Origin of the sequence: Chloracidobacterium sp. N (genome assembly GCF_018304765.1) — a bacterium.
Lineage (GTDB): Bacteria > Acidobacteriota > Blastocatellia > Chloracidobacteriales > Chloracidobacteriaceae > Chloracidobacterium > Chloracidobacterium aggregatum.
Genome location: NZ_CP072642.1, coordinates 1,835,240 through 1,892,910 on the forward strand (window position 1 = coordinate 1,835,240; position 57,671 = coordinate 1,892,910).

Consider the following 57,671-nt stretch of genomic DNA (forward strand, 5'->3'; position numbering starts at 1 on the left):
TGGTGCGGGCAGACGTAAATCGCATCGAGCCGCGCCCCAGCGGCGGCGAGTTCTTCCCGCAACCGGGCATGGACGGCCTCAATCATCCAGCCCGGAAAATAGCCCCGCGCTGCCCCGGCCTGGTTTGTCACCACAATGGCCCGCCACCCGGCAGCATTGACGGCCCGGACGGCCGCCGCTGCCGCCGGCAGCAGGCGCAGACGGGACACGTGGTTGATGTAGCCGACTTCCTCGTTGAGCGTGCCGTCCCGGTCAAAAAAGATGGCGCGGTGGGCAACGTCCGTCATCGTTCAGGCTGCCGAGGGCACCGCCGTCGCCGGCTTGACGTGCTTGAGAAAGTCTTCGGGAAACTTCTTCATCGCACTCGTAATCGGCCACACTGCCGCATCACCCAGCGGACAGTGTGACCGGCCCTCGATATTCGGGCACAACCGCCGGATGGTGTCCAGGTCAGCCGTCGTGCCCTCGCCGCGCGCAATCTTTTTGAACAGCTTGAGCAGCCAGTCCGTCCCCTCCCGACATGGCGTGCACCAGCCACAGGACTCGTGGTTGTAGAAGTGGATGAGGTTGTAGGTCGTCATGAAAACGTCCGTCGTTTCATCCATGACGATGACCCCGCCCGAACCGAGCATCGAGCCGGCCTTGACCATGCCTTCGTAGTCGAGCGTCGCCTGCTCGACCTCCTCGGCCGTCATGATCGGAACCGATGAGCCACCCGGAATGACGGCCTTGAGCTTGCGCCCCCCACGGATGCCCCCGCAGTCCTCCTCAATGAGCTGCTTGAGCGGATAGCCCATGCGGACTTCATAGTTCCCCGGACGATTGACGTGACCGCTGACGGAAAAGATTTTTGTCCCACCGGATTTTTCCGTTCCCAAGCTGCGGTACCAGTCGCCGCCATGGACGATGATGTGCGGCACGGCGCAGAAGGTCTCGACGTTGTTGACAACCGTCGGACAGCCATACAGTCCGGCAACCGCCGGAAACGGCGGCTTGATCCGGGGATGCCCCCGGTAGCCCTCCAGTGAGTTGAGCAGCGCCGTTTCCTCGCCGCAGATGTAGGCCCCGGCCCCCGGATGCACGACGATTTCACATTCAAATGATGTGCCGCAGATGTTTTTCCCGACGAAACCATGTTCCCGGGCTTCGGCAATCGCCTGTTCGAGAATGGCGATCAGATACCAGTATTCGCCCCGGATGTAGATGAACACCTGCTTTGACAGCAGCGCATAGGCGGCAATGAGCAGGCCTTCGATGAGCTGGTGCGGGTCTTTTTCCATCAGCTCGCGGTCCTTGCACGTCCCCGGCTCACTTTCGTCGGCATTGCACACGACATACTTCGGTTTGGGCGAGTTGACGGGCACAAAGCCCCATTTCATCCCGGTGGGAAAACCAGCCCCGCCGCGCCCACGCAGGGAGGACTTTTTGACTTCCTCGATGACCTCCGCCGGCTGCATGCCGGTCAGGGCCTTTTTGAGGCCGGCGTAGCCGCCATCGGCCAGGTAGGTGGCGATACTGCGTGAGTTGGGCGTATCAAAACGCCTGGTCAGGAGTTTGGTCTGCATGGTCTTTCTGAACTTCTCCGCCGCGAAATAGCACTTGCATCGGGGGGTGAAGAAACCGTCCCTACTTGAGCCGCGCACCGTTGGGTACGTCTTCGGCAAACGTGGCAATCACCGGCCGCCCCTGCTCTCCGACCGAAGCCGCCAGCAGCATGCCGTTGGATTCAAGCCCCCGCAGTTTGCGCGGGGCAAGGTTGGTGACGACGACGATTTTCCGTCCGATGAGCGTTTCTGGGGCATAGTACTGGGCAATGCCGGCCAGGATTTGACGCGGCGCAGTCTCGCCGACATCCACCTGCAGGCACAGCAGCTTGTCCGCCTTCGGGACGCGCTCGGCTGTCAGCACCTGCCCCACCCGCAGCTCCACTTTGGCAAAATCATCAATCGTGATGTAGCCGCTTTCACCACCTGCCGGTGACGGTTCCGCTGCCTGGGAGGGCGCGGCCGTCAACTCCGGTGTCCCTGGCCGTGACGTGTTCTCGATGTCGTTCATAATGGCTGTTTTATCCAGACGTGGAAAAAGTCCGGGGCCGTCAGCAACCACAGCCCCCTCAAAACGCTGCCATGAGAGGTCTTCGGGCGCAACCGCCGCCGGATGTCCCGCCAGCCCCAGGCGGTTCCAGAGCTGCCCCGTGGCATCGGGCAGGAAGGGATACAGCCAGACGGCCAGATGCCGCAACCCTTCGGCGGCCGTATGCAGAATCGTGGCCAGGCGCGGCTGCGCTCCAGGGTGCGCCGTGAGTTTCCAGGGCGCAGTGTCGCTGAGATACTTGTCAAGCAGCGCCACGAGTTCCCAGGCGGTTTCAAGCGCCCGACTGAGCGCCAAACGCTCAATATGCGCCAGGAACACCGGGCGCTGGGCGGCAAACCGCTCGGCTATGGTGGCAGCCATGGCGCGGGCCTCTTCCGGCGCATCCGGCGGCACATTCGGCACAGCGCCGCCAAAGGCTTTGCGGATGAGCGTCACCGTCCGGCTGGCGAGATTCCCAAGCCCGGAAGCCAGATCACCGTTGGCGCGGTCAATGAGAGCTTCATAGGTGAAGTCACCGTCCTGCCCGTAGGCCATTTCGCGCAGGCAGAAATAACGTACGACATCGTTGGAGAAGTGGCGGCGGAGCACATCCAGATCAATCGCGTTGGAACGCCCGCTGGCATCCGGCGTCTTGGACATCTTGCGTCCGCCGGACAGCCACATGCCATGCGAAAACACGCGCCGGGGCAATGGCAACCCGGCCGCCATCAGAAACGCCGGCCAGTACACGGCATGGAAACGCAGGATGTCCTTCCCGACGAGGTGCAGCACATACGGCCAGAACCGGTCGAAGTCCTGCCGCCGCCCATTGCCGTAGCCAAGCGCGGTGATGTAGTTCGACAGCGCATCGAACCACACATACATCGTGTGCGCCGGGTCATCGGGCACCGGAATTCCCCACTTGACCGAAATGCGGCTGATGGAGAGGTCCCGCAGGTTGGCGGCGACGAAGCTTCTGACTTCGTTGCGGCGCGTGTCAGGCTGGACGGCCTCGGGCTGCGTTTCATAAAACTCCAGCAGGCGGTCACGAAAGGCCGACAGTTTGAAAAAGTAGCTCTCTTCGGCCACCCACTCGGTCGGGCGCAGGTGAATGTCGCACACCGGCGCTTCGCCCGGCGTGACTTCCTCCTTGAACTCATTGCAGCTTGGGCAGTACCAGCCTTCGTAGTGTCCCTTGTAGATGTAGCCGCGCTCGCGTACCTGCCGCCACAGTGTCTGTGCGCCGGCAATGTGGGCGGGATCAGTCGTGCGAATCCAGTCATCGGGCTGGAGACCAAAGGCCGCGAACGTGCGCTGAAACTCGGCGACAGTGGCATCCACATAGGCTTTGACCGGCAGGTTGGCGGCCGCTGCCGCCCGCTCGATGTTCAGGCCGTGCTCATCCGTGCCGGTAAGAAAAAACGTCTCGAAGCAGCGCTGGCGATAGTGCCGCGCCAGGGTATCGGCCAGCAGGGTCGTGTAGAGATGCCCCAGATGGGGACGGGCATTGACGTAGTAAATCGGTGTCGTGACGTAGAATCGGCGGTCGGTCATAGCCGCATGTGATGACATAGCCCAGAGCCAAGTGCAACGTGAAGGACGCTTTCACCGGGCGGGCATTTCCGGCGGCACGCCTTTCTGCACCGGGGAGTGTCTCCGGGTTGCAGGATGCTTTACACTCCGGTTTGCGTGGACTCCCCAGGCCCATACCTTCGTCAGTTTCACACCACCAGGCTTCTTGCATTCACCCATGGCACGCACAGGTTCTGAACTTCCCAAGGTCTGCGTCATCGGCGCGGGCTGCTCCGGCATCACCGCTGCCAAGGCGCTTCACGAGCATCACTTTGACTTTGACTGCTACGAAAAAAGTGACCGCGTGGGCGGCAACTGGGTTTTCGGCAACAAAAACGGGATGTCATCGGCTTACCGCCGGCTCTTTATCAACACGTCCCGCGAGCGCATGCAGTATTCCGATTTCCCCATGCCGAAGCACTATCCGGTCTTTCCCCATCACTCGCAGATTGCCGAGTACTTCGATGCTTACGTGGATCACTTCGGCTTTCGGTCCCGCATCCGGTTCGAGACCGGCGTCAAGTGGGCCGAGCGCCGGGACGATGGGGTGTGGGTCATTACGCTCGACAACGGACAGGTGGCACACTACGACGCGCTCATTGTCGCCAACGGTCACCACTGGGACCCGCGCTATCCAGAACCACCCTTCCCCGGAGAATTCGACGGACTGACGCTGCACTCCCACTACTACGTGGATAACGACATCTTCCGCGACAAGAACGTGGTCGTGCTGGGGATGGGCAACAGCGCCATGGACATTGCCTGCGAAGCCAGCGAAGTGGCGAAACGAACCTACCTGGCGGCGCGGCGCGGGGCGTACATCATTCCCAAATACATTTTCGGCCGGCCCCTCGACCAGATTGTGACGACGGCCAAAATTCCGTGGTCCGTACGGCAACGCCTCTTCGAGTGGACGCTGCGGTTGACCGTAGGACGGATGGAGGACTATGGCCTGCCCAAGCCGGACCACCGTTTCGGTGAAGCGCATCCGACGATTTCAGGACGCATCCTGGACCGCATCACCCACGGGGTCATCACGCCAAAACCCAACATCGCCGAACTGCTGGGCAACCAGGTCCGCTTTGCCGACGGCAGCGTTGAGGATGTGGACGTGATTGTGTACTGCACCGGCTACAAAGTGACCTTTCCCTTCTTCGATGAGCACTTCATCTCCGCGCCGGACAATGATCTGCCACTGTTTCGGCGGGTGTTCAAGCCGGACATTCCCAACATCTTCTTCATCGGCCTGCTTCAGCCGCTGGGCGCGATCATGCCGCTGGCCGAAGCGCAGGGACAGTGGGTGGCGTCCTATCTCAAGGGTGAGTATGCCCTGCCCACCCGTGAGGCGATGGAGCGGGACATCGCGCGGGAGCGGGAGCGCATGTTTGCCCGCTATGTCAGGTCCAAGCGGCACACCATGCAGGTGGATTTCGACGACTACCTGGATGAGCTGAAACGGGAGCGGCGGAAGGGCGAAGTACGGGCCCAGCAGCAGGGTTATCCGCTGCCCGTCCCCCGCCAGATACCATAGCGCCGGAAACCGTACGGCTTACAATTCGCGCCGATAGGCCAGTGCCTTGTACAGCGTGACTTCATCGGCATATTCGAGGTCGCCTCCGACCGGCAGCCCCATGGCCAGCCGTGTCGTCCGAATGCCGATGGGCTTGAGCAGGCGGCCGATGTAGTTGGCCGTGGCCTCGCCTTCCGTGGTCGGGTTCGTGGCCAGAATGACTTCCGTCACCTCCAGGGTGCGCAGGCGTTCCAGCAGCGAGCGCAGGTGGATGTCGTCGGGGCCAATCCCCCGGAGGGGGGACAAGGCCCCGTGCAGGACGTGGTACAGGCCCTTGTACTCGCCGGTTCGCTCGATGGCAAAGACGTTGTATGGCTCTTCGACAACACAGAGCAGATGTTGGTCACGTGCCGGGTTTGTACAGTATGCACATGGGTCCTGCCCGATGTCGGTCAGGTTGTGGCACACCGAGCAAAAGGTCATCCGGGACTTGACTTCGGTGATGGCCAGTGCGAGCCGTTCGGCGTCTTCGGCGCTGCCGCGCAGGACGTGGAAAGCCAGCCGCTGGGCTGACTTGTGGCCAATACCCGGCAATCGCCTGAATTCGTCAATCAGGCGGGCAATCGGTTCCGCAAATTCTGCCATAAGAGGCTCAGGCACACGCCTGATGCTAGGACATACCGGGAATTTTCAGGTTGCCGAGCAGACCCGTCATCTGCTGCTGCATCTGCTGCTGGGCAACTTCATCCGCGCGGCGGCCGGCTTCGTTGACGGCAGCAACAATCAGGGCTTCGAGCATTTCCTTGTCGGCGAGCGCCTCGGCATCGAGTTTGACCGACACAACCTGCTTGAGGCCATTAACCGTGACGCGCACCATGCCGCCGCCCGCAGTCCCCTCACACCGCGCACTTTCCAGCGCCCGCTTGATTTCCTCCTGCTTCTGCTGCATCTGTTCCATGGCGCGCTCAAAACCAGGCAGGCGGTCCAGACCGGGTAGTTTCATCGTTGTCTCCTTGGTGACGAAAAATCCCACCGAACGGCGAAGCTCGGTGGAGGGATAGCATAGCGGCTTACCTGCTCAGGGTGAATCAGCTTGCGCCGGAGCCGACCGATACAGAATGTCATAGCCCTTCAGCCGCGCCACCTTGGGGTACTTTCTGGAAAAGGCCTCTGGAATGCCCTTGATCTCCTTGGCCAAAATCCAGTCCATTTGCAGCACCCGCTTGACAATCACCCAGTTCACCTGCCGGCGCCCGGCTTCTTCCACAATGCTTTCCGGGGAAAAGGGTGTCGCTGTCCGGTCAAAGATGACCATGGGAAGCGGGTTGCGGCGCCCGGTGACCACATAAAACGGTTCCTCCTGTGGGATACATACCACCGGTTCGGCTTCAGGAATGTGGTCAGCCACAAAACCCAGCAATTCGGCAAAGTTACTGAGATGAGGACTGTAGGCCGTAAAGCCGCGGAGGGGGCCCGAAGAGACGGTCTGCAACGATGCTCCCCGCTGGTCAACATAGCGCAGCCGGATGTTGTGATACACGTAGGGGATGGCCGCCAGCGTCAGGGTGAGGGCGATCCCCCAGCACACCAGCGGCTGTCGGCGGTCGCTGCCAAACGGACTCACCGCATAGGCCACCATGAGCGCGAAACATGCCCATATTCCGTAGGATGACCGGGTGTAGCCTTGGGAGAGAAACGAAAAGAATGTCAGGATGACAGCCATCCACGGGAGCATCGCCCGAACCGGTTGTGACGCCGACAAGGCTGACGGCAGTTGCCACAACCCAACGACCAGCGTGAGGATCATGACCGGAACCCACAGCGACAGCAGCGGATAATCGAACTCAACGAAGAAGCGGCCACAGAGCCAGGTTATGGCGCTCACCACGACAAAAGGCCCCAGCAAAAGCGCCAGACTGGCGGTTGTCACCCAGGACGGGCGTGCCCCCTCCCCTTTTCGCTGCCACAGCCACCAGCCAAGTACCAACGCCCCCCCCACAGCCCATGGCGCATAGTTTCCGTAGGTCTCTGGAATGGTAGGGCGTGCCAACCGGCGGCTGGCAGAGACAAATATCCAGAACCAATAGTTCTCCAACCCGCAGGTCAGCCCCAGCCACACCACCGCCCCGACCACGCCCGCCGCCACCCCGGCCCCAAACCACCGCAAACCCACAACATCCAGTTCCTCTGTCCCCTCTTCCTTTCTTTCTTCCTTGCTCTCTTCCTGGCTCCCCTCCCCAACATGCCCACCAGCCCACCGCTTACGCACCCACCCCCACCACACCACCACCCCCACCACCAATACCACATACGGATACCCCACATTCTGCTTCGCCAGCGCCGGCAACACCGTCGTCACCCCACCCAAAAACGCCACCACCGCCCCCACCCGCCGCGTCGCCACCCAGTGCAGCAGGTTCAGATTCAGCAACACCAGCCAACAGGCGTCCGGGTCATAAAACGGATGCGGATAAATACTGTGCGGTGCCAGCCATACCAGCGGCACACACAACGCCACCCCAGACCACCCCGGCACCAAAACCCGCACCAGCCCGTACGTCAGCAGCACGTACCCCACGTTCACCACCGTGCAGTACCACGCCGTCACCCCATAGCTGAACCCAAACACCTTGATCAGCGTCGCCTGCACGTGAAACGTCAGCGGCGAGTGCGGCAACCCGAAGTCCCGGTACATCACCTCCCCCTGCGCTATCCGCCATGCCGTGTCCACGATGTAGGCATAATCCCCCAACACCCCAATCCGCCCCGTCTGCCACTGGTGCACCGCCCCAGCCCCCACCGCCAAAACACAAACGGCAAGCCACAGAAGGGCTTGCCGCCATAACTCACGCCCACCAAAAATCGAAATCACCTCAGTCCATCCGAATGCAGATTTTCCCAAAGTGTCCACCCTGCGCCATCAACCCAAACGCCTGCTGTGTCTCTTCAAGGGTGAAGATTCTGTCCACTACCGGACGAATCCGGTTCTGCTCCAGGGCACGGTTCATCGCCTCGAACATCTCCCGTGACCCGACGATGATGCCCTGCACGCGGATGTTCTGCATCAGCACCGGCGCAATGTCAATTTCGCCAGTCCGCCCGGACAACACTCCGATCAGGCTGATATGCCCGCCAAACCGGACCGAGCGAATCGCCTTGGTCAGGGTTCCGGCTCCGCCAACTTCAACGACATGATCCACCCCCCGGCCGCCAGTCATTTCGCGCACGGCTTTGTCCCAGTCGGGGGCCTGCCGGTAGTTGATGACTTCATCCGCCCCCAGGGCTTTGGCGCGTTCGAGCTTTTCATCACTCCCGGAGGTGATGATGACCCGGGCGCCGGCCGCTTTGGCAAACTGGAGGGCAAAGATGGAAACGCCGCCCGTCCCTTGGACGAGTACGGTATCCCCCGGCTTGAGCTGTCCGTGGGTGATGAGCGCGCTCCAGGCCGTCAGCGCCGCACAGGGCAGGGTGGCCGCTTCTTCGTCATTCAGGTAGTCCGGGACCTTGACCACCCCTTCCTGCGAAAGCGCGCGATATTCCGTCAGCATGCCATCGAGCGGGCCACCCAGGGTCGTTGTGCGCACCTTTTCCACGGCCGGCTCACCGGCGGTCCACCCCTGCGCGAAAATCCCGGCCACCCGGTCTCCAACGGCAACGCGCGTCACGCCATCCCCAACCGCCACGACTTCCCCCACACCGTCAGACAGCGGAATCAACGGGAGCGGCTGCTTGGGGTTATAAACGCCCGTTACAGTCATCAGGTCGCGGAAGTTGAGGGACGTAGCCCGTACCCGAACCAAAACCTCCCCAAACTTCAGTTCCGGGTGGGGACGCTCGGTGAGACGGAGATGCTCAATCCCAAACTGTTCAGCAAGTTCAACACACTTCACAGCAGAAGACCTCCCAACTGGAACGTTCAGACTTCGGCCCGCCGGAAGACCAGTGAAACGTTGACCCCACCAAAGCCAAAAGCATTGCTCATGGCATAGTCGAGGGACATTTCGCGGGCCCTGCAAGGCACACAGTCCAGGTCAAACTCCGGTTCATCGAGATTTATCGTCGGCGGGATGCGTCCATCCCGCAACGCCAGCACCGCAACGACGGCTTCCAGCGCGCCGGCTGCCCCCAGCAGGTGACCGGTCATGGATTTCGTTGAACTCACCGCCAGCGAGGTCGCCGCCCCGCCGAAAACCTGATGGATGGCCGCCACTTCGGCGGCATCCCCGGCCGGCGTGCCTGTCGCATGGGCATTGAGATAACCAACCTCGGCCGGGGCAAGGCCGGCATCGGCCAGCGCCTGCCGCATGGCCCGCGCCGCGCCGTCGCCGACCTCGCTTGGATGCGTCAGGTGAAAAGCGTCGGCGGATTGCCCAAAGCCAACAACCTCCGCCAGCGGACGCTTCCCCCGCGCCAAAGCCTGTTCCCGTTCTTCCAGAACGAGAACGGCCGCCCCCTCGCCCATGACAAAGCCATCCCGCTGCCGGTCAAATGGACGGCTGGCCCGCGCCGGTTCAGCGTTGCGCGTGGAAAGGGCGCGCATGGCCGCAAAACCGCCAATACCGGTCGGCGTTACGGGCGCTTCCGCACCCCCGCACAGCATCACATCGGCATCCCCTGCCTGAATGATACGGAAGGATTCCCCAATGGCGTGTGCGCCGGAAGCACAGGCCGTGGCCGAAGCGAGATTCGGCCCCTTCGCCCCAAAGCGGATTGAAACCTGTCCACTGGCAAGGTTGATGATGGCCGCCGGGATGAAAAAAGGTGAAACCCGGTGCGGGCCTTCACGGTGGAGCTTGGTGTGCTCGCGCTCGATGATGGTCAACCCCCCCAGCGCCGACCCAATGTGGACCCCCACCCGGGCCGCATTGTCGCCGCTGATGCACAACCCACTGTCGCGCATCGCTTCCTCGGCGGCGGCGATGGCGTAGTGGATGAACGGGTCCATCTTTTTGATTTCTTTTTTCTCGATGAACGTCGCCGGGTCAAAACCACGCACCTCGCCGGCGATGCGGACGGCAAACGCCGAGGCGTCGAAGCGCGTGATGGGGCCAATCCCACTCGTCCCGGCCAGCAAGGCTTCCCAGGTGGCCGGGACATCCAGCCCAAGGGGGCTCACCACCCCGACGCCAGTGACGACGACACGCCGTTTCATGACGCAAAACCTCCACGGTTGCGGTGCGCGGGCAAACAGCTTGTGGAACGCACAGTCTATCCGAGCTTGGACTGGATGTAGCTTATTGCATCCTTCACGCTCAGGATCTTCTCGGCGTCCTCATCAGGAATTTCGAGTCCGAAGTCTTCCTCGAAACGCATGACGAGTTCGACCGTATCGAGTGAATCCGCACCCAGGTCCTCGATGAACTTGGCCTCCGGGGTCACTTCACTTTCATCCACGCCGAGTTCCTCGACGATGATAGCTTTGACTTTCTCTTCAACGGATTGCTCTGCCATGAGCGAATGCATCCTCTCTCTTCTTCAGTATTTGGCGTGTGCCGGCCCGTGACGGAAGCACACCGGCACACGAAAAATCGGCGCACGTTAACTTGTCCCGTGGTCTGCCGCAACCGTTTCGGCAAGCACAGGCGGCAGCAGAACACTCCGCCGCTCGCCACCCACCACCACCATGACCGGCGCGCCTTTGAGCCGCCAGCCATCGAAAGGGCAGTTGCGCGCTTTCGACTGCCACTGACGCACATCCACCACCGTTTCGCGGTGGATGTCCAGTATTGTCATATCCGCCGGGCAGCCAATTTGCAACGTCCCACCAGGCAGGTTGAAGGCACGCGCCGGGCCGGTCGAAAACAGCTCAATGAGGCGCGGCAACGGAATGCCCTGCCGCCAGTGAAGCCGGTCAAGCATCAGGCTTACGGCGCACTCCAGTCCCACCACCCCGAAGGACGCGTGCAAAAGCACCTGGTCCTTTTCCAGCGTTGTGTGCGGCGCATGGTCGGTCGCCAGACAAGTCACCGTGCCGTCAGCCACACCTTCCAGCAGGGCTTCGACATCCCCGGCCGTACGCAGCGGCGGATTCATCTTGGCCAGTGGCCCCAGCGTCAAGACAGCGGATTCATCAAGCGTCAGATGATGCGGTGTAACTTCACAGGTAATCGGCAAGCCCTCGGCGCGGGCGCGCCGCACCAGTTCCAGCGAACCGGCCGTGCTCAGATGGGCAATGTGAATGTGCGCCCCCGTCAGGCTGGACAACACGACATCCCGCGCCACATCCACTTCCTCGGCGGCGCGCGTCATCCCCCGTACGCCCAGGCGCGTGGACACAGCCCCTTCATTGATGACACCGCCAGCCGCCAGGTCACGATTTTCACAGTGATCAATGACCGGCAATCCAAAGTCGCTGGCATATTCCAGCGCCCGTCGCAACAGGTTGGCGTTGGCAATCCCATGTCCGTCATCCGACAGGGCCACGACCCCGGCCGCCGCCATCCCGCCAATATCCGCCAGGGCTTCCCCCTGTAATCCCTTGGTCACAGCGCCAATGGGATACACGCGGCATGCGGCGGCTTCCTGCGCCCGGTCGAGAATGTAGCGCGTGACCAGCGGCGAGTCGTTGACCGGCGAGGTGTTCGCCATGCAGCACACGGCCGTGAAGCCGCCGGCCACAGCCGCGCGTGTTCCGGTAGCTATCGTTTCCTTCGCCGTAAAGCCCGGCTCACGCAGGTGCACGTGAACGTCAATGAACCCCGGCGCCACGACCAACCCAGTCGCATCCACCAGTTCCGCCTGTGGAGGGATGTCCAGATTTGGCCCCAGTGCTGCAATGCGGCCGTCCACCACCAGAACATCCATGACCGCATCCAGGTTTTGCGAGGGATCGCAGACGCGGCCGTTCCGAATGACGAGTGCCATGCGCTTGCCTAAACCTTGGCCAGGGTCAATCCGGTCTGATGCTGATACTTGCCCGCGCGGTCACTGTAGGAAACGGCGCATTCCTCGTCCGACTCGAAGAAGATGATCTGAACGAATCCTTCTTCGGCATAGAGCCGGACTGGCAGGTTGGCCGCATTGTACAGCTCGATGACCAGCCGCCCCTTCCAGTCGGCTTCGAGGGGCGTGGTGTTCTGAATCAGCCCACAACGCGCATAGGTGCTTTTTCCAAGGGCAATCGCCGTGACGTTGCGCGGCATCTGGAACTGCTCAATGGTCACCCCCAGCGCATAAGAGTGGGGCGGCAGCAACCAGTAGCAACTGCCGTCGGCCGCCGTTCGCAGCGGAATGTCGAGCAGGTTGTCGGGATTGAAGTTTTTGGGGTCCACTTCCGTCCCCTGAATCGGAGAAAAGACCTTGAACTCATCCCGCGCCAGACGACAGTCATAGCCATAGCTTGACAGCCCACAGCTTATGATGCGCCGGTCTTCGACCTGCCGGATGAGCCGCCGCTCAAAGGGCGAAATCAGGTTATACTCTTCGCACATGCGAAGGATCCACTTGTCCGACTTAATCACGGTTGGTTTCCACAGCGTGTGACAGCATGGTGAGGTACAAAGGCGGTTCGTAACCCTGAGACCCGATGATATGGCAGTTCATCCCACCCGACTCAAGCTCTTTCTTGCCGTCGCCGGGCTGATGCTCCTGATGAGCCATGCCCTGCGCACCACAATCCTCGCCGGGACGGGCGGGAACAACCCTGCCTTGCAGCGTCCGCGCTCGGTGGAAACTTCGGAAAACCAGACCGGCCCGCTGTCGGAAGTGGGCTTTTACCGTCTTGTCCAGCGTGTGCGCCAGGGACAAATCACCACTGACGCGGCCATCCGGGAGTTGCGCCAACGTGGCATCGCGTTTGAAGTCACGGACGAAGTTCTCGACCGCGCCCGTCAGCTCGGCGCGCCCGGGGCACTCATCACGGCCCTGGTCGAACTGACGTTTGCCCCCTCTCAACCATCGCCAAAACCATCCCCAACGGCGCGTCCCAAACCCACCCGTACCATACCTTCGGGTAGTGCCCCTGCCACCCCGGAACCACCCCGCGATCAGGAAGACCCACCTGACAACGAGCCGCCGGCCTCATCTGAAGACGAAACGGCACGTCTCAGCCAACTGCCACTCATCGAGCAGGCCCGGTTTCATGCCCTGCGCAGCGCCGATGACCTCCCGGATTTTATCGTCACCCAAACCATCCGCCGCATGGTGCGGGATGGTCGCGGCCAGTGGCAAACGCGCGACACCCTCGAAACGGAAGTCCGGGTCGAGGGCGGACGCGAACGGGTCGAACTGCTGTCCATCAACGGACGCGCCACCCAACGGCGCTATGAAGACGTTGGCGGCGCGACTTCCGTTGGCGATTTTTCCGGTCAGCTTGCCGCGCCGTTCCTGCCCAGCACCAACACCCGGTTCCGCGAAGCCAAACGGGAACGCTACCGGGGGCGCCTCTGTCGCGTGTATGACTTCGTCGTTCCCCGGGCCAATTCCGGCTACACCCTCACCGTACGGCTCTCCGACGGCACACCGCAGCGCATTCAGGTCGGCTATCAGGGCAGCCTGTGGATTGACGAAGCCACCAAGCGCGTGCTGCGCATCGAACATACGGCAACCGATATTCCGCCGGGCTTTCCCATGTCACAGGTCGAATCCGCCGTGGATTACGACTGGGTCACGATTCTCGGCAAGAACTACTGGATGCCGCTGACGGCCGAGACCATCCAGGTGAGCGATGCCTATCGCCAGGCCTTTCGGAATGTCAGCGAGTTTCGGAACTACCGAAAATTCGAAGGCGACGTCAAAATCATCGAGTGAAAACCACCCTGAATCCCATGCCTTTCCGACCGCTTGCCTCGTGTTTCTGTCTGCTCTGGTTTCTGCTTGGCGCAAGCCCTGCTCCGGCGCAGCCGCCATCGTCCGTGACCGCCATCCGTACGCTGCTCGACAACCAGGCAGCCGCCTGGAACCGGGGCGATCTGGAAGGTTTCATGGACGGTTACTGGCGCTCGCCGGAACTGACCTTCGTTTCCGGAACGACCGTGACCAAGGGGTGGGAAGCGACGCTGGCGCGCTACCGGCAACGCTACCAGTCCGAAGGACGCGCCATGGGAACGCTTGACTTCCAGGACCTTGTCATCGAGATGGTCGGGCCGCGCGCGGCACTCGTACGCGGGGCCTGGCGGGTCGTACTTCCCGAACAGGTCGCTTCCGGGCGCTTCACCCTCCTGGTACGGCGCTTTCCCAACGGCTGGCGCATCGTTTATGACCACACTTCCTGATGCTCAGGCGCCCTGCCGCCAGCCGGCCAGTGACGGCGCCAGTGACGGCAGCCGTCGGCTTTTGTCGCTTTTGCCCATAGGATGAGTTTGCTATAACGGGCGGGGAAGGCCCATCCGGTGAACCCCGCACCGGTGGCATGTGACCTCGATGAACCGTACCCTGCCCGCAGACTTCTCCATCTCACCAAACGTTCACCCACCGGTTGTCCCCACGCGGCGGGGGGTCTGGAGTTGGCTTCGCCACTGGCAGCGAACGCTTTTTATCGTGTGGGTTCTGGGGCGCTTCGCCTGGATGCTGTACCGTGACCTCCGGCGCGCCCGGACCCATTCGGACGGCAATCTGGCGGCACTTCCAACGGAAAAACTCGAAGCCCAGGCAGCCCGGCTGCGCGAACAGCTCATCCGGCTCGGCCCGACGTTCATCAAGATCGGGCAGGCACTGGCCACCCGCGCCGACCTGCTGCCGGTGCCGTTCATTCAGGAACTGGCCAAGCTCCAGAACCGTGTGCCGCCGTTTCCGAACAGTGAAGCCTTCGCCATCATCGAGAGCGAGTTGGGCGCGCCCGTCAGCCAGCTTTTCCACACCGTTGACCCGGAACCCGTTGCCGCCGCCAGTCTGGGACAGGTCTATCGCGGCGTCCGGCACGACGGGCAGGAAGTGGCCATCAAGGTGCAACGCCCCAACCTCGTGGTGCGCATCAGCGAGGATGTGGACATCCTGCGCCGTATCGCCCGGTGGATGGCCAACTCGAAGCGGCTCTTCAAAGGCAACGACTGGGTTGGGATGATTGATGAGTTCGAGCGCACGATCTATGCCGAACTCGATTATCGCAACGAAGGCCGCAATGCCGAACGCTTCCGGCAAAACTTCGCCGACTGGCCGCGGGTCCACGTGCCGACCATCTTCTGGGAACAGACGACCTCGCGGGTCCTCACTATGGAGTTCCTGCGCGGCATCTGTGTGACCGATCTGGAAGGGCTGGCTGCCGCCGGCATTGACGCCAAAGAAGCCAACGAGCTGATGTATCGCACCTACTTCAAGCAACTGCTTGAAGACGGCTTCTTTCACGCCGACCCGCATCCGGGCAACATTCTCATGCTGCGCGACGGACGGCTGGCCTTTTTCGACTTCGGCATGGTCGGGCATATCTCCCCGACCCTGCAAAGCCAGATGGTCAGCGCCTTCTTCCACCTCATCGAACGCGATGCGCCGGGCATCGTCCGGGATTTGGTCGGGCTGGGATTTCTTTCGCCTGAAGCCGACATGGAAGAGTTTGCGCGCGTCGTCGAAGACCTGTTCCGGCGCAAACTCGATGTCAACCTCTCGGAAGTCCGCTTCAAGGACCTGACTTACGACCTGGGCGACATCATCTACCGCTACCCCTTCTCGACGCCCGCCTCATTCACCTTCATCATCCGGGCGCTGATGACTCTGGAAGGCATCAGCATCACCATGAACCCGCGTTTCAACTTCCTTGAAGTTGCCATGCCCTATGCGCGCGATTTCCTGTTCCGGCGCGAAAGCGCGCAACTGCGGGAGAAGGTCTGGGCCAGCCTGCACGATGCCCGTAATGGGAAGCTCAACTGGACGCGCGTGTGGAATCTGGCCCGGACGGCGCTGGCGCTCTATTTCGCCTGAAGGGTTGTCCGTCGGCGGTGCCGCCACTCCGCCCAGCGATCACGCCACCACCGCCGCCAGCGGGTTCGCCATCCCTGCCGGCGTTTGTACTCCGCCTTGTAGTCGAGCTTTTTGGCAAACACCCGCGCAGCCAGCTCCAGCCCCGTCAGATCAATCGCCGCCAGCGCCGCGCATTCTTCCGGTGACAGCCCAAAGGTGCTGGCCGTGTTTTCCGGCGCGGCCAAAAACTGCTCCCGGAAAACTTCATCGGCATAGAGCCGCGCCAAAAAGGCTTCAAAGTGTGGCGACGACATCGGTGCGTACGTTCTGGTTGGCGTTCCGGTCGGCGCGCCCCCGTGCCAGGGCAGCGCGCGCAGCATCGAGTTCATCCAGAAGCTCGGCAAAGGGTGGATAGTCGCCGTCGCGCTCCAGGATGACAACCAACGGCTGGTAAGCCCGCCGTGCCACTTCTGTCAGCAGGTCAAACACTGGCTGGGGCGTCGCATGGCGGTGGTCGTCAAGCAGCCGCCGCCCCGGAAAGCGCGTCGCCTGCACCCACTTCCCGCCTGCCAGGTGAATGTAGCCAACCCGTTCCAGGGGCAGCCGGGCGATGGCTTCACGGGGGTCAAAATCGAAGTTGCAGGCGTTGGCGTACAGGTTGTGCAGGTCGAGCAGTAAACCGTTTTCCGTGGCGGCCAGGATACCTTCCAGCCAGGTCACTTCATCGAGCGCACTGCCGGGCGGCTCGATAATGGTGGAGATGTTCTCAACCAGTGGGGGGCTGCCGACAATGGTGCGTGCGGTGGTGAGATTGCGTGCCGTACCCTCGATGGTGGCAGCCGTTCGCGGCGGCGCGGCCAGGTGGCCGACTTCAACGCCGCCGCCACGTACAAAGGCGAGATGCTCCGACCACAGCCATGGCTCGACCTCGCCGATGAGGCGTGCCAGGTGGTCAAGCCGGACGGGATCAACCGGGGCAGTCGAGGCCAACCCCAGGGAAACACCGTGCAGCACCAGTGGCGACTGCCGCCCCAGCCAACGTAAAGCCTGCCGATCTTTGCGGGGCGCATCGAAGTAGTCGTCAGCAATGACTTCTATCACTTCGATGCGCTCAAGGTTCGCCATGATGTCGGCTGCCAAAGGGGCACGCCACCCCAGACCGACGCGATCAAGCCGGGTTTCCATCATATTCAGCCGCCACCACCGGAGATTCAGCCATCACACAACCGGGCGCCCGGTGAAATCCGGGCAACCCGCCCAAGACCTAGCTACAACCGCCACAGCCACCGCCGCAACTGCTACAACTGCCGCCGTCGCTGCTGCACGAACTGCTGCAGGAACTTCCACAGGATGAGCTGTCGGTCGGAGCTTTGGGGAAGGCTTCCCGGACTTCAGGAAAAACCTCCGCCGGCAGAGCCGCGACACCATAGACACCGGCCAGCAGGGCAATCTGCGCCATCGAGGCGTTGGCTTTGAGAGCGGCAGCTTGGGCGCGCATCCCTTCAAACAGCGATTCCAGTGACTTCACAACATAGTCGCCAAAGCGCATCCGGTAGTCTCCGCTAAAACTCCAGGCCCAGATCGCCGCAACAATCATGATCAGCACGGTAAAGCCGATGTTCCTGTACCCATGCCACACAGCGACACCGATCTTGGCTAAACCGACAACCAGAATAAAGATCAGGGCAAACAGCGCCCGACTGGTACGGGCCTGTTTCTGGGCTTCAGAGGGCAACAAGCCGGCTTTCTCCAACTCTTCCTTGTAAAGGTCATCCACCTGCTGCTTGAGACCGCCCTGCTCGAAGATTTCCTCCGGCTTCCGTGGAGTTGTGAAAAAGCGAAGTACGGCTCTTTCCAGAGGAAATGGCAGCGACTTCGCATCACAGTCCGGCGCGGTCACGAGCTGCTTTTCCTTTTTTTCCGACGACTCGTTCTGCAAAAGCATCAGGTGACGGGCTTCGATGAGGACGGCCGTGGCCACCCGCAGGGCTTCATTGGCTCCCCCGCGCAGGTAGGCCAGTCGGTAGGGGTCAGAAGTATCGAACTTCGTCAGTTCCCTGACCGGCTCGGCGACGATTCGCCGCACATACAGCATCGTGATCACGCCCGCACAAGCCAGCAGGTAAGCCAGCAGAAATCCTGTCTTGGGCAGGCAGATGATGACGACGGTGAAACACAGGAGCAGGGTAAACCAGACAATGACGAACGACCGGACCACCCAGGCGTCGTTGTCTGGAAGAGTTGTCGCTCCATTTGAGGCGGGGGTTACAGATTTCCACGAGTCGGAAGGCTTGGGGGTACTGACCGGGTAGGAACTCATAGGCTACCTCCTGGCATCGAGCCTGCTGTTGTCAAGAAGCACATCGGTCTGAGGGGTGATGACCAACGAAACATGACGCAGATAGGCTGGCTTACCGCGGCTTCTCTCAGCTCTGCCATTTACACCACGGTACGCAGGCGATGTGACATCCTTGTTTAAAATCCAAAGACGCCGAAGATTACCCATGGACGGCACCGGAACCGGACGCCCTGGAGCGGCAAAGGCACAGCCGCAGTCAGGGGTGTTTCGTCTTAATTTTCAGACCGACACCGCCCCACACACCACAGTCTCCCGTCCGGGATGACTTTCCCATCCAGCCTGAAACGCGATACCTTACCGGTTTGCCAGGATATGTTCGCTCAAATCACTATGGTCTCCAAAATCCCAAGCGCCAACGTGGCGTTGCCGATGACACACGAGTTATCCGATGAACTCCCGTTGACCAACGAGGAGACAGGCGATATTCCCGACACACTGCCGTTGTTGCCGCTGCGCGACATCGTCGTTTTTCCATTTCTCATTGTTCCCCTTTTTGTACAGCGCGAGAAATCGCAACGCGCCATCGAAAACGCCCTCCCCAACCGGCGTCTGATTGTGCTCGCCACCCAGCGCGATCCAGAGCATGAGGACCCAACCGGCGATGACCTGCACCGGGTTGGTACGATTGCGGCCGTGATGCGCCTGCTCAAAACCGGCGATGGCCGGGTGCGGATTCTCGTTCAGGGATTGGCGCGCGCAACGCTTCTGCGTGTGACCGACGAAGCCGGCTACATGCAGGCGCAGGTGCAAACCATTCCTGAAGCCTCGGTGGAGATGACCCTGGAAGTTGAAGCCCTGGTCCGCGCGGTCAAGGGATTGCTCGAACGGATTGTCACCCTGGGCAAGCAGATTTCTGCCGAAGTGCTCGCCATTGCGGCATCCCTGGATGATCCGGGCCGCCTGGCTGATCTCTGCGCCTCCAACCTCGACGCCAAGCTCAGCGACGCCCAGGCGATTCTCGAAGAAGCCGACCCCATTGCCCGTCTGCGGCGCGTTCACGACCTCATGGCCCGCGAAGTGGGCATTCTCACGGTACAGCAGGAAATCAGCAGCCAGGCCAAGGGTGAGATTGACCGCTCCCAGCGCGAGTTCTACCTGCGCCAGCAGCTCAAGGCCATTCAGCAGGAGTTGGGTGAAGTTTCCGATGCTGGCGACGAAGTGGCGGCCTACCAGGAGAAAATTGCCGAAGCCCGCCTTCCCGAACCGGCGCGGGAAGAAGCGACGCGCCAACTCAAACGCCTTGAACGGCTCCACCCGGACGCCGCCGAGGCGGGGCTGCTGCGGACGTATCTGGATACCCTGCTGGCGCTTCCCTGGAACACCTTTTCGGAAGACCACATTGACCTTCAGCACGTCAAAGCCGTCCTCGATGCCGACCATTACGGCCTCGAAAAGGTCAAGGAGCGCATTCTCGAAGCCCTGGCGGTACGGCGGCTCAAACCGGATACCAAAGGGCTGTTATTGTGTCTGGTCGGGCCGCCCGGCGTGGGCAAGACCTCTCTCGGCCGGTCGGTGGCCAAAGCCATCGGGCGCAAGTTCGTCCACATTTCACTGGGTGGCGTCCACGACGAAGCTGAAATCCGTGGGCACCGCCGAACCTACGTGGGTGCCATGCCCGGACGCATCATCCTTGGGCTTCAGCAGGCCGGGACGAAAAACCCGCTGATGCTCCTCGATGAAGTGGACAAACTGGGCAACGACTTCCGGGGCGATCCGGCCTCGGCGCTGCTGGAAGTGCTTGACCCGGAACAAAACCACGCCTTCCGTGACAACTACTTGGGTGTGCCGTTTGACCTTTCAAAAGTCATGTTCCTGCTGACGGCCAACGTCACCGACACGATTCAACCGGCCCTGCGCGACCGGCTCGAAATTGTGCGGTTGCCGGGCTACACCCAGGAAGAAAAACTCGTCATTGCCCGGCGGCATCTCGTGCCCAAGCAGCTTGCCGAGAGCGGCCTGACCGGCAAGCATCTGGCCATCACGGAAAGCGCCCTGCGGATGACCATTGCCCGCTACACCCGTGAGGCCGGCGTCCGCCAGCTTGAACGTGAAATTGGCAAGCTGTGCCGCAAGGTGGCGCGGCGCGTCGCCGAAGGCGACAGCGGGAAAGTCACCATCACGGCCGCCAATCTGGCTGATTACCTTGGCGTTCCGAAGTTCAAAGCCGACGCCATTTTGTCCCAGGATCGCATCGGCGTGGCCGCCGGATTGGCCTGGACGAGTGTCGGCGGCGACGTGATGCACGTCGAAGCCCTCCTGCTGCGCGGCAAGGGCGGGCTGCTTCTGACGGGCAAGCTGGGTGAAGTCATGAAGGAATCCGCCCATGCGGCACTGTCGTATGCCAAGTCCCGCGCCCGCGAACTGGGTATCGAGCCTGATGTTTTCACGCAGCATGACCTCCACATTCACGTACCGGAAGGCGCAATTCCGAAGGACGGGCCTTCAGCCGGGATCACCATGGCCACCGCCATGGTGTCGGCGCTGTCCCGCCGTCCTGTCAGGCGCACGGTGGCGATGACAGGCGAAATCACCCTGCGCGGCGATGTCCTGCCTGTCGGCGGTATCCGCGAAAAAATCCTGGCCGCGCGGCGGGCCGGCATCAAAACCGTCATCCTTCCGGCGCAGAACCAGCCGGATGTCAGGGACATCCCGGCGGAACTCGTCAAAGGTCTCAAATTCATCTACGTGCAGGAGGTCAGCGAAGTGTTTGCCGCAGCGCTCGGCAAGGCGGCAAAGACTTTGCCGGCCAAGGGAGTCAACAAATGAAACGCAACCACTGGACGCACCTGCTCTGTCTGCTGGCACTGGCGTGGTTCAGCCTGGCGGACGCACCCGCCGTGGCAGTCCCCCGGCACATGGACATGAACACGACGGAAGACGGGCATGAGTACGCCCCGCTGCAAACCGTCAAGCTGCCCTACAAAGACTGGACCTATCCCGGACTCGACGGCCAACCCATCAACCTGCGGACGTGGATGCAGGGCAAGAAACTCGTGCTGGTTGTGTACTTCGCGCCCTGGTGTGGCAACTGGCGCTATGAGGCCGAAGTTCTGTCCCGCCTGCACGCCAAATATCAACCGCATGGGCTGGGCATCATTGCTGTCAACGAATACGGCACTACCGACGAGACCAGGGCCTTTTTTGGTGAAGCCGGTGCGCCTTACCCGGTCGTGGTTGAATCCGAAGACCGCCGCCGGATTGGCGAAACTTCCCATGCGCTGTACCGGCGGATGACGGGCGACTTCCGCACTTACGGTTCCCCCTACAACATCTTCCTTGAGCCGGCAGCAGTCATCGAAACGGGTGAGGTGCTGGCGGAGCAGGTCACCGTCGCCAATGGTGAACTCATCGAAGCCGAGGCCGAGGCGTTCATCCGTAAAAAGCTGGGACTGCCGGCGGCCTCCGGGCCAACAGCGAACCCTTCCCAACCGGACAAGCTAGGCTCACCCCTGTTACGCATGCGCTGATGACCGCCCTGCTGCCGCGTCTGTCTGCCCAGGAACTCAATGACTTGCTGCACAACGCTTTTCCGCTTGTGCCGCCAGGGTTGTTTTGTGTCGAAACCGTAGAACCCATGCGGGTTCGGGTGCGGATGCGCAGGCTCGAAGAGCACATTCGCCCCGGCGGGACGCTTTCCGGCCCGGCGCTGTTTACGCTGGCGGACACAGCACTGTACCTGGTCGTTCTGGCCATGTGCGGCCCCGTGCTGGAAGCCGTCACCAGTGAGATGACGATTCACTACCTGCGGCGTCCGGTCGCGCGCGACGCCATCGGCGAGGCTACCCTTTTGCGATTGAGCCAAAGATCGGCCGTCGGCGAGGTTCTCATCCGTGTTGCTGATGACCCGACACCGGTGGCTCATGCCGTCGGAACTTATGCCCTTCCAAAAAACGCTAGCTCGTTGGGGCAAGCCACCAGCGACAGCTCCGCGTGATGATATTTTTCCTGAAGACTTTGGCAAACCGGGTTACTTTCCGGCTTCTTCAATCCCGACTCTGGTAACAAACAGTACCTTGGGTGATTTGTCGGCATAGGACAGGGAGCTTTTCCACACATAGCCTTTTTCTCCGTCCCGGACGTTGACCAGCAAGCCTTCCATCCTGACCATATCGCACTTCCCAAGTCTGAGAAGAACTTCTCCGATACTCTCATCGGCTGGCAGAAGCGCCAGGTAGCTGATTGAGTTGTTGATTTCCCTGGGATCAATTTCGCCGGGGATGTAGCTGTAGTAAAACTTTTCGGAAATCTCATCAAAGAGAATATTTCTGCAATTGCAGTTACTTCCCATTTGCCGCCACCCGACCCACAACCTGATGGGGGCAATCATTCCAAGCGGGCTGATGAAGTCAATTTCTGACTTCAAGACCCTGGCCCGGATGGCATAGTTGGCTAATGGTACGATTTCATATCCTTTGAACTGGAATGCAGTGGCTTTGGTTTCCGTCTGAAGTGGCTGGTACTTCAGCCCGTACTCTGACTCATCCACCTTCCTGATGGGCGGAGGTGTTTTGCTTACAGCCTCAGTTCTGTTTGCGCTGTTCCGATTTTCCGACAGCTTATTTCCTGCTTCTTCTTTTTCCAAAAGCTCTGAGGCTTGAAGCGAGTCCATGTTGCCGATACTCTTTTTCCAGGTCATCGTTCCGTACGGCAGACAATGGGAGACTAGAAACGTAAGCGCAAAAGGTAAAGCAAAAAGCTGCTGTATTCCCCACATACGGCTACCTCCTAAATCTTGTGTGAAATCCAGGAATTGAAATCTGGAACCGATAGCTGTTTTCAGAAACCAACTCACCGGTTTCTTCTTGCGTGGGAAAACGGCTGCTGTGTTACAGCAATGAAAAATTGGCAAAGATCAACTGGAACACGCCCGGAGAATGCTTCATTGCCCACTTGGATGCCTGCTGGCTTTTGCTTAGGCTGTCCTGAATGGGTCAGCCTGATCGGGGGTATTGTCCGGGCGGACTGGCGAAATTGACATTGCGCCGGTGCTGATGCAGAACATCCGCGTGCAGGGCATCATCGTCGGGTCACGGGAGATGTTCGAGGCGATGAACCGTGCCCTGGAGCAGAACCGGATTCGTCCGGTAGTGGACAGAATCTTCACCCTTGAAGAGACACAGCAGGCGTTTGGGTTGATGGCGCAGGGTGGACACTTTGGGAAAATCTGCATTCGGATGGACTGAGGTGATTTCGATTTTTGGTGGGCGTGAGTTATGGCGGCAAGCCCTTCTGTGGCTTGCCGTTTGTGTTTTGGCGGTGGGGGCTGGGGCGGTGCACCAGTGGCAGACGGGGCGGATTGGGGTGTTGGGGGATTATGCCTACATTGTGGACACGGCATGGCGGATAGCGCAGGGGGAGGTGATGTACCGGGACTTCGGGTTGCCGCACTCGCCGCTGACGTTTCACGTGCAGGCGACGCTGATCAAGGTGTTTGGGTTCAGCTATGGGGTGACGGCGTGGTACTGCACGGTGGTGAACGTGGGGTACGTGCTGCTGACGTACGGGCTGGTGCGGGTTTTGGTGCCGGGGTGGTCTGGGGTGGCGTTGTGTGTGCCGCTGGTATGGCTGGCACCGCACAGTATTTATCCGCATCCGTTTTATGACCCGGACGCCTGTTGGCTGGTGTTGCTGAATCTGAACCTGCTGCACTGGGTGGCGACGCGGCGGGTGGGGGCGGTGGTGGCGTTTTTGGGTGGGGTGACGACGGTGTTGCCGGCGCTGGCGAAGCAGAATGTGGGGTATCCGTATGTGGCGTTGGTGGTGGTGGCGGTGGTGTGGTGGGGGTGGTTGCGTGGGCGGTGGGTAGGTGCTGGGGCGGGCAGCCGGGGAGAGGGCAAGGGGGAGAGCAAGGCAGAGGGGACAGCAGAGCTGGATGTTGTGGGTTTGCGGTGGTTTGGGGCAGGAGTGGTGGTGGGCGTGGTTGGGGCGGCGGTGTGGCTGGGGCTGACCTGTGGGTTGGGCAACTACTGGCGGTGGGTGTTTGCCTCTGCCAGCCGCCGGTTGGCAGACCTGACGTTCATTTTGGAGACTTATGGAAACTATGAGTCGTGGGTGCTGGGTGGGCTGATGGTGTTGGGGTGGTGGCTGTGGCAGCGAAAAGGCGAGGGGGCGCGCCCGTTCTGGGTGGCAACCGCAAGTGCGACACTTTTGCTGGGGCCTTTTGTCGTGGTGAGCGCCATAACCTGGCTCTGCGGACGCTTCTTCGTTGGGTTCGATTATCCGCTGTTGTCGCTGTGGGTTCCGGTCATGATCCTCACGCTGGTCGTTGGATTATGGCAACTGCCGGCAGTCTTGTCGGCGTCACAGCCGGTTCGGACGATGCTCCCGTGGATAGCCGTCATCCTGACGTTCTTTTCATTTCTTTCCCAAGGGCATACCGGATCGTCCTACGGGATATGGGCACTTTTTGTGCTTATGATGGCATATGCAATGCCGCTACCTGGCAAATGCTGGCAATTACTGATGTGTTGGACTTTCGCTACCACCCTGACACTTGCAGCTATTCCCTATGTATATCGCAATATTCGGTTACGCTACATTGACAGGCGCGGAAAAACACTGCAAACCGTTACTTCTGGTTCATTCCGTGGCTTTACAGTTCATGTTCCTCACCTCAGTAACTTTTTTGAACTGTTGGATTTTGTGACTAAATACATTCCCGAATCCGAGCCAGTGGTATGTGTTCCGCAGGAGGATCCGTTTTACGTGATGACAGGGCGACGCAATCCCCTTCCGATGGTCATCTTTGACCGCACAGCTACGCCTCTTTCCCCAGAAGAGATTGTAGAAGAAGCCGAGCGCCGTCAGGTGAAATGGGTGATTGTCAAGCGCGTACTGCAATTTGGTGGCCTTGCAGGAGAGACCAAAGGACTCCCGGAAGTGTTCTCGGAGAAGTACTCAAGGGTGGCACGGCTGAAGGGTTATGACATCCTCTATCGGTCGGCTCCAGCGCAAGTTGATTCCCCCTGAACAGGCAGGCCGTCGCGCTGTCCTTCCGACAAACTTCGATGCCAGGGGAGTTTTATTTCCAACTGAGCAGTGGCCGGGCGTCCGGTCGCCGGAATGAGGCCAACGCCCCTGCCGCCAGGATGATGAAATACACATCCAGGTAACTCCGGTGGCTGGTATGCGCCCAGAAAACCGCCGTGACCACACTGAAAGCCAAGACGTGCGCCACGCACAGAAGCAGCGCCGGCCAGTTTTTCCGGCGTCCCAGAAGCCATAGTCCAACTCCGGCCAGCAGCATCACGGGCACGTAAGACACCCCATAGATGAGCTGTTCCATCCGGCCTTTGACCGGATTGAGCTGCCACCAGAACGCTGCGCCCAGCTTGCGGCACGCTCCCCAGGCAGTCGCCCCCGGATGTGACCGGATATAGGCCCACGCCCGGGCGCGAAACCAGTCGTCAAGGTCCGTTTCACGGCGCGTGGCCCGTTCGACTTCGGCCAGTTCGGCTGGTGTCATGGCAGCCCAGGCCGCCGCCGTGCTGCGGTCAATGCTTTCGACCGGATAATGGGTAAAGGTCTGGGGATTATTCGCTATCCAGAGCGAGTGTCCCAGACGGGTCGTCAGCACCGGACGCCCCACGACCAGCCAGTTGCGCGCCAGCCATGGGAGTAGCACAAACAACAACGCCAAGGCATAGCCGCCAACTACCGGCCACCGCCGGTTTGATGAAATAGCCTGGCAACTCCACCAGAGCCAGCCAAGTGCCAACGGAACAACCGGCGCCAAAGAAGGACGTACGAGCATCGCCACGCCGGTCAGGCTGCCCGCCAAAAGCGCCTGACGCAGTGGATGACTGGATACCGGCACAAGGGCCAGCGCCAGCGTCGCCAGGGCAACGGTTGCCGTGTAGAGTCCTGTTTCCTGAAGCGCCGTGTCATGGACGACAAAGTAGGGATACAGCGCCGTACCTACAGCAGCCAGCCACCCGGCCGGCGCGCTGAACCACAGCCGCGCCAAATGGTAGGCGCACCAGACCGTTACCACGCCAACGGCCGACTGTGCGGCCGCAATGGACAGAAAGTTTCGTTCGCCGCCAGTGACAAGCGCCAGGAATACCGGATACAGCGGCGTCCAGTAGGCGCAGGTGAGCGCGTCCAGACAGAAGGTGTGCTCCCGGACGAGCTTCTGGGCCAGATCGAAATAAAAGCCGTAGCTTTGTTCCCAGAAGGTGGCATCGCCACGCGCCACCCGAACGCCAAAGCGCACCCCACCAGCCAGAAACGCCACGGTGAGGAACCCGGCCAGGTGTCGCCAGCGGTCAGGCATCGAGGGGCACCGTCTCGACAAACACCAGACCAAACCCTTCCAGCGCCGTCAGGCGGCGGGGATGATTGGTGAGCAGGCGGATGCGATGCAGCCCCAGTGCACGCAGGATTTGCGCCCCGGTGCCATAGTCGCGGACGCTCCCGTGAACGACAGATTGACCGTTGGCAATCGCCCGCAGATGCTCCTCCAGGTGCGTTCCGGCATGTTTCTGCCGGAGATAGAGCAGGACGCCACTCCCTTCAGCCGCAATTTTGTCGAGCGCACACCGCAGCCACCGGCCGGCCTCGTCGCTGGCTTCTTCAAACACGTCGCCAAGCAGGGTTTGCGAGTGCACCCGCACCAGCGCGGCCTCTTTCTTTTCGGGTTCTCCCATCACCAGCGCCAGATGCACCTCATCGGTGATGTCACTGCGAAATGTCATGGCGCGAAACCGCCCACTGGGCAGGTTCACTATGGCCTCGGCCGTGCAGCGGACGTGGATTTCATTGGCGAGCCGGTACCGGATCAGATCGGCAACCGAGACGATTTTCAGCCCATGCCGGCGGGCAAACTCAATGAGTTGCGGCAAGCGCGCCATCGTACCGTCGTCATTCATGATTTCGCAAATCACTCCGGCCGGCGTTAGTCCTGCGAGGCGCGCCAGGTCCACGCTGGCTTCCGTCTGCCCCGGACGTACCAGCACGCCGCCACGCCGGGCGCGCAGGGGGAACACGTGGCCGGGACGCGCCAGGTCCTCCGGGCGCGTAGCCGGGTTGACGGCCGTGAGAATCGTCGTGGCGCGGTCGGCTGCCGAAATTCCGGTTGTCACACCCCGTTTGGCTTCGATGGAGACGGTAAAGGCCGTCCCAAACCCGGAGGTGTTGTTGGCGACCTGAAGGGGTAGATCGAGTTCGTCACAGCGTTCTTCCGTCAGTGAAAGACAGATGAGGCCGCGCCCATACTTGGCCATGAAGTTGATGATGTCCGGTGTGACCTTCTCGGCGGCGCAGACGAGATCGCCCTCGTTTTCACGGTCTTCATCATCCACAACGATGACCATGCGCCCGGCCCGGATGTCGGCAATGGCTTCCTCAATAGGAGCAAGTGCCATAAGACTTGGATTTTTCATTTCTCTCTTGTGCGGTGGCTGGCAACGGTGTCATCTCCGTTTGTAGTGTTTGTCCACATCGGACGCAACGCCACCCAACTGATTTCACTCGTTTACCGCTCCCGCCAACAGCAAGAGTGGCGAGTGGTGAGTGGCGATGGTGATAGGAGGTGCCGGCGGAATGTGGAAAAAGCAATCCCTGGCAGCTTTGCGGGCCTGGCCTGGAATGCAGACAGAAAATAGCAGGCGAAGAAGGGCTACCTGCACTCAGGTTTTCAGGCAAAACTTTGGGTGGGAGTCGCCGTTCGGCTGACGCCCACCCTAACCCGACTGAAACAACACCCAACATCCAGCGCAAATGACAACCCTGCTTTCAAAACCAGGTTGCCTGTGCCAGGCCGTGGCCTTACCTCCGCCTAAACACTGGGGACAGCCGTGCCCTCAGTCGGCAATGGCTCGGCTGCTTCTGCGTACTCATCCACATCGGCAAAAAATTCCGTCAGATGCTGGTACGCCGACCGACGCGCAATCGCCTGGCTGACCAGCTCGGCAATCGTCTGCGCCCCCTGCGCCAAAAAGAGCGGGCGGGAAGCAAAAATGTTGGTGAAGTACATGCTCGGAATCCCGCGCTCTTTGGCATAGGCGGCCAGCGCCGTCGTCCCCAGCACCAGGTCCGGCTTGTATTCATCCACGGCAATCACATCCTGGTCGAACGTCTTGCGAAACACGACCGTGGCGCCATGCGCGGCCAGCCACGCCTCGTCTTCTTTTGTAAATGGCGTCTGCCCGATGTTGGTTGACACATAAGGCACCTCCGCACCGGCTTCTATGAGCAGGCGCGCCACCATAAGTTCACTGCCCTCGTACCCCGCGACAATGATGCGTCCCCGCACCGGCGTGCGGGCAAAGACCTCCGCAACGGCCCGGGATTCCGTCTCGGCCAGCGTCGCGACGAGGTCGGAACGGACGTTGAAGGCCTTGCCGATGCGTTCAATCCAGGTACGGGTGCCTTCGACGCCAACCGGCGTGCAGCCCATGGAGGGAATCTTGTACTTCGCCAGCAACGCACAGGTCTTCGTGTAAAACGGATGCAGCGTGACGTTGACCCCGACGCCAAGCACTTTGCGGAAATCCCCAATCGTCCGCGATGGGATGTGGGCCACGAGCCGAATGTCCATCTTTGCCAGCAACTGTTCCAGATACAGCGGATCGGCCGGGAAGACCTCCCCAATGGTCGAGGCCGTATCCGCCTGACGCGGCGGCAGTCCGTCCCGTTCCACCAGGCACTTCAGAAGCTGGGAGGCCGCAATGTCCTTCGCCTCGGCATGGGATTTGACCCCATAGCCCGGCACGTGCATGGGCACGACGAGCGGAAAGGTCGGATCATCTTTGGCGCGGGCGGCATAGTCTTTGGCAATGGCATCAATGGCCAACCCGACCGTTTCCTCATTGCACAGGGTAATCAGCGCAATGACGCGGGGATTGAACTGGGCAATCGTTTCGGCCACGGCCGCCCGCGTCCGGTCTTCAATCCGGCCGTTGGTCAGGTCGGCCGCCGTATAGACCGGCGTCAGCACCGACTTCCGCGCCGCATAAAAGTGCGACACAAAATCCAGACCATACACACAGCCGGCATTGCCAACCAGAATCGGAACAATGCCTTCGACGCGCATCATGACGCGCAGGCTGCCAAAAGCCTGACACATCGAAAGGGGGGCGTGTTTGGAACTACAGGCGTTGATACGTTGCAGAACGTTGAGTTGCATCCGCTTCACAGGCGGGGACGGATGGATCACGGGCCGCGCCAGCCGCGGCCTTGCTTCCAACCTACAGTGTCCAGCCGGCCAAACGAAGGGCGACTTTCCACCTTTTGCCGTAACCTGATACGGCAGCCTGTGGGACTCCGCCTACCAGCCCAGGATGCAGGCAAACATCAGGGGCGCCACAATCGAGGCATCCGATTCAATGATGAACTTCGGCGTCTCGACCGCAAGTTTGCCCCAGGTGATTTTTTCATTCGGGACCGCCCCGGAATATGAGCCATAGGAGGTCGTCGAGTCACTGATCTGACAGAAGTAGCCCCAGACCGGCACGTTTTCCCGGCGCAGGTCCTGGTGCAGCATGGGGACGACGCAAATCGGAAAGTCCCCCGCAATGCCGCCGCCAATCTGGAAGAAACCGATGGAAGCCGTGACGCTGGTTTCGGTGTACCAGTTCGCCAGTTCGATCATGTACTCGATGCCTGTCCGCACCGTGTGCACGTGCTTGATGTCACCGGTGATGCAGTGCCCGGCGTACATATTGCCCAGCGTGGAGTCTTCCCAGCCCGGCACGAACATGGGCAGTCGTTTCTCCTTGGCCGCCAGCACCCAGCTATCTTTCGGGTCAATCTGGTAGTTGGCCTGCAGCCGGGGGTTGTCGAGAATCCGCCAGAAAAACTCGTGCGGGAACAGCCGTTCACCGCGCGCATCGGACGCCATCCATTCTTCAAGAATGAACGACTCGATGCGCCGCATCGCCTCCCCTTCCGGGATACAGGTATCCGTGACCCGGTTGAGATGCCGCTCCAGCAGCGCCTTTTCATCCTGTGGTGTCAGGTCACGGTAGTGCGGGATGCGCTCGTAGTAGTCGTGGGCGACAAGATTGAACACATCCTCTTCCAGGTTGGCTCCGGTACAGGAAATGGCATGCACCTTGTCCTGGCGGATCATTTCGGCGAGGGACAAACCCAGCTCGGCTGTGCTCATTGCCCCGGCCAGCGTCACCATCATTTTCCCGCCGGAGTCCAGATGGCGGCGGTAGGCTTCAGCCGCCTCGACCAGCGCCGCCGCGTTGAAATGGCGAAAATGGTGCTTGATAAAGTTGGTAATCGGTTGTGCATTCATCAGCTCATAACCTCTACAGCACTTCATCCAGCCGCCACAGGGGAAGCGCACCGGGCGTCAACCCGGCGCAGGTATTCCCAACTGGCGCAGGCAGGCCCGCCGTGGCGGCCATCCGTGGCTTACATGAAGGCGAAATCGAAACGTTCCTGGTGAATGTTCGGGTCACTGTGCAGGGTGACAGGGACCCCGAAGCTGAATTCGATTTCCCGCAGCACCCGTGATTCAGCGCCCCGCAGCAGGTCGGCAACCGCCGGACTCACCCGCAACGTCACCTCGCTGAACACCTGGCTCGAAGCGGCCTTTTCCTTGGCGAGATGCTTGGCATCCGACAGAATTTCGTAGCACATCGTCTGTGCCGACTTGATCATGCCGCTGCCGCCGCAGTAGTGGCACGGCTCGCTCAGCATCCGTTCGAGGCTCTGGCGGACCCGCTTGCGCGTAATGGCCACCAGCCCGAAGTCATTGAAGGCCGTAATCTTGGACGGTGACCGGTCAGCCTTCATCGCCTGCTCCAGTACCTGCATGACTTTCTGGCGGTTCCGGCGGTCTTCCATGTCAATGAAGTCCAGGACAATGATCCCGCCCAGGTCACGCAACCGGATTTGGCGGACGATTTCCGCCGCGGCTTCCAGGTTCGTCCGGGTAATCGTGTCCTCCAGACGGTTCGACTTGCCGACGAACTTGCCCGTGTTGACATCAATGGCCACGAGCGCCTCCGTCTGATTGATGACGATGAAACCACCCGACTTGAGCCAGACCCGTGGTCTGAGGGCAGCTTCGATTTCAGGCTGGATGTTGTATTCCTCGAAAATCGGCCGATTCCGCGTGTAGAGCCGCACCCGGTCCACGAGTTTGGGCTGGAAGCGGTTGATGAAATCCACGATGTTGGTGTACTCGCCCGGATCGTCCACCCGGATGACCGAAAAATCACTCGACATGTGGTCGCGCAGCAAACGCTGGACGAGGTCCAGCTCACGGCAGAGCACCGTTCCCGCCCGGGCCTGCTCGGCCCGGCGCCGGATGTCGCGCCACGTGCGGGCCAGGTAGAGCATGTCATCGCACAGGTCCTGCTCCGAACGGCCCTCGCAGGCGGTCCGCACAATGAACCCGCCCGTGACGCCTTCCCGCTCCCGCAACATGGTCATCGTGCGCTTGAGCCGCGCCCGTTCCTGTTCGGTTGAAATCTTGCGCGAAACCCCGATGTGGTTGATGGTCGGCAGATACACGAGGTAACGCCCCGGAAGGGACACATACGAAGTAATCCGGGCGCCTTTGAGGCCAATTGGCTCCTTGGCAATCTGGACGATGATTTCCTGCCCTTCGCGCAGCAACTCCGTAATGGCCGGCTGCCGCCGTGGCAGGTCGAGGTCACGGCGGTCTTCCTTGCGGTCGTCTTTGCGTGGTTCGTCACGGCGGTCATCCCGCGCCGGACGTGCCACCGGACGCGCTTCCCGCCCGGCGCGGAATTCAGTACGTGGTTCGACGGTGCTCTGGGCTTCGATGAGGGAAAGCGACTCCGCACTCACCGGAATCTCACGCACCACCACGGTCGGCTCCTCCGGCACAACCGCGACATTGCCGTTTTCAGGCAGACGGTTGGCGTCGGACTGGTACGACACTTCAGCTTCCAGCGTGGCGCCCGGCTCAGCGGCTTCTTCCGGGCTGTCGCTTCGGTCATCCGACTCCGCCGACTCATCTCCCGGCGCGGCGGTCGCGCGCGCCCCACTGCGCCGCCGGCTCCGGCGGCCACGCCGCGGCGGGAATTCGGCCTGCGACGGACGAACCTGAAGCTGGGCCGTATCGCTCTGGGCTTCTTCTTCATCGGCCTGTTCTTCATCGGCCCGGGCTTCACCCGCTTCGACTTCCCCCCGGAGACTGGCTTCGCCAACGTCCGCCGCCCCAGTTTCCGCCGGCACGGCTTCCGCCGGCGCGGCATCGGCTGTCACGGCGTCCGCTGCCGCCGACAGCAGCGCATCGTCCGTGGTGGGCCCGGCATCCGCCGTGGGTGGCTCAGCAACTGTGGCCGATGGCTCGTCCTCATCGGCAATCCGCTCGTAGCCCAGGGTCAACGGCTCCATGGGTGGCGCCTCATTGGCTTCAACCGGCGCCGGCACCGGCTCTTCGGGTTTGGTGGCCAGTTCTTCGATGCGGGTTTGAGCAATGATTTTCTGCTGGATGAGGGCATCCTTGAGCAGGTCGCCGGCGGCTTCCTCGTAATCTTCGTCGCGCACGCGCTCAAACTGAGCTTCCAGAGCCGAGGGGTTGTCCGCCGGGGTCGCGGATGTCATCAGGGCGGCGACCTCGTCCTCGACTTTCCGGCCGCGGCGACGCGAGGGCTTTTTCTTTTCCTCGCCGATGACTTCTTTGCGCCGGCCGCGCCGGCGTTCACGGGGTGCATCCGGCTCGGTGGACTCCGCCAGCGCCTCCCGCTCGATTTCGAGACTGTCATCCCGCGCTATCGCTTCACCCGTCGCCAACGTTTCGGACGGCTCCACGCGGGAGGAGTCTCCTTCCTGAGCCGTCCGGGCCTCTTCAAGGTCATCACTGACCCGCTCAAACCGGGCCCCGGCGGATTCCAGCAGGGATGACAACAGGGGCGTATCCACCCGGACATCCCCCCCGGCGTCTTCGGCAGACGGGCCATCTTCACCTGGCGCCTCCGGCAAACGTGGGGAGGCTGTTACTTCTTCCGGCTTCAGGGCAACGGCCGCGGCCTCCTCCGGGGCTCCGGTCACAGCCGGACGCCCCGCCGGAACTTCGGGACGGCGGTCACGTCCGCCGCGCCGCCCGTCTATCTCACGCCGTACCGGTTCCGGTGGGCGTTCCGACCGTTCACTCCGCTCAACAGGCAACCGGGGAAGGCTTTCGGTTGTGTCAAGGTCTTCTTCAGTTTCCTCGAAAAAGTCCCCGACATAGAGAAAGGCATCCCGCTCCAGTCCGATGTCCACGAAGGCCGACTGCATTCCGGGGAGAACCTTGCGCACTTTTCCCTTGTAGATATTGCCCACGACGGCTTTGGATTCATCGGCCCGCTCGACGTAAAATTCGACGACGACACCATTTTCCAGAATCGCAACCCGCTTTTCATAAGCGTTCACGCTGATGATCATTTCCTTGTTCATATTTGGAGCTATTCCTCAGATATGTTTCCGTTGTGGCCGTCGCGGCAACGCACAAACGCCGGTGTCATCCTTGACCATCGGCGCGTCGTCCATCTCGCGGCAGCGCCGGCTTGTGTCAGGCAGACCCGCCGGCACACGGCCGGGTCAGGGCCGGTGCGTCCCGGAAAGCCACAGGTATGCTTGCGGATAGCGACGAGAACCAGTCAGCGAATAGGGCAAGGGAAACACGCATCCAGAAGCGCCGGCAGCCAAAACCTGTCGTTGTGCCTGGAATCACCAGTCTGGCATCGCCGGTGAAGTGTTCCAAGCTCACGATGGCCACACCCGGCAACCATCACCGCTGAAACTCCATTGGCGGCGGGTCAAACTTTTTCTTTCATCACCCTCGACCCGGGGGGTATCGTGTCCTAATTCGAGAAGCGCCTTCCGTACACGTTCGCCACCAAACCCAAACTCACGAACGTCATCAACAATGACGAGCCGCCTGCACTCAACAACGGTAACGGTATCCCGATGATGGGAACAAGCCCCACGACCATGCCGAAGTTGACGATGACATGAAACGCCAGAAGCGTCATGTAGCCGGCCAGGACGAGCATTGAAAATCGTTCTCGTGAACGTCCCGCAACGTTGGCAGAGTGTAGTATGACGAAAAGAAGCAGCGCAAGAACCCCCAGAGACCCCACCAGCCCAAACTCCTCGGCAATCACGGAAGCAATGAAATCCGAGTGATGGGCTGGAACAAAACCGCCCTGACTCTGGGTGCCGCCCCGAAACCCGCGTCCCAGAATCCCGCCTGACCCGACGGCAATCATGGACTGCAGGGTTTGATAGCCAAACCCCTCCCGTGTCTGCCGGTCCTGAAGGCGTTCGGGATGAAAAATGGCATTCCAGGTGACGTTGATTCGGTCCCGCTGGTACTGCTTGAGCCGGGGTTCAATCACAAACACAAAGAGCAGCGGGCCGATGACCAGCCCCGTCAGGGCCGACCCCACCACCCACCGTACGGAGATGCCGCTCAAAAAGACCATGACGAGCACCGGCGGGAAGAAGGTCAGGGCCGTCCCGGTGTCCGGCTGCCGGAGTGTCAGCCCGACCGGAATCAGCGTCACGACCGCGACCAGCGCCAGTTGCGGCCACGTCACCCCCTGGATACTGATGGGGCGCAGAATCCGCGCCACCAGCAGGATGGTGCCCAGTTTGGCAAATTCCGAAGGCTGAAGCGTCCCCAACGGCCCAAGCCGAATCCAGCACCGCTGACCATTGATTTTCACCCCGACAATGAGAACGGCGACAAGCAACAGGACCGTGACGGCGTAGATGTATGGCGCAGCATCGAAGACCCGCTGAAAGTTCAGGCGCGTCACCCAAAAAAAGAGGACGTAGCCGATGCTGCACCACAGAAGCTGCTTGAACCAGAACTTCTGATGCCAGTCGGTCGCCTCGCCCGGCGCAGCATCAATGCTGTAGAGCGCCACCAGACTGACCCCACACAACAGGGTCAGCGCTGTCAGCAATGGCCAATCAAAGTCGCGCCAGGGACGTTCCTGCATGTGCCGTACCTGCCTCCTTGGGGACGGACTCAACGCGCCGGCGTCTGGGCTGGCGTCTGGGGCCGGGGCGTCGGACGCGCCGCCGGACGGACGGGTCCCGGAGCCTCGGCTGCCCCGACCTGCACCGGGAGGCCCTTTTTCTTTCTCAGCCACACCTCAAACACCGCCCGCACATTGGGCGCAGAGGCCTTGGCGCCAAAACCGCCGTGCTCAACCAGCGAAATGGCCGCGATTTCCGGTTTCTCGCGTGGGCCAAAACCGACGAACCACGAGTGATCGCGCTCTTCGAGCTTGGAAGCCTTGAGCTTGCTGACCACCTGGGCCGTCCCCGTCTTGCCACACATCTCAAAGCCGGTTTCCGGGTCGCGCAGCGCCGAACCGGAGGCCGTTCCACCGGCATTGACCGCCCCCCACATCCCTTCTATCACGGCCTCCCAGTAGTCATCCGGGAGTTCAATCCGCTTGACCTGGTCCTTGAAGGTCACACCGGGGCGTTCCTGCGTGGGACGCGCTTCAAGCAGAAAGTGCGGGGTATGAAACTCCCCCCGCATGGCAATGCCGGCGACCGACCGCAGCATCTGCAGGGGCGTCGGGCGCACCATGGCCTGCCCGATGGAAGCATAGACGGAATCCGCATCTGTCCAGCGGTACTGGGCCGGCGTGGCGTTGGGCATCGTACGGCGAACGGTCGCCGCCTTGAGTTCGAGACTCGGAATATAGCCCTTGAACTCATTGGGCAGATCGATACCGGTGTACTCTCCGGCGCCCAACTCCGAAGCGTAGGTGCGGAGATTGTCCAGACCGAGCTTGATGCCCAGCCGGTAGAACCAGCCGTCACATGACTTGGCAATGGCCGTGGACAGCGGTGGCGTCCCGTGACTGCCCATGCATCGGACATGGCGACCACCGACGTTGATCCCTCCACCACACAGCAGGCGGTCCGTCGGCTTGAGCACGCCAGCCCGCATGCCGGCCACGGCCATGATGATTTTCCAGGTCGAACCCGGCGGATAAATGTCCTGGATGGCGCGATTGCGCAGCGGCTTGTGTTTGTCGTTGGCATACCGCGCATAATCTGCCCGCGAAATGCCGCCCGCAAACAGGTTCGGGTCATAGCCCGGCATCGAGGCCAGCGCCAGCATTTCACCATTGCGCGGGTCCATGACGGCAATCGTTCCATTCAGTTTCAGGGCCTTGAGCCGCTCCTCCGCCACCCGCTGCAGGTCCAGATCGAGCGTGGTCACAATGTCTTGGCCGGCAATGGGGGGAACCGTCTCGATTTCACGCACGAAGCGTCCGCGCCGGTCCACGATGATGCGCCGGTAGCCGTCGCGCCCCATGAGAATGCGGTTGTAGAACCGCTCCAGCCCCGCCTGCCCAACCTTGTCCCCCGGACGACAGTAGTCAAACTCCGGGCGCTTGAGCTGGGCTTCACTGACTTCGGTCACGTAACCCAGAATGTGGCAGGCCAGCTCCCCGTGGGGATACTTGCGCTGGGGACGCAACTCGACGAGAAACTCCGGGTGTTCATAGTCCAGCACCGAAACCTTGGCGCGGTCGGCATCCGTGATGTTGGACTTGACCTCGACCGGACGGGTTCTGGCCGCCGGCGAGCGGAGTTGCTGCCGGGCATACTCCGGCGCCACCCCAAACTCTTCCGCCAGAATGCGCAGCGTTTCGGCTTCATCCTGAATGTCTTCCCGGTTCACCATCAGGCTGAACGTCGGCCGGCTGTCCACGAGGACGTTTCCATGGCGGTCAAGGATATTGCCGCGCGGCGCGACAATGGGAATCTTGCGCTCGCGGTTGTTTTCGGCCTGTTTGACATAGTCCTCGTGGTGCACGACCTGCATGCTCCACAGGCGCAGGGCCAGGACGACGAAAGCCGCCACGATGCCGGCCTGAAGCGCCAGCAACCGGAGCCGTGGATTGAAAGAGGGTGGCGGACCTGAAAAGTGCGGCGTCATGGGAAATAGACTTCAGGAAAACATCCGCAGCGCCGGGTCTCAGATGCAGAAGGTCAGATCAAAAGGCGCGTGGCGCCGGTGTCAAAAGGCACGCGGTGCCGGTGTCAAAAGGCACGCGGTGCCAGGGGTTCATCGGTGCTGCGGACCGCAATCCACTTACCCAACCAGCGATCACCCAGGGGAAACAGGGCCAACCCGGCCAGACCATTCCCCAACAAGGCGAACATTCCCACCCGGACGACATCCCGAAACGTCGTTCCCGGCGGCAGCATCGAAAAAAAGTACAGAAAAAAGGCAAACAGTCCAGTGTTGACGACGGAACACAGCGGTAGCACCAGCAGGCGTGTCACCTTGCTGTCCAGTGAAAACTTGACACTGACCACGGCGAGCGCGTAGCCGATGAGCATCTTGGTAAAGCCACTGGCGCCATACAGCACGCCCCACACCAGGTCCTGCAACAGGCCACCGGTCATCCCGACCAGGGCGGCGCGCAGGGCACGTGGCTGCACCCCGACAAAGACGGTCAGGATGAGGATGAAGTCCACGTGCTCAAAAACAAAACCAAAATAGGGAAGGCGCACCAGAGTGGTTTGCAGCGCCACCATGAGCAACAGCGCAACGGTGACACGCGCCGTTGGCCCAAGCTCCAGCACGATGAGGTTGGTACTGGCGCGGCGCTGGGGGAGGGACTGGCGCATGACGTAAGGTGATAACATAGCGTACCGATGGATTTCTTCACTGACGACGGTTCACTGGCGCTTGGTTATTTGCTTTTGGCCGGTGACTTGGTTGCTGGTGAAGGGCGCAGCAGATCGGAAACCGTCACCCGGATGGTTGGTGGGAGAACAGCTACTTCCTCCAGGCGCTCGAGGGGCACCGCCGGGCGAACCTGGATGCGATGAAGGCCCGCGCCGGAGCCACGCTCGACGGTTTCCACCATACCGATGATGAGTCCCTTCGGATACACACCATCGAGGCCGCTGGTCAGCACCATCTCACCTTCACTGACGTCCGTCAGGCCCGAAACATTGTCCAACCGGCACAGCGGCTGATTTTGTCCGCGCAGCTCACCATTCACCCGCGATACCGCGAGGGTGGCACCCACTCCGGCCTGCCCGTCCGCAATGGTCTGCACGACGGCGACGTTCGGGCCAACGGCCACCACCCGCCCGACCAGTCCCTGGGGCGTGACGACCGGCGCATTGACGAGCACCCCATCCAGCGAGCCTTTGTCGAGCAGGATTTGCCGAAACCAGGGAGTGCCGTCGCCGCCAATGACATTGGCCACAACCGTCGGTGCCGGCGCGGACTGCTTCAGGGCCAGCAGTTCACGCAACCGCTGCCCGTCGAGCGCCTCGCGCTCGCGCTCCACCAGCAACAGCCGCAGGCGATCATTTTCAGCCTGCAAACGCTGGTTGGTGGCATACACTCCGCGTAAATCCACATACCCCTTCCAGGCGGCTACCACCGTGGTGATCACGGCATCCGATGCCTTCTGGAGCGGCTGGAGCACCGTCAGGAGTGCCACCCGCGGCACGCTCTGCCCAAGGGCGCGGGCGCGGGCGTGGAGGGACATCAGAAAAAACTGCGCCAGAAGCAGACCAGCCACCAGCAAGGCAATCCGGCGCGCCGGATCGAGCTTCTGCAATGGGGAGGGCAAGCTCAACATCTGGCCCCCAAACTCAGTTGGCAATCATGTGCTTGGCGTAGGCGCCTCCCAGGCTCACCCGTTTGAGCAGCTCAAAGTCACCCAACATCTTGCCGGTTCCAAGCACAACGGACGACAACGGGTTTTCAGCCAGAGTCACGGGAACGCGCGTTTCTTTCATCAGAAGTTTGTCGAGCCCCTTGAGCAACGCCCCACCACCGGTCAGGACAATGCCCCGGTCGGCAATATCGGCGGAGAGTTCCGGTGGCGTGCGCTCCAGCGCCACCCGCACGGCATTGACGATGGTGGCAATCGGCTCCGCCATCGCCTCGCGCACTTCCTCGTCAGAAATGGTGATCGTTTTGGGAATCCCCTCGATGAGGTCACGCCCGCGAATCTCCATGGTGAGGCGCTCTTCCAGGCGGTAGGCCGACCCCAGCTCAATCTTGACCTGCTCGGCCGTTCGTTCGCCAATGAGCAGATTGTACTTGCGCTTGATGAACTGGGCGATGGCCTCGTCGAGTTCGTTGCCGGCCACCCGCACGGCACGGGAATACACAATGCCGGAAAGCGAAATCACGGCAATGTCGGTTGTGCCGCCGCCGATGTCCACAATCATGTTGCCGTATGGTTCAGTGATGGGCAGCCCCGCGCCAATGGCCGCGGCCATGGCTTCCTCGACCAGATAGACTTCCGCCGCCCGCGCCCGGTAGGCGGCATCCTCGACCGCACGCAGTTCGACCTGGGTAATCTCGCCCGGCACGCCGATGACCACCCGTGGCGACACCCACGACTTTCCGTTGTGCGCACGCCGGATGAAGTGCTGGAGCATTTTCTCGGTCACTTCAAAATCGGCGATGACACCATCTTTCATCGGACGAATCGCCACGATGTTTCCTGGCGTCCGCCCAATCATTTCCTTGGCTTCCTTACCAACGGCCTCGACCTGGTGAGTGATTTTGTTGATGGCGACAATGGATGGCTCACTGACGACGACCCCGCGGCCTTTGGCATACACCAGCGTGTTGGCCGTTCCCAGGTCAATTGCCAGGTCATTGGAAAAGTAGTTGAAGATAGAACGCAGTTTCATCAGTTAAACGTATCATTCCCAGCCGACAGGTTCAGAGCGGCCGTGACAGCCGCCCAAGCGCAGCTTTTGGCGAGGCCCAGCAGAGCGCCCGGCTTTTCAAAAACACTGCTCTTGAAAGCTTGTTCACTTTTGAACCATTGTCAAGAAACGTAGCGCCCAAGGCTCGGAAATTTTTCCGACAGTCAGCAGCCCGGATTAACACAGAGGCGACCGGGCGGCCACGGCGCAGCCACCACCGGCACGTACCGGCAGGCAGCCTGCAAAGAGTTCAGGCCCATTCAGTTCGTGACGACTTTTTCCCCCCGTCGCCCAAGGGCATCCATGGCGGCGATACGAAAGGTTTGTCCCGGCATGACAATGGAAAATCGCCCGTCACTATCCACGGGAACCGCCCGCCCGTTGATGCGGATTTCAGCCCCCGGCTCCGTTTCACCCGAAACTTTGTGAATACCGGACGCCACCCGTGATACCTGCACTTTCCCGATGTAGATAGGCGTGTCAGAGAGTCCTGGCTGCCGGGGAACGAACGTCAGGCGGAACTCCTCGCTCCACACCCCGGGCCGCCCATCCCGCGCTACGGCCCGCACCCGCCACCAGTAGGTACCGCTCTGCGAGTTGACGTTCCACGTAAATCCGGGGGTGTCGGTATCCTTTTCAAAAACCAGCGCCCGTTCGAGAAAGTATTGGGAATTAGCCACCTGGAGCTGATACCGGGGCGCTTCCGTCACCGTCCCCCAGGCAAAGGTCACCGGCAGCGGCTTGCCATACTCCAGCGGAATGATACGCGCGTTTTCGGGCAGCGACAGACGCGGCGGCGACAGCAGGGTGTACTGCCCCACTTTTTGGTCCCGGTCATACTCCACACTCGTGCTGGTACGGATACTTTCCGTCACGCCCCGGTCCGTCGTCGAGCGGAGTTCCCCGCGCTCCACACTGACGCGCACGCGATCCCCGGCCACATTGACTTCCGCGCTGGAGTTCTGCGTTACGCTGAACTTGACACTCTTTGACGCCAGCTCGTTGACATCCTCGGCCGTCTGAATGGTCCCCGTGCTGATGTTGACCGTGCCGCCTTCGACCCGGTTGCGCACCACCTGCTGGTCGGTCTTGGCGTTCTTGGCGTTTTCCTGAACCATGACCGTCGAATCCGACTTCATCTTCAGAACGCTGCGGTCAACATACTGGATGACGGCGGCCCCGTCCGAAGCTGTATAAATGACATCACCTGGCTCAAGGATGGTGTTGGGGGTCGCCGGTTCAAGCTGATTGGTCCGTGCCCGCTTGATGTTGACTGTGCCCAGCACCTGAACCAGGCGGGCCCCTTGAGTTTCAAATTGTCCGGCAAGGGCTTCCTGGTGACGTTTCCAGAGATACAACCCGACAATTGCGCCAACAAGCAGTAAAAACCCGGCAATAATTTGATAAAACGTCCGGCGGGAGATGAGATACCAGTCCACAATCGGACGCTTGAATTTGGTTGCGGCGTTTTTATTGCCCGGCTGGACGTACATTGAACATCGTCCACATGACTGACCAAATCCGTTGACCCGTGAGACGCCAGGGAGCGTCCTCACCACACGCTATCGCTATAGCACAGCCAACTATGCAAAATCAAAACGTGCTTGAAACCTGTCACCTTGCCATGTACCTGGAGTCACCCACACCATGACCTTGTCCGCCCATTGTCAACCTCTGGCACAAACCACCGTTGATGTCCTTCTCGTTCCGGTTTTCACCGATGACATATCCGACCCCAGCCGCCTCAGCGAAAGCCTCCCATGGGCTGGCGAGCGCCTTTCGGCGGTGCTCGGCACGGCCGAAATGCGCGGCAAGCCGGGACAGACGCTTACCCTGCACCTTGCGCCCGGTGCAGCCGCTGGCAAGCTGGTGCTGATGGGTATCGGCGCGGCCGACAAGCTGACGACCCAGACGCTCCGTGAAAGCGTGGCCGCCGCGATTCGCGCCCATGGAATGCAGGGCGCACGGCGCTTTGGTCTCCTCCCCCGGTGGGGCGCGCTCACACCCCGGACCTTTGCCCAGACGGCTGTGGCCGGCACGCACCTGGCCACCTTCCCCGTGGACTGTTACCGCACTGAGGACACCCGCCCGGTCCAGGTCGAGACACTGACGTTTGTAACCGAAACCACCGATGATCCCGCCCTCCACGAGGGCATCCGCCGGGGCAGCATCCTTGGAGAAGCCATCAACTTTGCGCGGTTTCTCGTCAATGAGCCGGCCAACCGGATGACCCCCACCCACCTTGCCCATCACGCCCAGGAAATGGCCAATGACGTGGGCCTGCAAACCGACATCCTCAACGAAGACAAAATGCGCGACCTTGGAATGGAGGCGCTGCTGGCCGTGGCGCGCGGCTCGGTCGAGGAACCACGGCTGATTACCGTACGCTATAGCCCTCCCAACGGCGGCGGACGTGAAACCATCGGTCTCATCGGCAAGGGCATTACCTTCGACACCGGCGGTATCTCGCTCAAACCGGCCGAAAACATGGAAAAGATGAAGTACGACATGGCCGGCGGGGCGGCTGTCCTTGGGGCGATGCGCGCCATTGCCCAGCTCAAGCCCAACCTCAACGTCATTGGCATCGTTCCGAGCTGTGAGAACATGCCTTCCGGCAAAGCCACCCGTCCGGGCGATGTCGTGCGGACCATGCTGGGGAAAACCGTCGAAATTATCAACACGGATGCCGAAGGACGGCTCATTCTGTGCGATGCCATGGCTTATGCGCGCCGGCTGGGTGTCACCTGCATGGTGGACCTGGCGACCCTGACCGGGGCCATTGCCGTTGCGCTGGGACTTCGCTACGCCGGACTGTTCAGCCACCATCCCAACATGGTTGAGGAACTCCAGGCAGCCGCCCGTGCGGCCGATGAACGGGTGTGGCCGCTGCCGCTCGATGACGAGTACCGGGAACTCATCAAAAGCGACATTGCGGACATCAAAAACGTCGGCGGCAAATACGGCGGCAGCATCACGGCGGCCTGGTTTCTGCGGGAATTTGCGGGCGATGTCCCCTGGGCGCACCTCGACATCGCCAACATGGCCTGGAACATGGAAAACAAACCGCATCTTCCCAAAGGGCCGACGGGCTTTGGCGTGGGAACGCTGGTTGAGTTCGTCATGGCACGCGCCCACGCCGCCAACGGCACTCCCGGCTCATAGCCCGAAGTATCGGGCATAAAAAGCGCGCGCCCGGTCAGGGCTGGAAGTCCCTTTGATGATGGCACGGCCATCCTGAAACAGTGTGGCTTCCAGCCCCTCGACGGTAAAGCGCAGCACCTCGGCGTTATGCCGGACCTCGCCGAGGGGCCGCAGGCGTTCGGCCAGAGAAAAAAAATCGAGTGCGCCGGCGGGCGTGCGCGCCGGACGTACCTGCACGGCCTCACGTCCGCACAGCGTGGCGGCGAACGTCGTTTGTTCGACCGTCAGGAAATCAAACCGCCGAAGCTGGCAGCAGGGACAATCCGCGCGGCGGCGGTTGGGCGACAGGGCCAGCGTCGTCTGCCGCCCGCTCCAGACATCCACCTGCCAGAGGTTGTGCCGACAGGCTGCCGCCTGGCCCGTCAGCAGCTTCAGGGCCTCGACCACCTGGGCAGCCGCCACCGTCTGGATCACCGGCAGAATGACTCCGGCCGTCTCACAGGTTGGCATCAGGGCCGCGTCCGGCGGTTCTTCAAAAACACAGCGCAGGCAGGGCGTTTCACCCGGCCGGATGGTCATCGTCGCCCCCTGGCTGCCGACAGCCGCGCCATAAATCCACGGTTTCCCGTGCTTGACGCAGGCATCGTTGAGGACATAGCGCGTCTCGAAGTTGTCCGTGCCATCGAGGACAACATCGGCCGCGGCCACGAGGGCTTCCACCGTATCCGGCGCGACATCGGCAATGATGCCCTCGACCCTGACGGCGCTGTTGACAGCCCGCAGCCGCTGTTCGGCCGCGCGCGCCTTGGGACGGTGCTCCCGCGCATCAGCTTCATCAAACAGGATTTGCCGGTTGAGATTCGACCACTCGACGAAATCCCGGTCCACGAGACGGACCGTACCGACGCCGGCCCGCACGAGCATATCGGCCAGCGCACAGCCCAACGCACCGCATCCCACGACCAGCGCCCGCCCTTGGGCAAGCCGCGCCTGCCCTTCCGGGCCGATTTCGGCAAACCGTTCCTGGCGGGAGTACCGTTCACGCATCCCGTCCGCCGTCAGCCTTTCCTGAGAAATTTGGCGACGCCGGCGCGGCAATCGGCCGTATGCCGGGCAATGACGTTGACATCGGCGCCGCTGCGCAGCGCGGCTTCAAAGCTGAGGCCGTCCATGTGGTAGAGCAGCCGCTTCGTCAGATGCATGGCCGAGCTGCTTCGGGCTGCGAGCTGTTTGATGTATGCCGCAAAGGCTTCATCAAAGGTATCGCCCGGCAGGACGCGGTTGACCAGTCCCCACTCGTGGGCCTGCCGGGCCGAAAGAATCTCCCCGGTGAGCACCCATTCGAGCGCCCGCTTTTCGCCCAGATTGCGTCGCAGAATGGCCATGACCATGGCCGGGACGAAGCCGATGTTGACTTCGGGATAACCAAACTGCGCCGTTTCCTCTGCCACAATGAGGTCGCAGGCCGAAGCCAGCCCACAGCCGCCCGCCAGCGCCCGTCCCCGGACACGCGCTACAATCGGCTTCGGACAGGCGCGCATGGCGGTGAACAGATGAACAAGGGTTTCGGCATCCCCCAAGTGCTGCATGATGTCCTGCTCAGCCATGGCTTCCAGTGCCGCCAGATCAGCTCCGGCGCAGAAGTCCTTTCCGGCGCCGGTCACCACCAGAACGCGCACGTCCGGGTCCTGCGCGGCCGACTGCACTGCTGCCCGCAGCCCGTTCAGGATGCCGGCATCAAGCGCGTTGCGTTTTTCAGGACGGTTCAGCGTCGCCGTGGCAATCCCGTCGGCAACGTCGTAGAGAAGGCTATTCGGTGTGTCGCTCATGGTTTCTTCCTTCGGCGCGGCCAAAGGCGGCACCGAATCTCTCCAGAAATGAATGGCTATCCGCCACAAGGGACTTTCGCTAGATTACCCGCCATTCACCATGCCTTCCAAATTTCCCCACAGTGACTGACGCCTGATGTCCACCCATCCTCACTTTCACCCTGCCGTGTGGCGGCGGATGTGCACGCCGTACACCTGGCTCTGGCTTACTCTCCTTTTCGCACTTGCCGGGTCAGGGCAGGCCCAACCCGCCAGACCGACCGTGGTCTATGACCTCGTTCCACAGACGCCGAACAGTCATCTCATCACCGTCACCCTGCGTTACGCCCCCCCGGAACCGGTCAAACATCTCGATGTGGCCCTTCCGGCCTGGCGTCCGGGACGGTATCAGATTCAAAACTACGCACGGAACATCCGTGATTTCCGGGCCACCGACCAGACCGGGCGGCCGCTGCCATGGGAAAAAACTGACAAATCCACGTGGCGCATCCAGTGCGGCGCGGCTCGGGAAGTCCGCGTCTCCTATGCCTGCTATGCCAACACCCTCGATGCCGGCTCGACGCTCTGGAACGACGAGGAACTGTACTGGAACGGCACCAACCTGCTGATGTATGTCGTTGGGAAAAAAGACCTTTTGGCGCGCCTGTCGCTGACGCTGCCCGCCGGCTGGCGCTGTGCCTGTCCGCTCAGAAAAGTCGCCGAACCGTTTGTCTATGAAGCGCCCGACTACGACACGCTGGCGGACGCACCCGGCATTGCCAGCCCAACGCTCGACATCGTTCGGTTTGAGCACGCCGGCACGACCTACCTTGTGGCGTTCCAGGGTCCGGTGAGCGTTCCACTGAACGAACTGGCCGAGTCCATACGGCGCATCGTGGCGGTGACGGTGGAGATGTTCGGCGGCAAAGCGCCCTTTGCCGACTACTGGTTTCTCTACCACGTCATCCCCGGCGGCCGTTTTCACGGCGTCGAGCACCTCAACTCGACGAGCATCACCGTCCCGGCAAGCGTGTTTACGGAACGTATCCAGCGTTTCTACAGCATTACCGCGCACGAGTTTTTTCATGCGTGGAACGTCAAGCGCATCCGTCCGCAGGTGCTGGGGCCCTTTGATTACAGCCAGGAAGTGTACACCCGCAACCTCTGGGTGGCGGAAGGGGTGACGAGTTACTACGACGATCTGCTGTGTCGGCGGGCGGGCGTGCTGTCGGTTGAGGACTACCTGCGCGCCCTGGGAACGACGATTGCCACGCAGCAACGGACGCCGGGGCGACTTGTCACACCGGTCACGGCTGCCAGTTTTGACGCCTGGCTGACGCCGGACGACACGAATGTGCGGGTGGATTTCTACACCAAGGGGGCGCTGGTGGCGCTGCTGCTCGACCTTGACATCCGGCGACGCACTGACGGCGCCAAATCCCTCGACGACGCCATGCGCTGGCTGTACACCACTTATGCCGAACGCGGGCGCGGCTATCCCGAAAACGGCATGCAACTGGCCGTTGAAGCCGTAGCCGGAACGAGTTACGCCGACTTCTTCGCGCGGTATGTGGACGGCACGGACGAACTGCCTTATGGGGAGTACCTGGCAGCCGTCGGGCTGGAACTCGTCGAGACGCTGTCGCCCACGCAGCCCAAAGCGTCGCTGGGCATCGAGTTGTCCGGGGATGAGAAACAGACCGTGATTGCCAATGTCTTTCCCGGCGAGGCCGGTTTCCAGGCGGGTCTCGACCGGGGCGACATCCTCGTGGCGCTTGACGGCGAACAGGCTACGCTGACCACAGTGCCCCAGTTGCTGAAACAGCGGCAACCCGGCGAGACCGTCAGAGTGCTGGTGTTCCGGCGCGGCAGGCTGCGGGAATTCGCAGTGACGCTTCAGAAAGAAACGCGCCTGGATGTCCAGGTGCGCCCTGTGTCAACGCCAACGCCCACCCAGACCCGGCTCTACCGGACATGGCTCGGTTTGTCCTGACGCAGAGCTGACTGGCTCCGGTTGCCGGCGTGATGTGGTCACGCCGGTGTCAGCCGGAAGCGCCAAAACAAAAACCTCCACGCCGCTTCAACCGGGCTGCGACGTGGAGGCTCAGGTTATCGGTTATCGGTCAGGCATCCATCGCACTAGGCGGTTGCCGGATTGTCCCCGGCGGCCACGGGCGGAATCAGCGGATTGACGACTGGCGGACGCACGGCATCGGTTTTGGCTTCTTCGCGGTCACTGCTGCTGCCGGTTGGTTCGTCATCATCCAGCGGCAACCCTGCCACCAGCCGCCGAACCTGAATGGCATCAAGCGATTCACGTTCGAGCAGCGCCTCCGCCAGACGCACGAGGGCATCCTTGTTGTCCAGGATGATCTGCCGCGCACGGTTGTACTGCTCCATGACGATGCGCTTCACTTCCTGGTCAATCTTGATGGCCGTGTCTTCGCTGTAATCCTGATGCTGCGCGATTTCCCGGCCCAGAAAGATTTGCTCTTCCTTTTTGCCGAAGGTCAGCGGCCCAAGCTGCGACATGCCGAACTCGCACACCATGCGCCGGGCCAGCTCCGTGGCGCGTTCAATGTCGTTCGAGGCCCCGGTCGTGATGTGATTGAGGAAGATTTCCTCGGCCAGACGGCCGCCCATGAGAATGGCAATCTGTCCCTCGATGTACTCGCGGGTGTGAGAGTAGCGGTCGGCTTCGGGCAACTGCTGCGTCAGGCCCAGCGCCATGCCGCGCGGGATGATGGTGATTTTGTGCACCGGGTCGGCATTCGGCACTTTGATACCGACGAGCGCGTGTCCGGCTTCGTGATAAGCGGTGTTGCGCTTTTCTTCGTTGGACATCACCATCGAGCGCCGTTCGCTGCCCATGATGACCTTGTCTTTGGCCCACTCGAAATCACGCATGGTCACGAACTTCTGGTTGTTGCGGGCGGCATTGAGCGCGGCTTCGTTGACGAGGTTGGCCAGGTCAGCGCCGGTGAAACCCGGTGTGCCACGCGCAATGACGGAAATATCCACGTCGTCCCCAAGCGGAATCTTGCGCGTGTGGACGGCCAGAATCCCCTCGCGCCCCTTGACATCGGGCCGGTTGACGACCACCCGGCGGTCGAAGCGCCCGGGCCGCAGCAGCGCCGGGTCGAGCACGTCGGGGCGGTTGGTTGAGGCAATCAGGATGACGCCGTCATTGGATTCAAAGCCATCCATTTCGACGAGCAACTGGTTGAGTGTCTGCTCGCGCTCATCGTGACCGCCGCCCAGACCAGCGCCCCGGTGCCGGCCAACCGCGTCAATCTCATCAATGAAGATGATGCACGGTGCATTTTTCTTGCCCTGCTCAAACAGGTCGCGTACCCGCGACGCCCCGACACCGACGAACATCTCCACGAAGTCCGAGCCGGAAATGGAGAAAAACGGCACGTTGGCTTCGCCGGCGACCGCGCGGGCCAGCAGCGTCTTGCCGGTTCCGGGCGGACCCATCATCAGGATGCCTTTCGGAATGCGGCCGCCCAGCTTCTGAAACTTCTGCGGTTCCTTGAGAAACTCAATGATTTCCTGGAGTTCTTCCTTTGATTCTTCAACCCCGGCGACATCCTTGAAGGTGATGCGCTTGGCCTGATTGGAGAGCAGCCGCGCCCGGCTGCGCCCAAAGGAAAGTGCCTTGTTACCGCTCCCCTGCATCTGGCGCATCATCAGAAAGACAAAGCCAATGAGCAGAAATACGGGCAGGTAGTAGAGCAGGATGGTCAACCATATCCCGCTCGTGGCCGGCTTGCCCTGCACCTTGATGTCCCGCTCTGCCATGCGCTTCATCAGATCGCCGGATACGTTGGCGACGATGTCGGTCCGAAACGGCTTGCCATTGACATACTTGCCCGTGACTTCCGTATCCGAGATGACGGCCTCCTGGACTTCCTTGGCGTCGATCTTCTTGATGAGGGTCGCATAGTCAGGGTTATCTTCCTTGAGCTGTCCGGTGCGGTGGAGCAAGCTCCAGAACAACACACCGCCAGCAATAATGACGATCCAGAGAACTACTTGTCGGACTGCCGTATTCAACGTCGCGCCTGCCTTTCCGTTTTCAGTCGTCGGTTGTCCTGCTGTAAAGCTGACCGGGAATGAGCTTGTGACGTGCGCGGGGTCGGCACGCCGGGTTGGGCCGATGACTTTACACGAACGGCTTTTCCGAGGAAAAGCCATCACGTCGTTTCTCTCCGGCGGGAGCGCACTCCCGCCTGCCTGCAATATAAGCCACCATCACGCCTGGGTGAACACCAGCGCGTCGGCGATCCGTCGCACTTGGCGTCCACCCGTCAACTCAACGCACTTTCCAATCGCATCCGTGGGGAGAAGAATCTGCTCGATGGCGGCCACATGCCGGGAGGCCACAGCCGGATATTCTGCCTGCTGTGCCACGGCATGCAAGACCCGGCGGCGGATGGGTGGTGGCAACGCCAGTAACTCCATCACCGGCAGCGCCAGTCGCCCGCCAGCGCGGCGCGCATGGCGTTCCAGCCAGGACTGGGCCATCTCCATGAGGTACTGCTGGTCTTCACGCGCCTGGGCAGCCAGCCGCGCCAGGGCGCTTCCGACTTGCGGATTGAGCTGTTCGAGTTCCGGCAGCACGCGGTGGCGCAGCCGATTGCGCGCCCGTGACAGGTCGTGGTTGGTGGCATCTTCCCGAAACCGCACTCCATGGTGCTGGGCATAGGCGACAATCTGCCGGCGCGAGGTATTCAGAAAAGGACGAATCACCTGCACCGGCGTTCCGGCGGCAAGCGGCCGTAAAGGGGCGATGGCGGTCAGACCGGCAAGACTGGTCCCCCGCACCAGACGGAGCAGAACCGTCTCCGCCTGATCGCTCTTGGTATGTGCGGTGGCGACGAAAGCCGCGCCCAGACGCTCTGCCGTCCGCCGCAGAAACGCATACCGCACCTGTCGGGCCACGGCTTCCAGGTTGCCGCCGGAGGTCACAAGGTGGGGAATGTCGGCGCGCTCCACGGTCCAGTCCAGCCCCATCTGCGCGGCCGTTTCCGCAACCAACTGCGCGTCCGCCGCCGCGGCTGCACCACGCAGGCCATGGTCGAGATGGGCCACGTGCAGGTCTGGTGCCCGATTGTCTCCACACCAGGTGTGCAGGGCGTGGAGCAGGGTCATGGAATCGAGTCCGCCCGACACGGCCACCACCACCCCGGCGGAGGGGAACCCCGCCACCTGACGCAGCCAGGTCACATTCAAAATGGATTCAGCCGTGAACTTCATCCCAAACCACGCAGAAACGGCGGCGGTCACTCGTCAGCGAGCGGTGGGTAATCAAAGGGATGGTTGGCCAGTACGGCCCGCATGTTGATTTGTCCGAGCAGGGTTTCCAGAAAGGTCGAGAGCAGATGGATGGTCTTGAGCAGTTCTTCGAGATTGCGTGCTGACTGGACGGTATCCAGAAAACGGTCGTATTCGTCCCAGTCCTTATACATCAGAAAACGCAGGGACGTGTCCCGAAAGAGCGTGATGCGCTCAATGAGCGGGGCAACGGCGGTCTTTTCCGGCCGGGACTCGAAACGGCGCAGGTGGCAGAGCAACCGCCAGATGTCCTCGCGCAGGTGGAGGGACTGTTCGAGTTTGGTCTGGAACATGTCGAAAGCCGCGGCCCCGTCGAAACCCGGATCGAAGACCACGGCCAGCGCCACCAGCGATTGCTGGAAACAGTCACGGAGCAGCCCGTGGGCATTTTCCACGCGCGCATAAATGGGTGGCGCCTGATTGAGTTCAGCAAAGCCAGTCAGCTCCCGTCCGTAAATTTTCTGGAGTTCCATCTCCAGGGCGTACACCGTGGCGTCAAACGCATCGGTGACATCCGGCAGCAGATTGGGCAGGCGCATCAGGCGGGTTTCGATGAACTCAATCAGGGCTTCCGTCTCCGCCCGCACCAGGATAAAAACGGGCAGGGTGCCTTTGAGCGGGCGGTCCTGGCGCAGGTCATCCTGGATGAAGTCCAGGTAGCGCAGGAAACGATAAAAACAACCGAACACATGCCGCAGGTCCTGGCGCAGGGGAAGGTCGGACAACCCCAGCAGCAGCTTCCGTAGCGCCTCAGACTGGATTTCCGGCTTGCGCGTCTGCATCTCCGGCTGGATAGCCAGATGACAACCACTCCGTTCAATGGACTGATTCAGCAGCCGTCCGACCGCTGTGAAGGTGTGATAGCCAACCGGTTTCGTCCGCACCAAATCATCCACAACGGTCCGCACATCGAAGAGCGCTTCCGTCAACTGGTACAGCGCCGTGACCAGTGCTGCATTCGGGGCCGCCAGCTTTGGGGGCGGCACGGTTTCGCTCTTTGGTGTCGGTGTCTGCAGGGCCCCGATGATTTCGGTGGACAGATAATTCAGCCGCAGCAGCGACTGGCGCACAATCCGCAGCTCTTCGGTAAAGTCCCGCTGGGCAAGGGTGGCCCGGCCCTGTTCGGAAAGCGGATGGAGTTCGACCCGAAAAAAACACGCCAGGCTTTGAAGCAGCATGTCGAGTTCAAACAGCCACCGCTGCCCGGCCCCGGTCAGTGTCGTTTCACGGACAAGGGCCGGCAACGGTGCGGTTGTCTCCGCTACGACCTCATCCGCCGTCGTCGTTACTGGCTGGGCATCGTTCATGGGACAGGGCTGGAGTGCGGGAACAGAGGTGAAAGAAAACCAACCGGCTAAAGGTAAGACGGAAAAATAATGTAAACCGGCGGGATTGTATAGCCACCCCCCTTGGGGGCCCCGGACTGGCGTCAGGCGGCCCCGGATTCAATCAGCCGGGCTGGATGGGGAGGCAAAAAACGCCGCCAGATGCCGCTTCAGCTCCAGTTTGGCACGAAACAGGCGGGATTTGACCGTGCCGACGGCCACGCCCAGCACTTCGGCAATCTCCTCACAACTGAGGCCGTCGTATTCCTTCAGCACGAGGGTATCCCGAAACTCCGGCGACAGACGTTCCAAGGCCTCGCGCACCAGCCGGGCCCGTTCCTGAGTCTCGAACACCACGTCCGGCCGCTCCGCGGCCTGTGGCTCCCGGGCCGGCGCCGGTTCGTCGTCCGGCGCCGGCGCGACCATCACCCGGTGTTCACTGCGGCGCGTATCGCTGACCAGACGATTGAACGCGATCCGGTACAGATAGGTTTTGACCGAAGCCTCACCACGCCAGCTCCCGGCGTGTTCCACCAGGGCGACAAAGACATCCTGACACAGCTCCTCAGCCCGTACGGATGAAGACAGGCGCCGCGCCAGAAAACGGTAGATCGCCATCCGGTGGCGTTGGTAAAGCTGGCTGAACGCCTGTTCATCACCCTGCTGAAACGCGCGCAGGAGTTCTTCATCAGTAGCCATGACCGGCTCGTGGGGTGACGAGCGTTTCTTTCAGCGGGTGGTGGCCGGACCGGGCAGAAGCCGCCTTCCGCTCCGCCGGCGGTGGTGCCCGGGGCCACGCCCGCTACTTCTTGAACAGCTTGTCAAAAAACCCGCCGCCTTTGGTGGACTTGATGGCATCGAGTCCCTTGCGCGCCGCTTTGGACTCAGGATCGAGGCGCAGGGCTTCATTGAACATTTTTTCCGCCTGAATATTCATGTTGGCGCGGGCATAAAGCTGCCCCAGCGCAACGAGGGGCGCGGCGTTGAACTGGTCCAGTTCGGCCGCTTTCTTGAGGGCATGTTCAGCTTCCCGCTGCATCTTGGGATGCGCCGCGAGCGTCGTGCCCAACAGCAGGTGATAGCGGGAGGCGTCGGGGTTGAGGGTCACGGCCTCCCGCAGCAAAGCCACGGCACTGACAAAATCGCGGTTGGCAATTTTGGCGCGGGCGTCCTGAAAAGCCTTCTCTGCCCGGGCCTCGCGCTGGGCCGTGGTCTCACCCGGTGGTGCCGACGGCAGCGGGGCACTCCCCCGTGGCGCCGGGGTGGCGGAAGCCAGCGGCATGGGCGTCAGCACCGAGGACTTGTCCCCACCATCCCGGATGGCCTCATAGGCCTCCGTAATCCGCGCGAAAATGGCATCCACCTGGCGGCGGGTCTCCAGCGTGGCGTTGAGGTGGCGGTCGGGATGAAAGTCCTTGGCCAGCCGGTAGTAAGCATCCCGAATCTCATCCCGCGTGGCATGGGGCGAGACGCCGAGAATTTCATGCGGATCATTCGTCGTATCGAGCCGGGCCTGCATCGCCAGCAGCATGTTGACGGCCTTGAGCGAGCCGGTCCGCTTGGCGGCAGCGTCCGCCTCCCGTGGGGGAATCACCGGCGGCGCACTCACCGCCTGCTCGACCACTTCAGCCGGAATTTCCATCTGCCCGGTCTCCCGGTTGACAACCGGCGCGGCGTGACGCTCCAGAATTCCGGCCGAGATCAAACCGTACAGCGCCTGAAGAACGGCGTTGGGCGGGGCGCTGACCAGCATCATCGCCTGCAACACGTTCATGGGAATGTTGATACCGTTCACCAACTGCCGCTCGATGGGCTTGAGCGACAACGACTGGGTCCGCAGCAGAGGGTTGCTCGCCGGGCCGATGAGACGGTTCAGATCCCCCATCCCACGCTGGATAACACTGAAATCCCGGATGCGGCGGACGCCTTCCAGAATGATGTTCGCCGTCGAAAGCTCCAGCCGCAGGTCATCCGGTACGGGTTTTTCCTGGTTGGTAAAGCGATACTGCCCGCTCGTCCACTCGAACATCGAGTAGATGATACCCAGAATCTGAAAGGTGACGGCGTTGGACAGCTCCCGCTCGGAAATGATGCCCTGCTCGACCAGCACGCGGCCAAACCGCTTCCCACGGGTCATGGCTTCTGAGGCGCGCAGGAAGTTCTCCTGCGACAGCAGGCCGTGACGCATCATGCTTTCGCCAATGCGGTCGGCGCGGTCATTGCTCCGCGCAAAGACAATGGCGCCGAGTTCAAAGTAGATGGACTTGGTGAGCGCCTGGTGGTTCACTGTCAGTTCACCGCTCAGACGCCGGGTGTAAATCCGCCGGATGACATCCGGCAGCGCATCCTGAATGAGATCACCCTGCAACAGTGGACTCGTCACAGCACACTCCTCATTGTGTTCAGGCAGGCAGGGCGGACGCCCCGGATGGCCATACCCGCCGCACCTCATTCGACTTCCACGGTCTCACCGTCCTTGCCCCTGACGACCGGGTCAGACGGTCGCGCCCGCTCTCCCTGGCGATCAGCTCCACGCAAGACACCACTATCATCCATGAGAAACGAACGCCGCCCGGTTTCCCGGTAGCGTTCCGGCACCGCATGAATCTGAAACGTTGGGGGAACCGTCTGGTTGTTGACCACCACCTCGATGCGATAGCCCCGGTAACGCCCATCGGCGAGTCCGGTGATCTCCCCTGCCCGGCGCAACTCGGCCAGCGTGCCAAAACGATTCTGCCCGACGCCTAACGCATAGCGTGCCTGGGCTTCCTGCAACTGACTGAGCAAAGGTAACACGGCCGCTTCATTGGCGGCGACCCGGATTTCAAACAACCGGTCGAGATCAAACACTTCATCGGTTTGCCCGCCAAAATCGGCGGCGTACAGGGCAACGATGCGCCAGGTCTTGAGTTTCCGGTCACGGGTGAGCACCACACTGATCACCACGGGCCTGGCTTCTTCGCTGTTGAGGGACGCCCGCAACTCGACCACGGACAGATTTTCTTCCGTGATGTCCCGGAAGGCGATGTTGCCGACGATGCGCGTTCCCGAACGCAGCAGCATCTCGCGCGCGCCGGTCCCCGTGGTGATGGACTCCACCCGGACGCCCCGTTCGGCCAGCCGGCCGAGCGGGTGATCGCCCAGCAGGGCCTGCCGAATGTCGTTGTAGGCGCTGTTGTCGTTGGTGGCCAGACTGGAGAGCGTCGCCTGGGCGCGTTCGGTAAAAAAGGCCCGGATGGCCGGGTCATCCCCCCGAAAGAAGGCTTCGACACAGGCGGCGACAATATCCACCGGGCGCAGTTCGCGGGAACGCTGGGAAGGCGTCGCCGCAGCGACCGACCCGGCCAAGGGACCGGCCAGGGGCCCGGACAAGGACCCGGCCAGGGACACTGGAAGAAGCGCACTGGACAGGGCAAGGGCGCTGACGCCCAGAACAGAGGTGAGACGCAAAAGACGCCAACCACAGACCGGCGTGCGTATTTGAGAAAGACAAAGAACCTGCATGGGCATCATCATTATGGATTGTTACGGCTCGTTTCAAGCCGGTATTCGGGCAAGGTCATTTGACAGCGCCAATGGATGCGTTCACCTTGTCATGGCGTATCATACGTCTCATAGGTCGCCCCAGAGGAGTGACCGCTTTGGGAATGACACCTGCTTGGAAAAACAGCCTGGAGTGGGCATTCAAACGCTGGACGTGAGGGCATCTGCATAGAGGTGGGAAACCACCCTTTGGGTTGCCGCATCGCATGCCGTGCCATGTACGACCGAGTGATCCGCCTCCGCGGGAGTGAAACCTACGAACTGGCGACCCGCACCCGTTTCGGTTACGAACTCGATCCCAGCCGCAACTTCGGCATCCGGCTCGTCGTGCGGGCGTATGTCGTCGCCGAGGACTACAGTATTGAAGATTTCGCCGCCCTGGTCCGAAACGAAGCGGCGCGCCACGAAGAAACGCAGCGTTTTCGGGCGGCCTTTGCGCTCGACAGCCGCGACCTCGACCTGCCCACCCCGGAAGACCAGCCGCCCGCAACCACGCCCTCCGCTGACACACCACCTGAGCCATGACGCCTGATGCGTGCCACGGCGGTGCGACGCGGCCGCCCTCCGGGAAACCAACCGCATTGCAGATGATGTTCCGGGATAGCCCCATACGAAGGAATGACGGTCACACCATGGAAATGCCCCTCCCACCACTGAACCCCCACTCCCCTTCCGAACCGGTGGAAGCCCCACCAGCCCGGCAGGATACCCCTTCCGCCGCGCCTCCGGTTCACCGTTTCACACCGTGCACGGAGCCTTTCCGGTGGGAAGGCGTCCCTGTCACGGCGTACCAGTCCACGCCCGCGACCGCCGCCGACTTTGCCGGCATCACCCGGCAAACGCTGTTCGGCCACGGCGGCGAAACCATCGGCTTTGAAGTGCGCTACTTCGAGATTGCCCCCGGCGGCTGGTCATCCCTCGAATGCCACGAGCATGCCCACGCCGTCATTGGGCTGCGCGGGGTGGGGAAAGTGCTGCTGGGGGACACCGTACAGACACTGGGGTTTCTCGATCTGGCCTACATCGGGGCCAACTGCGTCCACCGCCTGGTCAACGACGGCCCGACGCCGTTCGGCTTCCTGTGCATTGTGGATGCGAAGCGCGACCGTCCGCGCCGTCTCCGTCCGGCTGATGTGCCGGAGCTGCTGGACAATCCCGCGTTGGCTCCACTCATTCAGCGGGCAGCGGTGCAGACGACACCTTGCCCGGAGTAGCCGGAGACAGAGCGCGGCTTGACACTTTTTTTTGACCGGTGCTAGTTTTTTTTCGACATCTTTTTTCCAAAAAAACCAATGGTTTATGGGCAAACGGCGGGCAGTTCACGGACTTGATGAACGTAGTCACGAGCTACTTCTGACGCTCGTTCGCCTCCACATTGCCACGGGCGAACCCATTGGCTCGCGGACGCTCTCCAAACAAGCCGGCCAAACGCTGAGTCCGGCCTCCATCCGCAACATCATGGCGGACCTGGAGGAACAGGGTTATGTGGCCCAGCCGCACACCTCAGCCGGACGGATTCCGACCGACCGCGGCTACCGCTACTATGTGGACACGCTGGTGGCGGACTTCGATGCACGGCCCTCCCGGACGGATGAAGAAATCATCCAACGCAGCCTGTTTTCCGACCCCACCGTGACCGGGGAGGATGTCCTGGCCCGCGCCTCCCACGTGCTTTCCAACCTGTCGTCACACGTCGGGATCGTGCTGTCCCCACCGCTTTCCCGCGATCTCCTGCAACATATCGAGTTCATCCGTCTCGAAGCCCGGCGCGTCCTCGTCGTGGCCGTGTCGCGTACCGGACTGGTACGCAACTTTGTGGTGCGCCTCGATGAAGACCTTTCGCCGGGCGAGCTGGAACGCACGGCCAACTACATCGTCGAAAACTTTGCCGGCCGGAGTCTGGCAGATATTCGCGTCGAACTGCTCAGGCGGATGTCGGAAGAAAAGCACCTCTATGACCGGCTGCTCAAGAATGCGCTTGTGTTGTGCAACCGGGATTTGGGCAACGGTGCAACCGAAAGCGACGTGTATGTGGATGGCACGATCAACATGCTCGATGCCCCGGAGTTTGCCGATGCGGCCCGTATGCGGTCCATCTTCCGCATGTTTGAGGAAAAAGGGCGGCTGGTCAAAATCATCAATGCCTGTCTGACACAGGCCGAGACCGCCCGCGGCATCGTGGTGCAGATTGGTATGGAGCATCACGTACCCGGCTTGCGCGACTGTGCAATTGTTACGGCTCCATATCACTATCGGCACGATTCCGTCGGAAGCTTCACTGTCGTCGGTCCGATGCGCATGAAATACGGGCGGGTGATGCGTCTGGTTGGTTACATGGCAAAAATGTTCGACCAACTGCTGAACGACGCCCCCTCTTCCCCGTTTCCTCCGGCACTCGTCGGACAACCGCCCGTTGGCCAGTCGGCGGGTCACATTCAGGTTGTGAACCTGTCCGGCAGCCAAAATCCGGTTGGAGGATAGATGAGCAGGCAGGATGGAGCAGCGATGGTTGGCCGGGCGGCACT

At 61.5% G+C, this 57,671-nt stretch carries 48 protein-coding genes (1 of these 48 cut by a window edge); 14 read left to right on the forward strand and 34 right to left on the reverse strand.

The window, feature by feature from the left end; genetic code table 11:
- From J8C05_RS07595 to metG, 3 genes are all read right to left on the reverse strand, one after another.
- Nucleotides 1-287 carry the 5' portion of a D-glycero-alpha-D-manno-heptose-1,7-bisphosphate 7-phosphatase gene (locus J8C05_RS07595; protein WP_211421638.1) on the reverse strand. It extends 331 nt beyond the left edge of the window, so only the first 287 of its 618 coding nucleotides appear in the window; the start codon lies at nucleotides 285-287; its stop codon lies off the left edge, out of view.
- Nucleotides 288-290: 3 nt separating this feature from the next.
- The gene (nuoF, locus tag J8C05_RS07600; protein ID WP_211421639.1) at nucleotides 291-1,565 is read right to left on the reverse strand and encodes an NADH-quinone oxidoreductase subunit NuoF; all 1,275 of its coding nucleotides are present in this window, start codon (nucleotides 1,563-1,565) and stop codon (nucleotides 291-293) included.
- A 61-nt stretch (nucleotides 1,566-1,626) separates the two neighbouring features.
- The gene (gene metG, locus J8C05_RS07605; protein WP_211421640.1) at nucleotides 1,627-3,627 is read right to left on the reverse strand and encodes a methionine--tRNA ligase; all 2,001 of its coding nucleotides are present in this window, start codon (nucleotides 3,625-3,627) and stop codon (nucleotides 1,627-1,629) included.
- Nucleotides 3,628-3,823: 196 nt separating this feature from the next.
- Between metG and J8C05_RS07610 the strand changes: the two genes are divergently transcribed.
- Nucleotides 3,824-5,176, forward strand: coding sequence for a flavin-containing monooxygenase (locus J8C05_RS07610; protein WP_211421641.1), 1,353 nt, complete (start codon nucleotides 3,824-3,826; stop codon nucleotides 5,174-5,176).
- An 18-nt stretch (nucleotides 5,177-5,194) separates the two neighbouring features.
- On the opposite strand, the gene recR is transcribed toward J8C05_RS07610, so the two are convergent.
- The 8 genes from recR to dcd form a co-directional block, all read right to left on the reverse strand.
- Nucleotides 5,195-5,800, reverse strand: a complete 606-nt coding sequence (recR, locus tag J8C05_RS07615) for a recombination mediator RecR (RefSeq protein WP_211421642.1) — start codon at nucleotides 5,798-5,800, stop codon at nucleotides 5,195-5,197.
- Nucleotides 5,801-5,825: 25 nt separating this feature from the next.
- Nucleotides 5,826-6,158 carry a YbaB/EbfC family nucleoid-associated protein gene (locus tag J8C05_RS07620; RefSeq protein WP_014100036.1) on the reverse strand — a complete coding sequence of 111 codons (333 nt, stop codon included), beginning with the start codon at nucleotides 6,156-6,158 and terminating at the stop codon, nucleotides 5,826-5,828.
- 75 nt (nucleotides 6,159-6,233) lie between these two features.
- On the reverse strand, nucleotides 6,234-7,940 hold the full coding sequence (locus J8C05_RS07625; protein ID WP_246840681.1) for a TgpA N-terminal domain-containing protein: 1,707 nt from the start codon (nucleotides 7,938-7,940) through the stop codon (nucleotides 6,234-6,236).
- Between the two features lie 88 nt (nucleotides 7,941-8,028).
- Nucleotides 8,029-9,045 carry a zinc-dependent alcohol dehydrogenase family protein gene (locus tag J8C05_RS07630; protein WP_211421643.1) on the reverse strand — a complete coding sequence of 339 codons (1,017 nt, stop codon included), beginning with the start codon at nucleotides 9,043-9,045 and terminating at the stop codon, nucleotides 8,029-8,031.
- A gap of 26 nt (nucleotides 9,046-9,071) precedes the next feature.
- Complete coding sequence (gene fabF, locus J8C05_RS07635) at nucleotides 9,072-10,307, reverse strand: beta-ketoacyl-ACP synthase II (RefSeq protein ID WP_211421644.1); 1,236 nt, start codon at nucleotides 10,305-10,307, stop codon at nucleotides 9,072-9,074.
- Between the two features lie 56 nt (nucleotides 10,308-10,363).
- Nucleotides 10,364-10,606 (reverse strand): acyl carrier protein, encoded by a 243-nt coding sequence (locus J8C05_RS07640; protein ID WP_041569722.1) that lies wholly within the window; start codon nucleotides 10,604-10,606, stop codon nucleotides 10,364-10,366.
- Nucleotides 10,607-10,693: 87 nt separating this feature from the next.
- The gene (locus J8C05_RS07645; RefSeq protein WP_211421645.1) at nucleotides 10,694-12,019 is read right to left on the reverse strand and encodes a dihydroorotase; all 1,326 of its coding nucleotides are present in this window, start codon (nucleotides 12,017-12,019) and stop codon (nucleotides 10,694-10,696) included.
- 8 nt (nucleotides 12,020-12,027) lie between these two features.
- Entirely contained in the window at nucleotides 12,028-12,615 is a 588-nt protein-coding gene (gene dcd, locus J8C05_RS07650) for a dCTP deaminase (RefSeq protein WP_407062684.1), read from the reverse strand.
- A 70-nt stretch (nucleotides 12,616-12,685) separates the two neighbouring features.
- On the opposite strand from dcd, the gene J8C05_RS07655 reads away from it, so the two are divergent.
- The 3 genes from J8C05_RS07655 (at nucleotide 12,686) to J8C05_RS07665 (ending at nucleotide 16,006) form a co-directional block, all read left to right on the forward strand.
- Nucleotides 12,686-13,903, forward strand: a complete 1,218-nt coding sequence (locus J8C05_RS07655) for a hypothetical protein (protein WP_211421646.1) — start codon at nucleotides 12,686-12,688, stop codon at nucleotides 13,901-13,903.
- A gap of 17 nt (nucleotides 13,904-13,920) precedes the next feature.
- Complete coding sequence (locus tag J8C05_RS07660; protein WP_211421647.1) at nucleotides 13,921-14,367, forward strand: YybH family protein; 447 nt, start codon at nucleotides 13,921-13,923, stop codon at nucleotides 14,365-14,367.
- Between the two features lie 148 nt (nucleotides 14,368-14,515).
- Nucleotides 14,516-16,006: an ABC1 kinase family protein gene (locus J8C05_RS07665; protein WP_211421648.1), complete on the forward strand. Its 1,491-nt coding sequence runs from the start codon at nucleotides 14,516-14,518 to the stop codon at nucleotides 16,004-16,006.
- Here J8C05_RS07665 and J8C05_RS07670 read toward each other — a convergent pair.
- From J8C05_RS07670 to J8C05_RS07680, 3 genes are all read right to left on the reverse strand, one after another.
- On the reverse strand, nucleotides 15,994-16,299 hold the full coding sequence (locus J8C05_RS07670) for an Os1348 family NHLP clan protein (protein ID WP_211421649.1): 306 nt from the start codon (nucleotides 16,297-16,299) through the stop codon (nucleotides 15,994-15,996). The genes J8C05_RS07665 and J8C05_RS07670 overlap by 13 nt on opposite strands.
- Nucleotides 16,280-17,173 carry an MbnB/TglH/ChrH family RiPP precursor modification enzyme gene (locus J8C05_RS07675; RefSeq protein WP_211421650.1) on the reverse strand — a complete coding sequence of 298 codons (894 nt, stop codon included), beginning with the start codon at nucleotides 17,171-17,173 and terminating at the stop codon, nucleotides 16,280-16,282. Before J8C05_RS07675 ends, J8C05_RS07670 begins: the two co-directional genes overlap by 20 nt.
- Nucleotides 17,174-17,249: 76 nt before the next feature.
- Nucleotides 17,250-18,305 (reverse strand): TIGR04222 domain-containing membrane protein, encoded by a 1,056-nt coding sequence (locus J8C05_RS07680; protein ID WP_211421651.1) that lies wholly within the window; start codon nucleotides 18,303-18,305, stop codon nucleotides 17,250-17,252.
- Nucleotides 18,306-18,674: 369 nt separating this feature from the next.
- Here J8C05_RS07680 and lon point away from each other — a divergent pair, with 369 nt between their 5' ends.
- Genes lon through J8C05_RS07695 form a run of 3 tightly spaced genes read left to right on the forward strand, consistent with a single transcriptional unit; the run spans nucleotide 18,675 to nucleotide 22,278 of the window.
- Entirely contained in the window at nucleotides 18,675-21,110 is a 2,436-nt protein-coding gene (gene lon, locus J8C05_RS07685) for an endopeptidase La (RefSeq protein WP_246840682.1), read from the forward strand.
- The gene (locus J8C05_RS07690; protein WP_211421652.1) at nucleotides 21,107-21,811 is read left to right on the forward strand and encodes a TlpA family protein disulfide reductase; all 705 of its coding nucleotides are present in this window, start codon (nucleotides 21,107-21,109) and stop codon (nucleotides 21,809-21,811) included. Before lon ends, J8C05_RS07690 begins: the two co-directional genes overlap by 4 nt.
- Nucleotides 21,811-22,278 carry a PaaI family thioesterase gene (locus J8C05_RS07695; RefSeq protein WP_014100040.1) on the forward strand — a complete coding sequence of 156 codons (468 nt, stop codon included), beginning with the start codon at nucleotides 21,811-21,813 and terminating at the stop codon, nucleotides 22,276-22,278. Before J8C05_RS07690 ends, J8C05_RS07695 begins: the two co-directional genes overlap by 1 nt.
- Before the next feature lie 33 nt (nucleotides 22,279-22,311).
- Here J8C05_RS07695 and J8C05_RS07700 read toward each other — a convergent pair whose 3' ends face one another.
- Entirely contained in the window at nucleotides 22,312-23,136 is an 825-nt protein-coding gene (locus J8C05_RS07700; protein WP_211421653.1) for a hypothetical protein, read from the reverse strand.
- A gap of 157 nt (nucleotides 23,137-23,293) precedes the next feature.
- On the opposite strand from J8C05_RS07700, the gene J8C05_RS07705 reads away from it, so the two are divergent.
- Nucleotides 23,294-23,527, forward strand: coding sequence for a zinc-binding dehydrogenase (locus J8C05_RS07705; RefSeq protein ID WP_246840683.1), 234 nt, complete (start codon nucleotides 23,294-23,296; stop codon nucleotides 23,525-23,527).
- Between the two features lie 118 nt (nucleotides 23,528-23,645).
- Entirely contained in the window at nucleotides 23,646-25,313 is a 1,668-nt protein-coding gene (locus tag J8C05_RS07710; RefSeq protein WP_246840764.1) for a hypothetical protein, read from the forward strand.
- Between the two features lie 52 nt (nucleotides 25,314-25,365).
- On the opposite strand, the gene J8C05_RS07715 is transcribed toward J8C05_RS07710, so the two are convergent.
- The 11 genes from J8C05_RS07715 to J8C05_RS07765 form a co-directional block, all read right to left on the reverse strand.
- The gene (locus J8C05_RS07715; protein WP_211421654.1) at nucleotides 25,366-26,619 is read right to left on the reverse strand and encodes a glycosyltransferase family 39 protein; all 1,254 of its coding nucleotides are present in this window, start codon (nucleotides 26,617-26,619) and stop codon (nucleotides 25,366-25,368) included.
- A complete protein-coding gene (ribB, locus tag J8C05_RS07720) occupies nucleotides 26,612-27,709 on the reverse strand; it encodes a 3,4-dihydroxy-2-butanone-4-phosphate synthase (RefSeq protein ID WP_211421655.1) in 1,098 nt (365 codons plus the stop codon). The genes J8C05_RS07715 and ribB overlap by 8 nt, the downstream gene beginning before the upstream one ends.
- A 413-nt stretch (nucleotides 27,710-28,122) precedes the next feature.
- Nucleotides 28,123-29,472 (reverse strand): nitrogenase component 1, encoded by a 1,350-nt coding sequence (locus J8C05_RS07725; RefSeq protein WP_211421656.1) that lies wholly within the window; start codon nucleotides 29,470-29,472, stop codon nucleotides 28,123-28,125.
- 141 nt (nucleotides 29,473-29,613) lie between these two features.
- A complete protein-coding gene (locus J8C05_RS07730) occupies nucleotides 29,614-30,591 on the reverse strand; it encodes a deoxyhypusine synthase family protein (RefSeq protein ID WP_211421657.1) in 978 nt (325 codons plus the stop codon).
- Between the two features lie 119 nt (nucleotides 30,592-30,710).
- On the reverse strand, nucleotides 30,711-33,713 hold the full coding sequence (locus tag J8C05_RS07735; protein ID WP_211421658.1) for an Rne/Rng family ribonuclease: 3,003 nt from the start codon (nucleotides 33,711-33,713) through the stop codon (nucleotides 30,711-30,713).
- Between the two features lie 407 nt (nucleotides 33,714-34,120).
- Nucleotides 34,121-35,266, reverse strand: coding sequence for a rod shape-determining protein RodA (gene rodA / locus J8C05_RS07740; RefSeq protein WP_211421659.1), 1,146 nt, complete (start codon nucleotides 35,264-35,266; stop codon nucleotides 34,121-34,123).
- A gap of 29 nt (nucleotides 35,267-35,295) precedes the next feature.
- Nucleotides 35,296-37,233 (reverse strand): penicillin-binding protein 2, encoded by a 1,938-nt coding sequence (gene mrdA / locus J8C05_RS07745; RefSeq protein ID WP_211421660.1) that lies wholly within the window; start codon nucleotides 37,231-37,233, stop codon nucleotides 35,296-35,298.
- A gap of 104 nt (nucleotides 37,234-37,337) precedes the next feature.
- Complete coding sequence (locus J8C05_RS07750) at nucleotides 37,338-37,949, reverse strand: rod shape-determining protein MreD (protein ID WP_211421661.1); 612 nt, start codon at nucleotides 37,947-37,949, stop codon at nucleotides 37,338-37,340.
- A gap of 47 nt (nucleotides 37,950-37,996) precedes the next feature.
- Nucleotides 37,997-38,902: a rod shape-determining protein MreC gene (mreC, locus tag J8C05_RS07755; RefSeq protein WP_211421662.1), complete on the reverse strand. Its 906-nt coding sequence runs from the start codon at nucleotides 38,900-38,902 to the stop codon at nucleotides 37,997-37,999.
- Nucleotides 38,903-38,915: 13 nt separating this feature from the next.
- The gene (locus tag J8C05_RS07760) at nucleotides 38,916-39,971 is read right to left on the reverse strand and encodes a rod shape-determining protein (RefSeq protein WP_014100066.1); all 1,056 of its coding nucleotides are present in this window, start codon (nucleotides 39,969-39,971) and stop codon (nucleotides 38,916-38,918) included.
- A 278-nt stretch (nucleotides 39,972-40,249) separates the two neighbouring features.
- Nucleotides 40,250-41,482 carry a FecR domain-containing protein gene (locus tag J8C05_RS07765; protein WP_211421663.1) on the reverse strand — a complete coding sequence of 411 codons (1,233 nt, stop codon included), beginning with the start codon at nucleotides 41,480-41,482 and terminating at the stop codon, nucleotides 40,250-40,252.
- Between the two features lie 154 nt (nucleotides 41,483-41,636).
- Between J8C05_RS07765 and J8C05_RS07770 the strand changes: the two genes are divergently transcribed.
- A complete protein-coding gene (locus J8C05_RS07770) occupies nucleotides 41,637-43,151 on the forward strand; it encodes a leucyl aminopeptidase (protein WP_211421664.1) in 1,515 nt (504 codons plus the stop codon).
- On the opposite strand, the gene J8C05_RS07775 is transcribed toward J8C05_RS07770, so the two are convergent.
- Nucleotides 43,146-44,177 carry a ThiF family adenylyltransferase gene (locus tag J8C05_RS07775; protein WP_211421665.1) on the reverse strand — a complete coding sequence of 344 codons (1,032 nt, stop codon included), beginning with the start codon at nucleotides 44,175-44,177 and terminating at the stop codon, nucleotides 43,146-43,148. The genes J8C05_RS07770 and J8C05_RS07775 overlap by 6 nt on opposite strands.
- A gap of 11 nt (nucleotides 44,178-44,188) precedes the next feature.
- The gene (locus J8C05_RS07780) at nucleotides 44,189-44,959 is read right to left on the reverse strand and encodes an enoyl-CoA hydratase/isomerase family protein (RefSeq protein WP_211421666.1); all 771 of its coding nucleotides are present in this window, start codon (nucleotides 44,957-44,959) and stop codon (nucleotides 44,189-44,191) included.
- Between the two features lie 136 nt (nucleotides 44,960-45,095).
- Between J8C05_RS07780 and J8C05_RS07785 the strand changes: the two genes are divergently transcribed.
- Nucleotides 45,096-46,931, forward strand: a complete 1,836-nt coding sequence (locus J8C05_RS07785; RefSeq protein WP_211421667.1) for a M61 family metallopeptidase — start codon at nucleotides 45,096-45,098, stop codon at nucleotides 46,929-46,931.
- A gap of 146 nt (nucleotides 46,932-47,077) precedes the next feature.
- Here the strand turns inward: J8C05_RS07785 and ftsH are convergent, their stop codons facing one another.
- From ftsH to J8C05_RS07815, 6 genes are all read right to left on the reverse strand, one after another.
- Nucleotides 47,078-48,997, reverse strand: a complete 1,920-nt coding sequence (gene ftsH / locus J8C05_RS07790; protein ID WP_211421668.1) for an ATP-dependent zinc metalloprotease FtsH — start codon at nucleotides 48,995-48,997, stop codon at nucleotides 47,078-47,080.
- A gap of 198 nt (nucleotides 48,998-49,195) precedes the next feature.
- Nucleotides 49,196-50,200, reverse strand: coding sequence for a tRNA lysidine(34) synthetase TilS (gene tilS, locus J8C05_RS07795; protein ID WP_211421669.1), 1,005 nt, complete (start codon nucleotides 50,198-50,200; stop codon nucleotides 49,196-49,198).
- Between the two features lie 26 nt (nucleotides 50,201-50,226).
- On the reverse strand, nucleotides 50,227-51,585 hold the full coding sequence (locus tag J8C05_RS07800; RefSeq protein ID WP_211421670.1) for a hypothetical protein: 1,359 nt from the start codon (nucleotides 51,583-51,585) through the stop codon (nucleotides 50,227-50,229).
- A 138-nt stretch (nucleotides 51,586-51,723) separates the two neighbouring features.
- The gene (locus J8C05_RS07805; RefSeq protein WP_211421671.1) at nucleotides 51,724-52,302 is read right to left on the reverse strand and encodes an RNA polymerase sigma factor; all 579 of its coding nucleotides are present in this window, start codon (nucleotides 52,300-52,302) and stop codon (nucleotides 51,724-51,726) included.
- 103 nt (nucleotides 52,303-52,405) lie between these two features.
- Complete coding sequence (locus J8C05_RS07810; RefSeq protein ID WP_211421672.1) at nucleotides 52,406-53,986, reverse strand: DUF4388 domain-containing protein; 1,581 nt, start codon at nucleotides 53,984-53,986, stop codon at nucleotides 52,406-52,408.
- Nucleotides 53,987-54,051: 65 nt separating this feature from the next.
- Nucleotides 54,052-55,053, reverse strand: coding sequence for a hypothetical protein (locus tag J8C05_RS07815; RefSeq protein WP_211421673.1), 1,002 nt, complete (start codon nucleotides 55,051-55,053; stop codon nucleotides 54,052-54,054).
- A 309-nt stretch (nucleotides 55,054-55,362) separates the two neighbouring features.
- On the opposite strand from J8C05_RS07815, the gene J8C05_RS07820 reads away from it, so the two are divergent.
- The 3 genes from J8C05_RS07820 to hrcA all read left to right on the forward strand — a co-directional run bounded on the left by J8C05_RS07820 (nucleotide 55,363) and on the right by hrcA (nucleotide 57,627).
- Nucleotides 55,363-55,671 (forward strand): hypothetical protein, encoded by a 309-nt coding sequence (locus tag J8C05_RS07820; protein WP_058867167.1) that lies wholly within the window; start codon nucleotides 55,363-55,365, stop codon nucleotides 55,669-55,671.
- A 107-nt stretch (nucleotides 55,672-55,778) separates the two neighbouring features.
- Entirely contained in the window at nucleotides 55,779-56,360 is a 582-nt protein-coding gene (locus J8C05_RS07825) for a cupin domain-containing protein (RefSeq protein WP_211421674.1), read from the forward strand.
- An 85-nt stretch (nucleotides 56,361-56,445) separates the two neighbouring features.
- Nucleotides 56,446-57,627, forward strand: coding sequence for a heat-inducible transcriptional repressor HrcA (gene hrcA, locus J8C05_RS07830; RefSeq protein ID WP_211421675.1), 1,182 nt, complete (start codon nucleotides 56,446-56,448; stop codon nucleotides 57,625-57,627).
- Nucleotides 57,628-57,671: the final 44 nt, after the last annotated feature.

Excerpts from the sequence above, each read along its gene's own strand:
- mrdA (WP_211421660.1), bottom strand. The coding sequence starts at position 37,233 with ATGACGCCGCACTTTTCAGGTCCGCCACCCTCTTTCAATCCACGGCTC.
- J8C05_RS07735 (WP_211421658.1), bottom strand. The coding sequence starts at position 33,713 with ATGAACAAGGAAATGATCATCAGCGTGAACGCTTATGAAAAGCGGGTT.
- J8C05_RS07640 (WP_041569722.1), bottom strand. The coding sequence starts at position 10,606 with ATGGCAGAGCAATCCGTTGAAGAGAAAGTCAAAGCTATCATCGTCGAG.
- J8C05_RS07750 (WP_211421661.1), bottom strand. The coding sequence starts at position 37,949 with ATGTTATCACCTTACGTCATGCGCCAGTCCCTCCCCCAGCGCCGCGCC.
- J8C05_RS07765 (WP_211421663.1), bottom strand. The coding sequence starts at position 41,482 with ATGTACGTCCAGCCGGGCAATAAAAACGCCGCAACCAAATTCAAGCGT.
- metG (WP_211421640.1), bottom strand. The coding sequence starts at position 3,627 with ATGACCGACCGCCGATTCTACGTCACGACACCGATTTACTACGTCAAT.
- J8C05_RS07645 (WP_211421645.1), bottom strand. The coding sequence starts at position 12,019 with ATGGCACTCGTCATTCGGAACGGCCGCGTCTGCGATCCCTCGCAAAAC.
- J8C05_RS07760 (WP_014100066.1), bottom strand. The coding sequence starts at position 39,971 with ATGAAACTGCGTTCTATCTTCAACTACTTTTCCAATGACCTGGCAATT.
- ribB (WP_211421655.1), bottom strand. The coding sequence starts at position 27,709 with ATGGCACTTGCTCCTATTGAGGAAGCCATTGCCGACATCCGGGCCGGG.
- J8C05_RS07690 (WP_211421652.1), top strand. The coding sequence starts at position 21,107 with ATGAAACGCAACCACTGGACGCACCTGCTCTGTCTGCTGGCACTGGCG.
- recR (WP_211421642.1), bottom strand. The coding sequence starts at position 5,800 with ATGGCAGAATTTGCGGAACCGATTGCCCGCCTGATTGACGAATTCAGG.
- J8C05_RS07825 (WP_211421674.1), top strand. The coding sequence starts at position 55,779 with ATGGAAATGCCCCTCCCACCACTGAACCCCCACTCCCCTTCCGAACCG.
- J8C05_RS07670 (WP_211421649.1), bottom strand. The coding sequence starts at position 16,299 with ATGTCGTCGCCACACTTTGAAGCCTTTTTGGCGCGGCTCTATGCCGAT.
- mreC (WP_211421662.1), bottom strand. The coding sequence starts at position 38,902 with ATGTTGAGCTTGCCCTCCCCATTGCAGAAGCTCGATCCGGCGCGCCGG.
- J8C05_RS07675 (WP_211421650.1), bottom strand. The coding sequence starts at position 17,173 with ATGATGGAAACCCGGCTTGATCGCGTCGGTCTGGGGTGGCGTGCCCCT.
- J8C05_RS07680 (WP_211421651.1), bottom strand. The coding sequence starts at position 18,305 with ATGAGTTCCTACCCGGTCAGTACCCCCAAGCCTTCCGACTCGTGGAAA.
- fabF (WP_211421644.1), bottom strand. The coding sequence starts at position 10,307 with ATGAAACGGCGTGTCGTCGTCACTGGCGTCGGGGTGGTGAGCCCCCTT.
- hrcA (WP_211421675.1), top strand. The coding sequence starts at position 56,446 with ATGGGCAAACGGCGGGCAGTTCACGGACTTGATGAACGTAGTCACGAG.
- nuoF (WP_211421639.1), bottom strand. The coding sequence starts at position 1,565 with ATGCAGACCAAACTCCTGACCAGGCGTTTTGATACGCCCAACTCACGC.
- J8C05_RS07715 (WP_211421654.1), bottom strand. The coding sequence starts at position 26,619 with ATGCCTGACCGCTGGCGACACCTGGCCGGGTTCCTCACCGTGGCGTTT.
- J8C05_RS07770 (WP_211421664.1), top strand. The coding sequence starts at position 41,637 with ATGACCTTGTCCGCCCATTGTCAACCTCTGGCACAAACCACCGTTGAT.
- rodA (WP_211421659.1), bottom strand. The coding sequence starts at position 35,266 with ATGCAGGAACGTCCCTGGCGCGACTTTGATTGGCCATTGCTGACAGCG.
- J8C05_RS07780 (WP_211421666.1), bottom strand. The coding sequence starts at position 44,959 with ATGAGCGACACACCGAATAGCCTTCTCTACGACGTTGCCGACGGGATT.
- J8C05_RS07805 (WP_211421671.1), bottom strand. The coding sequence starts at position 52,302 with ATGGCTACTGATGAAGAACTCCTGCGCGCGTTTCAGCAGGGTGATGAA.
- J8C05_RS07775 (WP_211421665.1), bottom strand. The coding sequence starts at position 44,177 with ATGCGTGAACGGTACTCCCGCCAGGAACGGTTTGCCGAAATCGGCCCG.
- J8C05_RS07620 (WP_014100036.1), bottom strand. The coding sequence starts at position 6,158 with ATGAAACTACCCGGTCTGGACCGCCTGCCTGGTTTTGAGCGCGCCATG.
- J8C05_RS07665 (WP_211421648.1), top strand. The coding sequence starts at position 14,516 with ATGAACCGTACCCTGCCCGCAGACTTCTCCATCTCACCAAACGTTCAC.
- J8C05_RS07660 (WP_211421647.1), top strand. The coding sequence starts at position 13,921 with ATGCCTTTCCGACCGCTTGCCTCGTGTTTCTGTCTGCTCTGGTTTCTG.
- J8C05_RS07785 (WP_211421667.1), top strand. The coding sequence starts at position 45,096 with ATGTCCACCCATCCTCACTTTCACCCTGCCGTGTGGCGGCGGATGTGC.
- J8C05_RS07655 (WP_211421646.1), top strand. The coding sequence starts at position 12,686 with ATGGCAGTTCATCCCACCCGACTCAAGCTCTTTCTTGCCGTCGCCGGG.
- J8C05_RS07820 (WP_058867167.1), top strand. The coding sequence starts at position 55,363 with ATGTACGACCGAGTGATCCGCCTCCGCGGGAGTGAAACCTACGAACTG.
- J8C05_RS07695 (WP_014100040.1), top strand. The coding sequence starts at position 21,811 with ATGACCGCCCTGCTGCCGCGTCTGTCTGCCCAGGAACTCAATGACTTG.
- J8C05_RS07730 (WP_211421657.1), bottom strand. The coding sequence starts at position 30,591 with ATGAATGCACAACCGATTACCAACTTTATCAAGCACCATTTTCGCCAT.
- tilS (WP_211421669.1), bottom strand. The coding sequence starts at position 50,200 with ATGAAGTTCACGGCTGAATCCATTTTGAATGTGACCTGGCTGCGTCAG.
- J8C05_RS07725 (WP_211421656.1), bottom strand. The coding sequence starts at position 29,472 with ATGCAACTCAACGTTCTGCAACGTATCAACGCCTGTAGTTCCAAACAC.
- J8C05_RS07800 (WP_211421670.1), bottom strand. The coding sequence starts at position 51,585 with ATGAACGATGCCCAGCCAGTAACGACGACGGCGGATGAGGTCGTAGCG.
- lon (WP_246840682.1), top strand. The coding sequence starts at position 18,675 with ATGGTCTCCAAAATCCCAAGCGCCAACGTGGCGTTGCCGATGACACAC.
- J8C05_RS07610 (WP_211421641.1), top strand. The coding sequence starts at position 3,824 with ATGGCACGCACAGGTTCTGAACTTCCCAAGGTCTGCGTCATCGGCGCG.